General features: G+C 50.9%; 37 protein-coding genes (2 of these 37 only partly in view). 13 read left to right on the top strand and 24 right to left on the bottom strand.

Going from position 1 to position 57,671, the window contains the following annotated elements; genetic code table 11:
• Positions 1-589 carry the 5' portion of a response regulator transcription factor gene (locus BP71_RS28090; RefSeq protein WP_496384908.1) on the bottom strand. Its footprint begins 86 nt before the window's first position, so 589 of the gene's 675 nt are visible here — the first part of the coding sequence; its start codon is at positions 587-589; its stop codon lies beyond the left edge, outside the window.
• Between the two features lie 153 nt (positions 590-742).
• Here BP71_RS28090 and BP71_RS28085 point away from each other — a divergent pair, with 153 nt between their 5' ends.
• The gene (locus BP71_RS28085; RefSeq protein ID WP_496384907.1) at positions 743-1,078 is read left to right on the top strand and encodes a YciI family protein; all 336 of its coding nucleotides are present in this window, start codon (positions 743-745) and stop codon (positions 1,076-1,078) included.
• 9 nt (positions 1,079-1,087) lie between these two features.
• The gene (locus BP71_RS28080; RefSeq protein WP_496384906.1) at positions 1,088-2,344 is read left to right on the top strand and encodes an RNA polymerase sigma factor; all 1,257 of its coding nucleotides are present in this window, start codon (positions 1,088-1,090) and stop codon (positions 2,342-2,344) included.
• 29 nt (positions 2,345-2,373) lie between these two features.
• On the opposite strand, the gene BP71_RS28075 is transcribed toward BP71_RS28080, so the two are convergent.
• Positions 2,374-3,171 (bottom strand): alpha/beta fold hydrolase, encoded by a 798-nt coding sequence (locus BP71_RS28075; protein ID WP_496384905.1) that lies wholly within the window; start codon positions 3,169-3,171, stop codon positions 2,374-2,376.
• Positions 3,172-3,248: 77 nt separating this feature from the next.
• Here BP71_RS28075 and BP71_RS28070 point away from each other — a divergent pair, with 77 nt between their 5' ends.
• Both BP71_RS28070 and BP71_RS28065 read left to right on the top strand, forming a co-directional pair.
• Positions 3,249-3,956 (top strand): DUF2461 domain-containing protein, encoded by a 708-nt coding sequence (locus BP71_RS28070; protein WP_496384904.1) that lies wholly within the window; start codon positions 3,249-3,251, stop codon positions 3,954-3,956.
• Between the two features lie 62 nt (positions 3,957-4,018).
• On the top strand, positions 4,019-5,134 hold the full coding sequence (locus tag BP71_RS28065; protein ID WP_496384902.1) for a family 20 glycosylhydrolase: 1,116 nt from the start codon (positions 4,019-4,021) through the stop codon (positions 5,132-5,134).
• Between the two features lie 7 nt (positions 5,135-5,141).
• Here BP71_RS28065 and BP71_RS28060 read toward each other — a convergent pair whose 3' ends face one another.
• Both BP71_RS28060 and BP71_RS28055 read right to left on the bottom strand, forming a co-directional pair.
• Entirely contained in the window at positions 5,142-6,974 is a 1,833-nt protein-coding gene (locus BP71_RS28060) for a cytochrome c peroxidase (RefSeq protein WP_496384901.1), read from the bottom strand.
• An 81-nt stretch (positions 6,975-7,055) separates the two neighbouring features.
• Entirely contained in the window at positions 7,056-8,534 is a 1,479-nt protein-coding gene (locus BP71_RS28055; RefSeq protein ID WP_496384900.1) for a PhoX family protein, read from the bottom strand.
• Positions 8,535-8,716: 182 nt separating this feature from the next.
• On the opposite strand from BP71_RS28055, the gene bla reads away from it, so the two are divergent.
• The gene (gene bla, locus BP71_RS28050; protein WP_496384899.1) at positions 8,717-9,601 is read left to right on the top strand and encodes a subclass B3 metallo-beta-lactamase; all 885 of its coding nucleotides are present in this window, start codon (positions 8,717-8,719) and stop codon (positions 9,599-9,601) included.
• A gap of 19 nt (positions 9,602-9,620) precedes the next feature.
• Here bla and BP71_RS28045 read toward each other — a convergent pair whose 3' ends face one another.
• The 3 genes from BP71_RS28045 to BP71_RS28035 form a co-directional block, all read right to left on the bottom strand.
• Positions 9,621-11,507, bottom strand: a complete 1,887-nt coding sequence (locus tag BP71_RS28045; RefSeq protein ID WP_496384898.1) for an ATP-binding protein — start codon at positions 11,505-11,507, stop codon at positions 9,621-9,623.
• 313 nt (positions 11,508-11,820) lie between these two features.
• Entirely contained in the window at positions 11,821-13,548 is a 1,728-nt protein-coding gene (locus tag BP71_RS28040; protein WP_496384897.1) for a RagB/SusD family nutrient uptake outer membrane protein, read from the bottom strand.
• Between the two features lie 14 nt (positions 13,549-13,562).
• Positions 13,563-16,571: a SusC/RagA family TonB-linked outer membrane protein gene (locus BP71_RS28035; protein ID WP_496384896.1), complete on the bottom strand. Its 3,009-nt coding sequence runs from the start codon at positions 16,569-16,571 to the stop codon at positions 13,563-13,565.
• A gap of 237 nt (positions 16,572-16,808) precedes the next feature.
• On the opposite strand from BP71_RS28035, the gene BP71_RS28030 reads away from it, so the two are divergent.
• The 3 genes from BP71_RS28030 to BP71_RS28020 all read left to right on the top strand — a co-directional run bounded on the left by BP71_RS28030 (position 16,809) and on the right by BP71_RS28020 (position 23,702).
• On the top strand, positions 16,809-20,780 hold the full coding sequence (locus BP71_RS28030; protein WP_496384895.1) for a hybrid sensor histidine kinase/response regulator transcription factor: 3,972 nt from the start codon (positions 16,809-16,811) through the stop codon (positions 20,778-20,780).
• Positions 20,781-20,883: 103 nt separating this feature from the next.
• Complete coding sequence (locus BP71_RS28025) at positions 20,884-23,331, top strand: TonB-dependent receptor (protein WP_496384894.1); 2,448 nt, start codon at positions 20,884-20,886, stop codon at positions 23,329-23,331.
• Positions 23,332-23,477: 146 nt separating this feature from the next.
• The gene (locus BP71_RS28020) at positions 23,478-23,702 is read left to right on the top strand and encodes a hypothetical protein (RefSeq protein ID WP_496384893.1); all 225 of its coding nucleotides are present in this window, start codon (positions 23,478-23,480) and stop codon (positions 23,700-23,702) included.
• A gap of 122 nt (positions 23,703-23,824) precedes the next feature.
• On the opposite strand, the gene BP71_RS28015 is transcribed toward BP71_RS28020, so the two are convergent.
• Positions 23,825-25,402 carry a TROVE domain-containing protein gene (locus BP71_RS28015; protein ID WP_496384892.1) on the bottom strand — a complete coding sequence of 526 codons (1,578 nt, stop codon included), beginning with the start codon at positions 25,400-25,402 and terminating at the stop codon, positions 23,825-23,827.
• Between the two features lie 103 nt (positions 25,403-25,505).
• Here BP71_RS28015 and BP71_RS28010 point away from each other — a divergent pair, with 103 nt between their 5' ends.
• The 3 genes from BP71_RS28010 (at position 25,506) to BP71_RS28000 (ending at position 30,104) form a co-directional block, all read left to right on the top strand.
• On the top strand, positions 25,506-26,528 hold the full coding sequence (locus BP71_RS28010; RefSeq protein WP_496384891.1) for a helix-turn-helix transcriptional regulator: 1,023 nt from the start codon (positions 25,506-25,508) through the stop codon (positions 26,526-26,528).
• 325 nt (positions 26,529-26,853) lie between these two features.
• Complete coding sequence (locus BP71_RS28005) at positions 26,854-29,097, top strand: glycosyltransferase family 4 protein (RefSeq protein ID WP_496384890.1); 2,244 nt, start codon at positions 26,854-26,856, stop codon at positions 29,095-29,097.
• Positions 29,094-30,104 carry a glycosyltransferase family 4 protein gene (locus BP71_RS28000; protein WP_496384889.1) on the top strand — a complete coding sequence of 337 codons (1,011 nt, stop codon included), beginning with the start codon at positions 29,094-29,096 and terminating at the stop codon, positions 30,102-30,104. The genes BP71_RS28005 and BP71_RS28000 overlap by 4 nt, the downstream gene beginning before the upstream one ends.
• Here BP71_RS28000 and BP71_RS27995 read toward each other — a convergent pair.
• The 8 genes from BP71_RS27995 to pdxR all read right to left on the bottom strand — a co-directional run bounded on the left by BP71_RS27995 (position 30,098) and on the right by pdxR (position 38,853).
• Positions 30,098-31,573 carry a glycoside hydrolase family 130 protein gene (locus BP71_RS27995; protein ID WP_496384888.1) on the bottom strand — a complete coding sequence of 492 codons (1,476 nt, stop codon included), beginning with the start codon at positions 31,571-31,573 and terminating at the stop codon, positions 30,098-30,100. The two genes, BP71_RS28000 and BP71_RS27995, sit on opposite strands and share 7 nt — an antisense overlap.
• Before the next feature lie 9 nt (positions 31,574-31,582).
• Positions 31,583-32,566 carry a lysophospholipid acyltransferase family protein gene (locus BP71_RS27990; protein ID WP_496384887.1) on the bottom strand — a complete coding sequence of 328 codons (984 nt, stop codon included), beginning with the start codon at positions 32,564-32,566 and terminating at the stop codon, positions 31,583-31,585.
• Positions 32,567-32,632: 66 nt separating this feature from the next.
• The gene (locus BP71_RS27985; RefSeq protein ID WP_496384886.1) at positions 32,633-32,824 is read right to left on the bottom strand and encodes a cold-shock protein; all 192 of its coding nucleotides are present in this window, start codon (positions 32,822-32,824) and stop codon (positions 32,633-32,635) included.
• Positions 32,825-32,994: 170 nt separating this feature from the next.
• Positions 32,995-35,601, bottom strand: a complete 2,607-nt coding sequence (locus BP71_RS27980; RefSeq protein ID WP_496384885.1) for an ABC transporter permease — start codon at positions 35,599-35,601, stop codon at positions 32,995-32,997.
• Positions 35,598-35,936 (bottom strand): PadR family transcriptional regulator, encoded by a 339-nt coding sequence (locus BP71_RS27975; RefSeq protein WP_496384884.1) that lies wholly within the window; start codon positions 35,934-35,936, stop codon positions 35,598-35,600. Before BP71_RS27975 ends, BP71_RS27980 begins: the two co-directional genes overlap by 4 nt.
• Before the next feature lie 205 nt (positions 35,937-36,141).
• Positions 36,142-36,462, bottom strand: a complete 321-nt coding sequence (locus tag BP71_RS27970) for a hypothetical protein (protein ID WP_496384882.1) — start codon at positions 36,460-36,462, stop codon at positions 36,142-36,144.
• A 289-nt stretch (positions 36,463-36,751) separates the two neighbouring features.
• The gene (locus BP71_RS27965; protein WP_496384881.1) at positions 36,752-37,195 is read right to left on the bottom strand and encodes a GNAT family N-acetyltransferase; all 444 of its coding nucleotides are present in this window, start codon (positions 37,193-37,195) and stop codon (positions 36,752-36,754) included.
• 185 nt (positions 37,196-37,380) lie between these two features.
• Positions 37,381-38,853, bottom strand: coding sequence for a MocR-like pyridoxine biosynthesis transcription factor PdxR (pdxR, locus tag BP71_RS27960; protein ID WP_496384880.1), 1,473 nt, complete (start codon positions 38,851-38,853; stop codon positions 37,381-37,383).
• Positions 38,854-38,930: 77 nt separating this feature from the next.
• On the opposite strand from pdxR, the gene BP71_RS27955 reads away from it, so the two are divergent.
• Together BP71_RS27955 and BP71_RS27950 are read left to right on the top strand one after the other, a co-directional pair.
• A complete protein-coding gene (locus BP71_RS27955; RefSeq protein ID WP_496384879.1) occupies positions 38,931-39,629 on the top strand; it encodes an FMN-dependent NADH-azoreductase in 699 nt (232 codons plus the stop codon).
• Positions 39,630-39,640: 11 nt separating this feature from the next.
• Entirely contained in the window at positions 39,641-40,075 is a 435-nt protein-coding gene (locus BP71_RS27950) for a carboxymuconolactone decarboxylase family protein (RefSeq protein WP_496384878.1), read from the top strand.
• A 205-nt stretch (positions 40,076-40,280) separates the two neighbouring features.
• On the opposite strand, the gene BP71_RS27945 is transcribed toward BP71_RS27950, so the two are convergent.
• The 8 genes from BP71_RS27945 to BP71_RS27910 form a co-directional block, all read right to left on the bottom strand.
• Positions 40,281-42,665 carry a TIM-barrel domain-containing protein gene (locus tag BP71_RS27945; protein ID WP_496384877.1) on the bottom strand — a complete coding sequence of 795 codons (2,385 nt, stop codon included), beginning with the start codon at positions 42,663-42,665 and terminating at the stop codon, positions 40,281-40,283.
• 30 nt (positions 42,666-42,695) lie between these two features.
• Positions 42,696-44,570, bottom strand: coding sequence for a glycoside hydrolase family 44 protein (locus BP71_RS27940; RefSeq protein WP_496384876.1), 1,875 nt, complete (start codon positions 44,568-44,570; stop codon positions 42,696-42,698).
• Positions 44,571-44,802: 232 nt separating this feature from the next.
• Positions 44,803-45,969, bottom strand: a complete 1,167-nt coding sequence (locus BP71_RS27935) for a glycan-binding surface protein (protein WP_496384875.1) — start codon at positions 45,967-45,969, stop codon at positions 44,803-44,805.
• Between the two features lie 18 nt (positions 45,970-45,987).
• The gene (locus BP71_RS27930) at positions 45,988-47,613 is read right to left on the bottom strand and encodes a RagB/SusD family nutrient uptake outer membrane protein (RefSeq protein ID WP_496384874.1); all 1,626 of its coding nucleotides are present in this window, start codon (positions 47,611-47,613) and stop codon (positions 45,988-45,990) included.
• Between the two features lie 47 nt (positions 47,614-47,660).
• The gene (locus BP71_RS27925) at positions 47,661-50,879 is read right to left on the bottom strand and encodes a SusC/RagA family TonB-linked outer membrane protein (protein ID WP_496384873.1); all 3,219 of its coding nucleotides are present in this window, start codon (positions 50,877-50,879) and stop codon (positions 47,661-47,663) included.
• 302 nt (positions 50,880-51,181) lie between these two features.
• The gene (locus BP71_RS27920; protein WP_496384871.1) at positions 51,182-55,321 is read right to left on the bottom strand and encodes a hybrid sensor histidine kinase/response regulator transcription factor; all 4,140 of its coding nucleotides are present in this window, start codon (positions 55,319-55,321) and stop codon (positions 51,182-51,184) included.
• Positions 55,322-55,535: 214 nt separating this feature from the next.
• Positions 55,536-56,420, bottom strand: a complete 885-nt coding sequence (locus BP71_RS27915; RefSeq protein WP_496384870.1) for a glycoside hydrolase domain-containing protein — start codon at positions 56,418-56,420, stop codon at positions 55,536-55,538.
• Between the two features lie 45 nt (positions 56,421-56,465).
• Positions 56,466-57,671, bottom strand: partial view of a hypothetical protein gene (locus BP71_RS27910; protein WP_496384869.1) — the 3' portion only. Its footprint extends 276 nt past the window's final position; 1,206 of the gene's 1,482 nt are visible here — the last part of the coding sequence; its start codon lies beyond the right edge, outside the window — the gene reads right to left on this strand; its stop codon occupies positions 56,466-56,468.

Genomic DNA, 57,671 nt, shown 5'->3' with positions numbered 1-57,671 from the left:
TGACATGGGCATACACAAAATCGTGGTTATCAAACATGTCAGCAATATCGCCGGACAAATGCTCCGCCAGAGCACTTTTAGCAATCACCCGGTTTTTATTCCCCATAAAAAACAAAAGCAGATCGAGCTCCTTTTTTGTCAGTACTACCGTGGCATTATTGACACTCACCGTTTTACCCAGCAAATCCACTTTCAACTCATTCTGAACAATGCTGTTATGATTTCCAAAGCTCCTTCTCCGGATCACCGAATAGATACGCGCCGCAAGCTCCGGCAAATGAAATGGTTTGGCGAGGTAATCATCGGCTCCTGCGTGCAGCCCGCGTATCTTGTGCTCATAATCGTCTTTGGCCGAAATAATGATGACCCCATCCTGTTGTCCCTGTGCTTTGAGAGCTTCCAGGATATCCATGCCGCTTCCACCGGGAAGCATCAGATCGAGGAGAATGCAGTCGTACCGGTACAGATCCACTTTCTCGCGTGCCTGCTCCCACGTAGCCGCGTACTCGCACAGGTAGTCCTGCGCGGACAGGTATGCGCCAATGCCCGCCGCCAGTTCAGGCTCGTCTTCGATGATGAGAATCTTCATTCCGACAATTTACCGCAACAATTTGGATTTCTTTTTGAATACTAAACCCAAAATCTCCATGGATCTCTGCAAAAAAACACTAAAATTAAATGTGCATTGTCCCCGTCGTAAATATCCGGTCGTCATAGGGGCAAATCAAACCATTTACATACCATGAAAGAGTTCACATTGATCTTCAGACTCAACAACCAACAGGACACGAAACCTACGCCCGAGCAGATACAGGAGCGCATGAACTGGCTCGCGGGCATCGCTGCTCAAAACAAGCTGGCCGACAAGGGCAATACCCTTTCCACAGAAAGCGCCAGAACCGTATATCCCGACTCGGTGGTGACTGACGGTCCTTACACCGAGATCAAGGAGTTCATTTCCGGCTATGTGATCGTGAGGACCGAGACGATCGAAGAGGCTGTTGAACTGGCCAAAGCCAACCCGATATTCAAAATCGGCGGTAATGTGGAGGTAAGGGAAGTAATGCAGCGAAAATAGTCCTGAAAAATGAGTCTGACCGCCGTATTACCGGAGACACTGATCCCTCGTTTGTTCAGGCTCGAATATGCCAGAATGACGGCTGTACTTTGCCGTCATTTTGGCCTAAAACACATTGAAACCGCAGAAGACATTGTCAGCGAGACGTTTTTGAAAGCCACGGAACTATGGCCGCAGCAGGGTATGCCGGAAAACCCGGTGGCGTGGCTGTACACCGTCGCTAAAAACAAAGCCAAAGACCACCTCAAACATACCAATCTGTTCGACCGCCAAATCAAGCCCACATTGGAAGCCGCTTCGGCGTCATCGGAAAATGGCTTCGATTTCTCAGAACAGACCATTGCAGACAGCCAGCTCGCCATGATTTTCGCAGTTTGCAATCCGGCTAACACGCCCGAATCGCAGATCTGCCTCGCGTTGCAGATCTTGTGCGGATTCAGCGTGGAGGAAATAGCCGATGCATTTCTGACCCGACGGGAAACCATTAAAAAACGTTTGTTACGTGCCCGCGGCAACCTGCGAAAAGACGGATTTGAGATACAGCCGTTGCAGGAAACTACCATCCGAAGGCGCCTGGACATTGTTTTACGCACCCTTTACCTGCTCTTCAACGAGGGTTATTTTTCCAAATCCAATAGCCGTCAGATACGCGTTGACCTATGCTCAGAAGCAATGCGACTCTGCCTACTCGTGGTTCAGAATCCGCTCACGCAATGCCGGGAAGCTGAGGCATTGCTGGCGTTGATGTGCTACCAAAGCTCGCGCCTCGGCGCACGTACGGGCGAGGGAGGCGATCCGGTCCTGTATGAAGACCAGGACGACGCCTTGTGGGACCGGGAGTTGATCGGCCGCGGCAACCAGTACCTCGTTTCCGCCTGCTCGGGCGAGACGGTTTCCAGGTACCACCTCGAAGCTGGCATCGCTTATTGGCATACCGCGCCCGGCCAGCCTGATAAATGGCACCATATCCTGCACCTCTACAACCAGCTGATCCTCATCGAATACGCTCCCATGGCCGCATTGAACCGGACATTTGCGTTTGCCCAGGTACACGGAGCGGAAGCAGGGCTCGCTGAGGCACGGAAACTTAATCTCACCGAAAACAATCATTACCACTCGCTGCTAGGATATTTGCTTGCCGGTCATCAACCGGAAGAAGCTGTTTCGCATTATCGCCGCGCGATCGAACTGAGCAAATCCGGGGCGGAAAAGCGTACCTTACGCGCGGCGATAACCCGTATTGAAGGGAAAAGTGAGGCCCGGTAGCCTCACCATATCTGTCTTTTTGAAGCGGATCATTTTCCCAGAATATTGTCTAGCACTTCATCCAGCGCTTCGTTAAGTGATTTCGGAGATTCGAGCATGGGGTAATGGCATGTCCCCTGTATTTCAATGAGTGAATAACCATGGGACGCATGGGTTTTCAATGCTTCCACATTCGTAGGCATATAGTTCACATTCACCAGGTTCATTTTGACTTTCAGCAACGGCATGCATTCCTTTTCAATCCGGTCCATTACAAAAAACTGTGGCAAGGTCTGCTGTCCCATCGGCTCATAGGATTCGCGGTAAGCCTGTACAATCTTATCGGTGATCCATTGAGGGGTGTCGGCTGTGAGCAGGACCATTCTGGCATATTGCTCATTGGTTCCAGCATATTCTTTCCTGGCATTTTCCAGGATTTCATCGACCTGGCTGTGATAAATTTCAGGAAGCGGCGTGGCGAGGTTTTTAAAATTATCGACGCCAATGAAACCGGTCACCGGGCCGGGATAGCGGGCGGCGGCCATCAAAATCAGGTTACCGCCCAGCGAATGACCGATCAGGATTACGTTTTTAAGTTCCAAATGATTAATGAGGTTGACGATGTCGTCGGCCATGGAATCCAGCGTCCATGCTGTCCGGTTTTTACCCGAAGCCCCGTGTGCGGCCAGGTCCATGGTCACCACGGTGTACTTTTCCTTGAAGAATGCCACCTGCTCCTTCCAGTAAGTCTGGTCGATGAATGAGCCGTGGACAAAAAGCAGGGCTACGGGGCCGCTGCCGTAAACATTGTAACTGATTTCGAGATCATGGCTGATGAACGTTTTCATAGGGTTGCCGGTTGTTGTGAACAATTGATTTCCACAAAGAAATCGCGCCATTGTGACAACCTTATGTCAGTAATCCGATGAAATTGCAAAAAAACACCTCAAAAGATAAAGTTGCTTCCATTCCTGCATCCAGCCTCGATTTCCTGGTTCAGCTCGAAGCCAATAATGACCGGGACTGGTTCAATGCCCGCAAAGACCGCTATCAGGAAGAGCTCAAAGCCATCGAGCATTTCGCGGACGCGCTGCTCGCAGAAATGAATATGCATGATCAGCTCGAAACACTGACGGGTAAAGAAAGCCTGCATCGCATTTACCGCGATACCCGCTTTTCGACGAACAAAACACCTTACAAAACCAACTGGAGCGGCGCGTTCCGGCGTGCAACCAGGTTCCGGCGGGGCGGTTACTACTTCCATATCGAACCCGGCAACAGTTTTGTGGCCGGCGGCTTTTTCGGGCCTAATGCCCAGGATCTGAAAAAGATCCGCGACGAAATTGCTTTCGATGCAGCACCATTACGCAAGATCATCGGTGATCCGGCACTCGTTGCAGCTTTCGGTGCATTGCAGGGTGAACAGCTCAAAACAGCCCCGAAAGGCTTCGACGCCCAGCATGAAGCCGTTGACCTTCTCCGTTTCAAACAATTTCTGCTCATCCGGCATTTTTCCGATCAGGAAGTGTTGAGCCCTGATTTCACAAGAAAAGCCAGCGAGACCTATCAGCATATGCGCCCGTTCTTCGACTATATGAGCGAGGTACTGACGATAGATGGAAACGGCGAGTAACTTTTTCCGTCTTTCTTACTAACTTTTGCAGGATCAATTGTTCCTAAACCACTCTTCCTGACATGAAAAGACAATACCTCCTGGGAATCATGCTGCTGTTCCTGGCGGGCTATGTCCGGGCACAAGGCAATCTGGACAGCCTGTTCGAAATACGCGGCTTCGCCATCGCCGCTCCCAAACCCGATGGACTCAATGATTTTATTAAGTTTATCGACCAGGAGCTCGCCCCCAGAAAAGTAAACACCCTCATTCTGCGGGTCGATTTCAACTACCGCTTTGAAAGTCACCCGGAGCTCCGCGACTCGGTGGCACTTTCCAGAAAGGATGTGCGAAAACTCGTCGATGCCTGTAAAAAAGCGCATATTCATGTGATCCCGCAAATCAACCTGCTCGGGCACCAATCGTGGGCCAGTAAAATCGGCAACCTGCTGCGGGTTTATCCGGAATTTGATGAAACACCATGGGTCAGCCTGCCACCGGAAGGTCAGTACAAATGGCCTAATCCGGACGGGCTCTACTGCAAAAGCTATTGTCCCCTGCACCCCGGCGTGCACAAAATAGTGTTCGAGCTGGTGGACGAAATCATGGAAGTTTTTGAGGCCAAAGCTTTCCACGCAGGTATGGACGAGGTTTTTTACCTGGGTGAGGATAAATGCCCGCGCTGTGCCGGCAGGGACAAGGCCGTGCTCTTCGCAAACGAAGTGCAGAAAATCCGTGACCATCTCGCCATGCGCAACCAGGAACTCTGGATCTGGGGCGACCGCCTTATCGACGGACGTACCACCGGGATTGGACTTTGGGCTGCGAGTTACAACCACACCTGGCCCGCAATCGACCTCATTCCACGCGATGTCGTGATCTGCGACTGGCAATACGACCGCGATAACCAGACGGCCGTCTATTTCGCACTAAAGGGATTGCGTGTCGTAACCTGTGCCTGGAACAAACCGGCAGTAGCCGTAGAACAGGTCGATGACGTGGTGCGATCGCGAAATTTATCCAACAAACAGTTGAAAGGCCGTTTCTACGGTATTGCGCACACCGTTTGGTCCGGACCAACGCCATTTCTCAAAGGCTACTACGAGAATGCCTCCGACCCGAAAAATGGAGATAACACGCCCTGGCACACATTCAAGGCGATGTATGAGCAGATCGGAAAAGCGGGAGGTGGAAAGTAGCCGCCGGCTATAATATTTTCATGAAGGCAATCAATGCCTTTTTTTCGGAATCAGCCAGATCCAGCTTGTCAAAGGGCAGGGTCTGGTTTTCGAGTTTAAAACCCAGGCCATTTCCGCCTCCCCTGTCATAAAAGTCGACAACCTCTTCGAGCGTTTGGAATACACCGTTGTGCATGTAAGGGGCGGTTTTCGCTACATGACGAACCGTCGGCGTTTTGAACGCGAACCGGTGCGGCTCTCGTTTGGTCAGAACAAATTTACCTACATCCGGGTCTACAATTTTGCCTTCCGCTGTGGCAGGAGTGCCCAGTACCTCACTTTCGGTTTCCTGGTAAGCGGGCGGCACCGTTCCGTTGAATAGCGGGAAGAAATGGCAGGTTGCACATTTGGCTTTCCCCATAAAAAGGTTGAAACCCGACTTTTCTTCGGCAGTGAGCGTTACTTTGTCGCCACGAAAATACTGGTCCATAGGTGAGTCCAGTGAAGAAAGTGAGCGGATGTAAGAAGCAATAGCGTTTTTCAGGGTCGTTTCGGTTAATCCGTCGTGATATGCTGCGTCGAAAAGCTTTTTATAATCCGGCTGTCTCTGCAATGCGGCCACGGCGTCGGGTAATGAACCGTGCATTTCCTCCGGGTTACGGATCACGTCGCTGGCCTGATCTTCGAGGAACGCGACCCTCGAATCGGCAAACTGGACGGCCTGGAACGAGGCATTGAGCAAAGTAGGCGCATTGCGGCTGATGCGCGTGCCACCGAAACCCACTGCAAAGCTCTTGGGTTCCCCGTCTGTAAATGCCTTGTCGGGCTGATGGCAGGTTGCGCAGGTCCTGCCTGAGTTGTTGGACAATACAGGATTGAAAAACAGCATTTTACCAAGCGCAATACGCTGGTCTGTCATGGCCTGTTCCTCAAAATTGACAAAATAGCCGGCATTGAATACTTCACGATCCGTGAGTGTACGTGCTGATGCCGAAAGCAACCTTTTCTCTGCAAAAACAGGGATTCCCAATGCGCTTTGTGCTTCGAGCAACCCGCTGCTCAATGGATTTGCATAGTTTTTGATGAATTCCAAACGATCGAAACCGTCGAACCCCGGTGCACGACCCAGATAGGCGGCCGCGGACGCGAAGACACTGTCCAGCTGCGTGGCCATTTCGGAGTGCTCCTCCACAAGCGGGTAATGAGCCAATTGTTCGCGTATGCCGGACAGCGAGGCGGCAACCTCGGGCAGAGAATGGAAGGCAACGGGCGAGTCGAAGCCGGTAATGCCCAGGGTTATGAGCCTGAAAACTTCCAGCCTCATCGCGTCGAACACATGGCTGTCCGTGAGTTCATTGCTTTCCGATATCTTCCTGAGCCGGTTCACATTGGCCCGGATCACCGTGGCCGTATGAAGCGCCTCGGGATAGGTACTTGCCTCAATCGCGGGGAAAATCGTTTCTTCCAGCACCTGAAAACCCTGCGGTTCATTAACCCGCAGGTCGTCATCCACCTCAGGAATATTCGGGCCGTTCAACGCTTTGGTCGTTTCGGGACTGTAATAGGCTGACAGGAACTCGATTCGCTTGTAGGCGAGCCTTGCCTGCCTGAAAGATCCCTGAATACGGGAGGCCGGACGGTGTTCGCGGATGTCTTTCTGCAAACGGCTTACTGCGCTATCCAATGCAGTGATGTTCTGCATGAACGTCTTTTTGACCTGACCCGCCGGCGCAGGTCCCGGGCTCGTCACCCACCAAATCAGGCAAACGATTAGCGGGATAGAAATGACCAGAAGCAGTAAAAAAAGGAGCCGCCGATGGCGGTAGATGAATGATTCAGGGTTGCGCGCGAATTTCAGCATAAACTCAGGAGCGGGTAAATATTGGAAATGCAAAAAACTCCTGACCCGAAAATTCCGGCCAGGAGTCTGAAAACTATAAAATTAACGAGGCAGACCTTCAATAAGAATGAGCTGGCTGGCCTGGTTCTCCGATTTACGGACAGAACCACCATCGACGCCTTTATACTTATCCCCACGCCATGTGTGTGCCTGAATGCCGAGCATGAATGTATTCGGACGGCCCGTTACATCAGACACGTCGATCATACCGCTGCTTTCCCACGAACCAAATCCGGAAGTACCTCCCACGTTGTATTTGGCAGCATCAGCCTCGGTACGGCGGTGATCTATTTCCAACACCGCCGTGAGCTGTTTTGTGTTGAGGTTATACTGGTACACATAACCGTCGTGCTTTTCATCACCGTAACCATTCGGGTCTTCCATGATGTAGATGTAATCGTTGGTAACACAAACGTTGTCAGGATTCTGGAACGTTTTGGCGATACCGGTGCGGTCGTCGCCATCGAGCAATACTTCGAGTTTGCCCTTGAAAGGATCGTTTGCATCGAGGACGACACGGTATACCCGCCCGTATTTCGAGCGGGAGTAATCTGCATTTACACCGGCATTATCCTGGCCCGTTACGGCAAAAATAACTTCACGGCCATTTGCGCCGCCACCCTTGCGATAGTCGACATCCTCCACGCGACCGAACTTCATCGCTTTCAAATCATTTACTTTCGCATTGATCTGTGCGCCGGTCAGTGTTTTGTGGTTGTCTATTTTAACAAACTCAATATCATAGGCAGAACCTGGCTTCATGTCCATTTCACGCTGGTTGTTGTCCGTACGTTTCAGCATATAAAGGGCGCCGTTATCGAGGTCGCCTACGGTATTGGACATATACATAGCTACCTGTCCGCCATTCACATCCGAATCGTCGTCACCGATGACAATGACTGTTTTACCGGGATAAGCAGTTTTGGGTAGTGGAACCGCGTTTTCAGCGCTCCATCTTCCCAAACCGGCCACCTCGCGGGAGATGTTCGCCTGACTTACATCGGAATCGACATTCAATGCATGGGTACGTGATTCCTGGCCGCTTTCGCCGGAGGTCAGGAACACGGGCCCAAAGCCGTGCTCGATCGGCGTTGCCAGCGTAGCCGAGCACAACCGCCATGTACCACCATCCGAGTTCAGGACATACTCGCCCTTCACAGGTTTGAATGCTTTGTCGAGTGTAATGCGGGATACCGCGAAATTATCCTCGTTGTTGACGAGAATGGTATAGTTGCCGTCGGGGTTCTGGAAAAGGCCGGCACCGTCGGCGGAGCCTCCGAATACGTAATTTGGCGATTGTTCGAGCTGGTCGTCGCTGCTGAGGAGCGAGTAAAGTTTCACATTGGTTCCGGCAATGCGGCCGTTGGTAGCGCCGGGCAGCAATTTCGCCAGTACTGGTGTTACCGAGCGGTTCTGCAGGGTAATGTCCGGGCTGTCGGGAGCCCGGTGATCCTGACAAGCGCCTAGTACGAGCAAGCCCGCCAAAGCAGATGAAGAAAGTAAAGGTTTCACGGTGAACATAAACTGTTTGAATTAAGTGATACAGCAACACAAAGTACACCGTTTCACTTCTCTCAGAGTTTACGCATTTATTATCAGTTTGTTAAGATGAGGTTATCCTGCAAGCTACATGTAACCCTCCGGCAAAATATTTTGATTTGCCACCGTTGTGCCTCTATCTTTGCCGGCTTACCATCGATCCTATGCCGACACTCAAAAAAACACTTATAACAACGCTCATTGCCGGGGCTCTCCTCACTCCTTTTGCATCCAGGGCACAAAACAAGCCGAGGAAACTGCCGTTCGTCCAGGAGGCCTGGTCGAAAGATTATCGTCCCTTTCGCATTGCGGGTAACCTCTATTACGTGGGTACTTATGATCTGGCGTGTTACCTCATCGCAACGCCGAAAGGCCATATACTGATCAATACCGGACTGGAAACCTCGGTACCCCTTATCCGCAAGCATGTGGAGGCGCTTGGTTTTAAGTTTGCCGATATTAAAATACTCCTGGCCACCCACGCGCATTATGACCACGTGGCGGGTATGGCGGCGGTAAAACAGGCTACCGGTGCGCAATTGATGATCCAGGAAAAAGATGCAAAGGCCATGGCCGACGGCGGAGCTTCCGATTATGCGCTCGGCGGCCACGGCAGCACTTTCGAGCCGGTGCAGGCCGATCGGTTGCTCAAAAACGGTGAGATCGTAAAACTGGGCACGATGCAGGTGAAATTGCTCCACCACCCCGGCCATACGCCCGGTGCGAGCAGCTTTTCATTTACTGTCAGGGACGAGAAACGCGCTTACAAGGTATTGATCGCCAATATGCCCAGCATCCTCGACGAAACCAGACTATCGGGAATGCCAGGTTACCCGGAAGTGGGCAAAGACTACGCAAGGACATTGGCGAGTATGAAAAACGAACAATTCGATATCTGGTTGGCGTCGCACGCGAGCCAGTTTGCCCTGCACGAAAAACACAAACCGGCCGATGCTTACCGGCCGGAAGCATTTTTTGACAAAGCTGGTTATGAAAAATCCATTGCCGAACTGAAAAAGGACTACGACGAGAAGAAGAAACAGAAGTAGGGCTGAATTCATTGCTCAATCAGGCCGGGGAGAGTGAACCAACATTCTCTCCGGGCAAGAAAACATAGAAAGTGGTACCGTCCCCCTCCTCGCTTTCGAACCAAATTTTCCCGCCATGCGCTTCGACGATCTGTTTGGAAATATACAAACCGAGCCCAAACGCCTGCTCTCCCGATGTCCCGGGCCGTTTGGAAGTCGTAAACGGATCGAAAAGCCTGGGAGTAGCTTCCACGGGAATACCCAGCCCATGATCTTCGACGGATATCGTGACGCCGTTGTCCGACGGTACCACATTGACGTGGATCGTTTCGTGTTCCGGACTGAATTTAATCGCATTGACGATGAGGTTGTTCAATACACGCAGCAGCTTGTCGGGATCCACATGGATTACCAACTGTGACAGATCGCCCAGAATAAGCCGCTGGTTCTTTTCGGCCGCACGGAAAGTCAGGAGCGTTACCGCGTGATCGAGGAAAACCCGCAAGTCCACCGGTTTTTTCTGCAATTCGGTTTCTTTAAAATCAAAATCAGTTTGGAGCAAATCACTGATCATATGCAGGCAACTATTGCTGGATTCATGGATCAGTTCCACATACTGGCGCGCTTCTTCCGCCGTCGTATCGTCTTCTTTCAGCAGGGAGCATAAGGCATTGATCCCGCCGATCGGGTTTCTCAAATCGTGTGCCACCATTTTGATCAGCCTCGCATAGTTTTGGTTGCTTCTTTCCAATGCGTCACTCGTCGATTCCAATTGCCGGAACTGCATCGTCAGTACCTGATTGGTCTTTTTGCTGAGTTTCCAGTTTCTCCACAGGAAAACAATGCTGAGCAGGGTCAGTACGCACACGGCAATGGCCAGGGTAAGCATTCTGGAATTATACCTGGATGTCATCTGAGCTGAAATCAGCTGTTGATCCTTCACCGCATACTCGATATAGTCGATCGCAGAGGCCCGGTCGATCTCCGCCTGCTCATCGTACAGTTTAAGCAGTTTCCGGCTATACATAAGCGCATTTGCATCCCCGCCCCGACCGGTGTAATGGTCGTATAGCTTTTTACAGACATCCCTTGCATACATCCGGTAATTCTTCTCCTCCGCCAATTCCAGCGCGTGGGTGTAGTATGCAATCCCCTTTTCCTGATTTTTACCCAGATAATAGTCCCCCAGATTGAGCAACAGGTCCATACTGAGATAGTACAGTTTCATTTGCAGGGCTCGATCCAGCGTAGCTTGCAGCAATGTCAGGCCTTTTTCGTCTTGCCGGTGTGCAAGCAGGTCCCGGGCCCGGAGCTGGTCCAGGGCCAGTTCCATTCGAATGTCCCGGTAGCGGGTTGCGATACTGAAAGCTTTGTCGATGAATGCGTCTTTTTTCGAAGCGGTGAACTGCCGCGGGTATAGCAGCATATAATTGTACATCACCAATGCCGTAATGGAGTCGTGCTCGATGCGGCTACCCAGCGACAGGGCCCTGTTAAAATTGCCAAGCGCTTTGTCGTCCCTTCCGCTGATACTGTACACCATGGCGATGTTCATGAGCGTCTGTACGATGTTCGACGAGTCACCCAATGTCACGTATTGGTTATACGCATCGTTATAGTAGCGCAGCGCCAGCTGAATATTTCCTTTGATATCGAAAACCACACCGAGGTTATTCGTCGCATCGGCAAGCCCTTGGTGGTAATCGTGCCGGAATGCGATTTCCCGGGCCATCAATGCGTAGTAAAGCGTGCTGTCGGCGTCCTGTTCGTAGAAAAGCAGCGAGATGCGGTTGACGACATCTACATATTGTGCACTGTCACGGATGGAGGTAAGGCGCGTCTGTAAGTCGCGTATTTTATTGACCTGTCCTAAAACCGGTCTCAATAGTGATACCAATAAAACCGCAAAAGTAAACAGGGTCTTCATGGAACCGGGTTTATGTCACACTAAGTAAGCCATATGTGCTCGAATAAATATTACAAACTTTCGATTCAAATCCAAGAAAAATCATGAGCACCCTGTGTGCTATACACCGAACAGGGCGGTCCGGGATTCCCGGCCGCCCGCTGTTACGGTGTCTATCATCGGTTTTAGTTATTCGGTTGTGGTTCCGGGCTGAAAGCCCGGGTTGGGTTGGGCAGTTCTGGTTCCGATTTGAGTCCGAGTTCTAGTCTGTCCCACTTGTTGTGTCTGGTCCTTGCCGGTGCCGGTGCCGATGCCCCAGGGTTGAAACCCTGGGTTAATAGCCGGGGTTTTGTTTGAGTTGGGGAGACGAGTTTAGGACAGTCTGCCCGATCGGGAAGATCTCGGTATGGTTATCGGCGTCTGCCGTTTTATCCCACCACGTGCCCTTATTGAACACACCCCATCGGATCATATCCGTACGACGGCGGCCCTCGACGAGAAACTCGCGTCCCCACTCATCGATCATTTCCTGGTCGTTCAGCTGACTCCCGTCTGCTTTGTACAAACTGGCAGAACCCGCCGGATAGTTACGTTTGCGGACTGCATTCAGCAATGCCGCAGCGGTCGCCTTGTCACCGGCCCGGTATTTGCATTCTGCCAGCGAATAGTAAATCTCGGCAAAACGGATCTCGGCATAGGCAGAAGAAATCTTGTTCAGGTCGTCACTCGGATAGAACGGATATTTGACCGGGAAGATACCCGAGTTGTTATCCGCATTGTTCATATTCGAGGTTTTGTCGGCAATCGGCATACCTGGTTTCGCATCCAGGAATTTGCCTACCTGATCACGGAAGTACAATGGGTAGGGCCCTTTGAAGCCGCGCACGGTATCGGCCTTGCCCGCCGCGTTGGTATACGTAAGGTACCCTTGCAGGAACATCCCTTCCCGCTTGCTGTTCCCCAGGTTCTTGTAGGTCTTCAGACGCAGGTCGTCCGGGTATTTTTTAAATTTGATGAAAGGCTTGCCCAGTGCAAACGGATATTCCTTGCCATCGACATCCAGACCCGGCTGCATCGCATATTTGGGGTTTGCGTTGCCAAAATCGGTGAATCCAAAATAGTTTGGTGCGAGGTTCGGCAACATCCAGAAATACATTCCGCTGTCGTATTGCCAGTGTGTCAGCCCGAAACTGCCCGGAAAGCCGAACACCGTTTCCTTCGATTTCGAGTTATTATAATCAAATGGCGCGTCCCAGCGCGATTCGAGGGCGTAGGTACCATATTTGCCGTCGATCATGTCCTGGCAAAGGGAAGCGCAATCAGCGAAGCGGTCGGTACCGGTGTAAACCTTTGCATTCAGGTAAAGCCGCACGAGCAACGATACTGCCCCACCCTGCGTCCAGCGGCCGACAGCGTTATCGCCCAGGCTCTGGACAGTAGGCAGCTTTGGCAACGATTCTTTCAACTCCTGTTCAATGAATGCAAATGCCTCCTGAGGCGTCACCTGCGGGCCTCCGTTGGTTTCGCCTTTTACCTTTGTAACGATCACGATGTTGCGGTAGAAATCGAGCAGACGGATGTTCAGCCACGCACGCAATGTCCGGAGCTCCGCGATCATCCCGTCGAGTTCTTCCTGCGTCATCTCGAATTTGGAAGGATCCTGAATACTCTGTAAATCTTCCAATGAGTTGGTCGCCAGCGTTACGCCGCCGTAAAGCGCATTCCAGGGATCAGCCGTGTAGCCGTCGTTGGGTGTCCAGGTGTGGTAATGCACACGCTGGAACTGGCCGCCGTCGAACCAGTCGCCCTGGCGGTTGGGAGTCATGATCTCATCGGAGCTGTTTTCCTGCAACATAAATGTGCTTCCGCCCTGAATACTCCAGTAGCTGTGTTCGAATGCACGCAGAAAGTCGCGGGTAACGTCCTCACGGGTTTGGAGGAAGTTTCCGGAAGTAATGCGGTCATAAAGCTCCTCGTCGAGGTTGGTGCAGCCTGCGGTCGCCATCAGCAGCATGCCGGCACCCAGACGGCCTATGTTTTTAAATATGTGATTGCTTTTCATTGGTATTTCAAATATTAGAAGGTAAGCTGAACGCCCATGAGCAACTGCGTAGTCGACGGGTAGTAATCGAGCGTGCCATTGTTGTCTGAGTTTTTATTGACCCCCGGATATAATCCGTTCACTCCTATCAGATCAGGGTCGCCGCCGGTAAACTTCGTGAAAGTAGCCAGGTTCCGTGTCGTCGCATAAATGCGTACCGATTGCAGGAACTTCGTGTTAACGGGCTGTGTGTAGCTCAGCGTAACATTATCGATCTTTACAAATCCACCGGATTCCAGGAAGTAATCCGAGAGCGTGGAATAGGTCGCCGGATTGGTCAGTTTGGAATATTTACCGCCATCGTAAGCCGACGTCAGCACATTGGTATTCTCCTGGGTTGCAGGCGTACCCAGGTAAAATGCATAGGTATTGAACAGTTTGTAGCCAAATGAACCGCGCAGGAACACGCTCAGGTCCCATTGCTTGTATTTGAAATTATTGGAAAGACCCATTGTAAACTTGGGCAGACCGTTACCAACAAACTGCTTATCGTCGTTGGTCGCCTGGTTACCCGGGATCACTTCGCCTTTTTTGTTATACACCAGCAATGTGCCATTTTCGTCCACGCCGGCTGATTTCAGGGCATAGAAACTGCCGATCCGCGTGTCTTCCTGCAAACGCTGCAATGTACCTGGGCTACCTGGCGCCGGCATGCCTACCACGTCGACGTATTTCTGGCCTTTGAAAAGCACATTGGAGAAAGAGACAAACTTGTTGTTGTTATAAGCGCCGGTGAAACCAAGGTCGTAGCTGAAATCGCCTTTGCGAAGTACGGTTGCATTCAACTGCAATTCGATGCCGGTGTTACGCATCGTCCCTACGTTCGCGAACGTCTGGCCCTGGATGTTCGGCGGGTTGGACACATTGTAGTTCCCCAGCAAATCCTTGTTGGTACGGATGTAATAGTTCAGACTGCCCCACAGCTTGTTGCCCAGCAATTCGAAGTCGATACCGGCATTGAAGTTGGCGGCCTTCTCCCAGCGCAGATCGTAGTTGGTGTTCTGGCTTGGGCCCCAAACCTGATAGTTGGTGCCATTGTATAAATAGTAGCCATAGCCACCGTAAGTATCGAGCGAAAGGTAATTGTCAAAATCCTGGTTACCCGTTTCACCGTAGTCCGCACGGATTTTGAGTTCGTTCAGCCAGGGAATGTCTTTCAGGAAGCTTTCCTGCGTGGCCCGCCAGGCCACAGAAGCCGCCGGGAAGTAACCCCATTTATTGGAATACCCGAATTTCGAAGACCCTTCACGGCGCAAACTGGCCGACAGATAATACTTTTGGTCAAAATCGTAGTTCAGACGACCAAAGAATGCGATCAGCTTCGAGGAGTTTTTGTACGAACCCACGTTGTTGACCCCTTGCTGCAAATTCCACAAACCACTTTCTAAATCATTATAAGTCAGTACATTGGAAGGGAAATTCTCGTTCTTCGCATTAAAACCCGACGATGTGAAATACTGAAACGAATATCCTCCGAGCAGCTTGACCGAATGCTTGTTCAGGTCGAGGTAGTAGTTCCCGATCCATTCAAAGCTCTTCTGGTCTTTTTCCTCCAAAATCTGTTCACCCGTGTTCCGTTTGCTTCCATTGATAATGGTCGTGAGCGTGGAAGGTGAAAACAGGTACCGGCGCATGGACGAATTAACCTCTCCGATAGTCACCACGGTGTTGAGGTTTTCAAGGATATTAATCTTGGCAGAACCGTTCATATCGAGGAGTTTATACTCTCTGTCGGACTCTACTCCCCTGGCGACTTCAACCGGGTTATTGGCAAAGAATCCGGAAGTCAGATAGGCATACTTGCCGGTCGAGTCGCGCACGGAGAGCGTCGGGTTCAGGGTCAGTGCGTAATTAAAACCGCTGTAATCGGCATCGCTGGTTTTGGTGTAGCGGGGCGCAGCGGTAAAGGCCAGCTCGACCAGGTTATTGGCCGACTTATGGTTAATATTGATCCGGCCGCCATACTCGCGTTTCGCAGAACGGAGATCTATTCCGTTGGCGTCGCGATAATCGAGGGAGGTAAAATAGTTGGTTTTGCCATTGCCGCCCGAGAATTGCAGGGTATGCTTTTGCGAAAACGAAGGGTTACGCGCTACTTCCTTCATCCAGTTGGTATTGCCGCCAAAGTCGACACCCCGCTTGTGTGCAAGGAAATCGTCTTTCGACAATACCTCCAGTTGGTTGGTGGGAAAGTCGAAAGTAGCATAACCGTCGTAGAATATACGCGACTCGGCTGAGCCCTTCTTCGTCGTGATCACGATCACCCCGTTGCTGCCGCGCGTACCATAAATAGCCGATGCCGCACCGCCTTTCAACACGTCGATCGATTCGATTTCGTTCTGGTTGATGTTGTCGATATTGCCGCCCGGTACGCCGTTGATCACAAACAGAGGCCCGAGCCCCGCGCTGCGCGAAGACGCCCCCCGCAACTGAATGCTCGGTGAAGAGTTAGGATCGGCCGCGGCGGTGTTGGTCACCGATAAGCCCGCCACTTTACCCTGAATGGCCATCAGCGGGTTATTACCGCCCGTACGGAGCAGATCTTTGGCAGAAAGGTGCGTAATAGCGCTGGAAACCTCCTTTTTATTGAGCGAACCATAGCCAATGACGACCACCTCGTTCAACGTTTTACGATCTTCGACCAGCATTATCTCCACGAATGTCTTGCCGCTCACATCGATATCCTGACTCACATAACCTACATGAGACACGGTAATGACGTTTGCCGATCCATTGAGTTGCATCTTAAATGTACCATCCACGTCCGAGACGGTACCGTTGGTCGTTCCTTTTTCGACAACGGACACACCGGGCAATATACCCTGCACGTCGGAAATTTTACCGGAGATTCCGACGCCCTGCGCACCGGCTTGCCAGGCCAGCAGCACCAGCAGCAGGCAGCCCAGCAAAGTGGTTGCACGCGTCAGCTTGCTACTTACCGGTCGTTGCCTTTTGCCCCGGCCGGTTGGTTTGTATAAATTCATGTTCATGTAAGATTGATGGGTAAATTGCTCCGCAGCGTTGTTACTTTTTAAGTATAATATTGGATTAATTAAGAATGCTGCGAAGTTCCGGGTTTCGCAGATAACCGAATGATCGATTTGTCTCAATTTTGAATCAAAATGTCTCACGGCGGATTTTTGTAATTTAGCAGTGATGTGATTGGGATATCTTTATGTGCGGAATGGCCGGAGCACCCGGCATTTACTTAGCGATCATTTGTGAGAACATTTCTTTTCTTCCTGTTTTGCTTCCACCTGACGGCACAGGCCTTCGCGCGGGATAACCCATTCTATTTCAAGAACTACCAGGTCTCCGATGGCCTTTCGGGCAACGCGGTGGGAAAAATGGTACAGGACAAAAAAGGGTTCATGTGGTTTGCGAGCCGCAATGGCCTCAACCGGTTCGACGGGCATACTTTCCGGGTATTTCAGAGCAAACCGGGCGATTCGCTGAGCATCGGGAGCAACTCCATATTTGCATTATACGAAGATACCTCGGAAAAACTCTGGGTGGGCACACACCGGGGCGTTTATCGCTATGATCCCGTCAAGGATAGCTTCGAAGCGTTCAAACTGGTTCCTCCCGGTGAGGTGCTCGAAATCCGTGGTGACCGCGACGGCAATATCTGGATCATTTCGGACCTCAAACTCTACCGCTATCACCTTCGCACGGGTCGCGCAGCGCGCATCGACCTGGGCAGCGACGAGGCGGTTTCGCTGCATGTATCACCGGCAGGTGCTGTGTGGATTGCCTGCAACAATGGCTTGGTGCGGCAATACCATCGGAATACCGGCCGCTTCGAAACCTATGATCTGGGGAAAATATCGGGCATCGGGGACATTTACGGGTCTACCACCTTGCATGCCGTAGGCGATTCATCATTGCTGATCGGCTCGATGAAGAAGGTTTTGCTTTTGAATTTTGTAAAAAAACAGGTCCGTAACCTCACCGAGTCCGGTTTGCCGGGCGGGGACGTGCAGGTGCATACGATCTTTCAGAAAAGTGACCGTGAATTCTGGCTGGGCACCGAATCGGGGCTTTATATTCTGGACCTGTTATCGGGCCGTTCGCAGCACATTGTGCGTGAACAATTCAGTCATTATTCCATCACGGACAATATCATCAACTCCATCCTGCGCGACCGGGAGGGCGGTATCTGGATCACGACGCAATTTGGTGGGATCAATTACTATTCTACGCAGTTCAATAACTTCCGAAAGTTCTTCCCGAAACCGGGCAATAGCATCAGCGGCAGTATCGTCCACGAAATCACGAAAGACCAATACGGCCACCTGTGGATCGGCACCGAAGATGCCGGCCTGAACCGGCTGGACATCCGGACGGGTCAGTTCAAGGCATTCCTTCCTGACGGGCGCCCCGGCAGCATTTCGTACCGCAACCTCCACGGCATGGTAGCCGACGGCGACGAACTGTGGGTTGGCACCTACGAGCACGGCCTAGATGTGATCGACCTGCGGACCGAGCGCGTTATCCGGCACTACAATGCGTCTTCCGACCCGCGATCGCTCAGCAGCAATTTTATTGTTACGATGTACAAAACCCGCGCGGGTGACATTCTCGCCTGCACCTGGGTTGGCGTGTGTAAATACAACCGCGCTACTGATGATTTCACGAGGCTGCCTTACTTGAACTTCCAGGTCCAGAGCATTCACGAGGATGCCGAAGGAACGATATGGGCCGCCAGTTACGGGCGCGGAGTGTATTATTTCAATCCAAAAACGCTGAAACAAGGCCATTTGAAATACCAGGCCAACCAACCCAATGGCTTGCCGGACAATTACGTCAACAGCCTTTACCAGAGCTCCGACAAGAGCATCTGGCTTTGCACCGAGCATGGCCTTTCGCGCTATGACCCGCAAACCGGTCAATTCAGGAACTATCGCATGACTGACGGCCTGCCCGATAATCAGGTATTCCGGGTGCTGGAAGACGATGCGGGTAATTTCTGGGTATCGACCTCACGCGGACTCGCGAAACTCGACGGTCGCACCGGCCGCTTCACCAACTTCCACATGGGCAACGGCCTGCCGACCGATCAGTTCAATTACAATTCCTCGTACAAAGACGCAGACGGCACGCTTTATTTCGGTACCGTCGCGGGAATGGTCGGTTTCAAGCCTGCGGCATTGCTCCGGAACCGTTTTGTGCCGCCGGTTTACATTACCCGTTTACTGGTCAACAACCACGATATCGACATCCGCCGGAACGACGCGCCATTGCGGCAATCCATCATCTACGCCAATGAGCTGACGCTGCCCTACCATAGTTCGAGCGTGAGCTTTGATGTAGCAGTGCTGAGTTATGTCATTCCCGAACAAAATAGCTACCAATACCAGCTCGAAGGCCTCTCCAAAGAATGGGTGCCGATCCACAGCGACAACCGGCGAATCCAGTTTTCCAAACTTCCGCCCGGCGGTTACACCCTCAAAATCCGTGGTGCCAACAGCGACGGCCTTTGGAACAACCGCGAAACCAGGCTGCGGATCACCGTTTTACCGCCATTCTGGGCCACCGGCTGGGCATATCTGTTTTATGTGGTCGTCGTCGGGAGTATTATTGTAGTTATTTTTCGTTATTATTTTCTCGCTCTCCATGAGAAAAACCGAAGGCAGATCGAAACCATCGAAATGGGGAAAGAGCGGGAAATTTATAATGCCAAGATTGACTTTTTTACCAATGTTGCGCACGAGATCCGCACGCCACTGACACTGATCAAGATGCCACTCGACAAGTTATTGGTGAGCAGAAAGTCCGATGCCGAAATGATTGAGAGCTTAAATATGATTGATAAAAACACCAGCCGGCTGATCGACCTTACCAACCAACTGCTCGATTTCCGCAAGGCTGAGGCCAATAATTACAGTTTGAATTTCACCAAAACCGATATCAACGACTTGCTCGGCGACGTATTCGCCACTTTCCGGCCTGCCGCCGAGCAAAAGCAGCTGCAATACAGGCTCGAACTACCCCGCATTACTTTACAGGCGTTCGTGGATGAAGAAGCATGCAAGAAAATCACCAGCAACCTCGTCAGCAATGCTATCAAGTATGCCGAAGGAAGCGTCAGGATCAAGCTCTCCCCATTCAACAGCGACGACCTCTTGTTTCACATCGAGTTCACCAACGACGGCCCGCTGATCGGGTACGACGACCGGGATAAGATCTTCGAGCCATTTTACCGGGCCGAGGGTAACGGTAAAGAACCGGGCACAGGCATTGGTTTGCCGCTGGCGCGCTCCCTGGCCGAACTGCACAAAGGCACGCTGGAACTCAAACGTAGCGAGCCTCATGGCAATACCTTTCTCCTCTCTCTGCCCATTCACCAGGACTACGAGCTGGATCTGAACAAGACTGGCAGCCAGGCCGACAGCACTTCCGCATACGCCGCGGGCGAAGATGCGTCCGTATCTCCGGATAAGCCCTGCGTCCTCCTTGTCGAGGACAACACTGAAATCCTCAGTTACCTCGGCCGGGAACTCAGCCACTCCTATAATATACTGCGGGCAGCTGACGGGCAGCAAGCCATTGAGGTCTTGCAGGAAGAGAACATTCACCTCGTGATCAGCGATATCATGATGCCGGTCATGGATGGCATCGCGTTGTGCCGGGAAATGAAGACTGATATTCGTTTCAGTCATATCCCGATCATCCTGCTAACGGCCAAGAACTCCGTCAGTTCCAGGATCGAAGGATTGGAAGTAGGTGCCGATGCCTACATCGAAAAGCCGTTTTCAATGGATCACCTGGCGGCACAGATCACCAACCTGCTCCAAAACCGCGACATTATCAAGGATTACTTTGCCAGGTCCCCGCTGACACATATCAAGGGCATTGCATTCTCCCGTGCGGATAAGGATTTTCTTGAACAACTTAACACCATCATCCTGGAACATCTGGCCGACAACGAGCTGGATGTCGACATGCTTTCTTCCAGAATGAACATGAGCCGGCCGACGCTGTACCGCAAGATCAAAGGCATCTCGGATATGACCCCCAACGAGCTGATCAATCTCTCCCGGCTCAAAAAAGCTGCGGAATTGCTCGCAGAAAAACGCTACAAGATCAATGAAGTGGCAGATATGGTCGGTTACAGTGTCCCTACCAACTTTTCACGGGATTTCCAGAAACAGTTTGGCGTGAGCCCGTCGGGTTACGTCAATACGCTGTAAACTTCCGTGCGCCAAGCCAAGGAATTTTCACCCGAGGCCTTCTCCGGGATCGGATTTGTGATACATTTGCGAATTATTTGAATTAAGTCTAAATAATAACCAAATGAAGCAATTACAAAGGCCTCTTCTCCACTTACCTACCTGCCCTTCGGTTTCCGCGCTTTTGACGGCAGCGATGCTGTTGCTTGGGAATACCGCTTTTTCCCGGCAAGTGACGGTAAGAGGCGATCAGACTACGATCCGGTCGCTTCCGAAAACGGGAAAAGGGACCGTTAGAGGACAGGTCGCTACACCCGACGGTCGGCCAGTGGAATTTGCCAACGTCGCCGTGAAAGGCACCAACAGAGGCAGCCAAACCGACATGGATGGCTTTTTTACCATCACCGACATCCCCGAAGGAAATCATACCCTGGTGATTCAGCACCTGGGTATGATTTCCTTCGAGCAAGCATTTACCATAGAAGCCAATGAAGAAACAGCCTTGCAGGTAGTCACCCTGCTCGACGGCAACCAGGATCTGAACGAGGTCATCGTCTCGGCCGGAAGGACGCCGGAAGCCCTGAACTCTGTGCCTGCGTCCGTTGCGGTACTTAAGGCCAAGGACATCCAGGAACAGGCTGCCATTAACAATTCCATTGCTGCCATTCTCGGCAACACGATCCCGGGACTGGGCATGCCCAACAACAAGGCCACTAACACAGGACAAACGCTCCGGGGCCGGAGTTTGCTCGTACTGGTGGACGGTATCCCGCAATCCACCCCACTGATGAACGGTAACCGCGACATCCGCTCGATCGATCCGGCGGTGCTGGAACGCGTGGAGGTCGTGAAAGGCGCGACGGCCATTTACGGAAACGGTGCAGGCGGCGGACTGATCAACTACATTACCCGCAAACCAACCGAGAATAAGGCTATTAGTGGCGTTACGCAAATCGGTATGCACGGCAATGTGTTCCATGCGGCTAATACGCCGGGATACCGGATCTCCCAGATGCTGCAAGGGAAGATCAGCAAGTTCTCCTACGTGGTGAGCGGCCTTGTCGACCGGACCGGCGTGTACAAAGACGGCGCGGGCGAAGTGATTTCCACTTCCAACGGATTAGGCGAAACCCGCCTTTACAATGCATACACCAAGCTTTTTTATGATTTCAATGCTGATAACGAGCTGGAACTGTCATTCAATCTTTTCAGCAGCCGCCAATACACCGACTATGTCAACAAGCCGGGGGTGTACGGTGTTACGCCTACCATCGCCGTGAAAGGTGACAGTCCGGGTGATGCAGAAGGAACGCCTTTCAATTACAACCTTTCACTCCGCTATCTCCGGCGGGGGCTGTGGGCTAAAACCAGCATGGATATTACTGCCTATATGAATGGCTTCGAATCGATGAACGCTTACACCTCGTCCACAACATCGTGGTACGGCCCGGGCCAGACGCAGATCACCTCCCGGAAGAAAGGGTTACGGGCCAATTTCTACACGCCATTCTCGGTCAATCCAAATCTCGGGGGCGGTGTGACCTACGGGATCGACATCCTGGGAGATGTGACCAACCAGGTCCTGACCGATGGGCGCGTGTATGTGCCGGATATGGATATGACCAGCATTGCGCCTTACGCGCAGGTGAAACTCGATCTTTTCAAAGACCTCACATTGAAAACGGGAGTGCGTTTTGAAAACGTCGGCATTCAGGTAGATGACTACAACACCCTTGCGAAAGGACCCAACGGCGAGGGCGCGGTGGCTGTCAAAGGGGGCAAACTGGATTACAAAGCACTGAATATGAATGCAGGATTGCGTTACTCCAAATACAGCCTCTTCAATCCGTTTTTCAACTTCTCGCAGGCATTCGGGATCAGCGAGCTGGGCAGAATATTGCGCTCGGCGACGACCAATACCCTCGCCACGCTCAACACGAAACCCATTATCGTGAACAATTACGAGGCGGGGTTTAGCAGCCAGTACAAATTCGTTCAGTTTACGGCAGCCTATTTTATCAGTACTTCCAAGCTCGGCGCGGATATGGTGACCGTCAACGGCGAAATGACGCCGCTGCGCTTGCCGGAAGAGATCAAAGGATATGAGCTCACACTGGATTTCCAGCCATGGAAACAACTATCGTTCGGAGGAAGCTATGCTTATGTGGAAGGCAAGGCCGACCAGAACGATAATGGAAAGTACGACGATCCGGAGGACCGTTACCTGACCGGCGCGAGAATCACCCCACCCAAAGCAACTGCGTTCATTAAATACCAGCCTACTTCGAAACTGAACCTGAACCTCTTTTGGGTGTATTCGGGGAACCGGAAACGTTTCGAAAAGGCAGCCAACGGAAAGTACGGCAATGGCGAAGGGCCGGTAGATGCCTATGATCTGTTCAATCTGAACGCATCGTATGAGTTCAGTAAGCACATCCGGGCGGCAGTTGGCATTGAGAATTTATTCAACAAAACCTATTTCAACACCGTGAACCTGTTCAGCGGCCAGGATCTGGAATATACCCGGGGAAATGGGTCACGTTTCAGCGTGAATGTCTTTTATACTTTTTGAAAAACAGAATCGTAGACGGACGAAAAACCATTCGGGGTTAGTATCGCCGAAGTTTCGGAAAATTGAAAGAGTAACAAGCCGCCCGTGTTTTATGGGAATCGAACCCGACTGCTTTACACAGTCCTTGACCAAACGAAGTATCACGGATGTACGACATCTTTCAAATGGGGTTGGGAAAGGCAACAGCCAATACGTGTTTGCACCTTTCGGTGCTCCTGCTCTACCCCCTGAGCTACTGCTGTAAGCAACAGGCCGGATTCGAACCGGCGACCCGGCGATCCAAAGTCGAAGTAACACGCATTTACGGCACTTTCCCAATTTCTTTAAAATTCAAGGAGCTACAAGCGACGCGGGACGGGGGCCTGCTATAAGGACTCGAACCTCCATCATGACTTGCGCCACAATGCCCTCCCCCTGATGAGTAGCGAAGTATCCCGTTTCTACGGCATCCTTATTTTTGTAACGACGGTGCCTGCTTCCGGCACCGTCGTTTTTACAATGCTATGTTTTCAATGGTTTCCAATGCATTAGCCCCGTTTTCGAGCGCTTCCAGTACACCAAAAATCTTATCGCTCCATCCGGCAACGAGGTATACGTCGTTCGTCATCATGGTCAACGGCAACTGTCCGTAGCCTTTCAGATCAAAAAGATAAAGCCGCGCATTCGGAGCTATTTCACTTTTGTAGCGCGCCCATAATGTTTGTATATTGTCCGTACCGGAATTATTCCAAAACTGGCAGTCGGTGAAAAGCATGACTTTGTCCATCACTTCTCTTCTGTTCAGGAGATCCTTCACCACCAGATGGCCATTGGTTGCGTAGCCTACTTCTCCTTCGCGCCGGTAGAATTCCTGTACGCTGGCCAGAACATGGTTTGGCGCGACCCGTATCCTTTTCCAGGTGTCACCGAACATGCCCACCACCACATTCCGGCAGCGAACCTGCAACAGCATCGCGAGCATCAATCCAACATCATAAAGCATGATGGCGGACCGGGCCGACACGGGCGTCTGCATAGAGCCCGAAACGTCGCAGGCAAGCAGTACACGGGTTTCCTTCCTAAAGCCTCCGATCGAAGCAGCGCTCTGCAATACCGCTTTTTCCAATGCATCAGTGACCTGTTTATATCGATCATTTTCCTGACCAAAAATCATTCTTAACCTTCCGGCCACGCTTTCCTTCCGTGTTTCCGCGGCTACTTTCAGCAGTTCCCGGTAGGCAGCCAGATATCTGAACGGAAACTGTTTTGCCTTCGCAACTGCATCCGGGGCAGCAAGTACGGTACAGGCCTTTTGCAAATGTGCATTAGAAATATTGACTTCCAGCAGGTTACGCAGGTTTCGCAGTAATGCCATATAACCCAGTTTTCCGCTGTCGATCAGTTCCTCCCATTTGGTTTTGAACGCCGCCGCTCTCATCTGTTCGTCGGCGAACGGTGTTTGGCCCAATGCCGAAAGCGCTGTTTCCCAGGTATAGGGTGTATCCAGCTTGTTTGCAGCGATCTGGTCAAAAACCGCCTGCTGGGTCACATCCTTCGCTTTCGGATGAATCAAAAACAATGCATCGCGCAGCTTGACGGTGCTGTTGTCCCGGTTATATTTGGCAAACTGGTAGGCATCGAATTTGTTGAATGCCTCAGCCAGGCCTTTTTGCAACTGTTTGGACAAGCCATTCAATTTTTTCAAACCGGTACGTCCGTTCAGAAGCTGATAGCAGGCGAGCAATTCGGTGATCTCGTCGGCTCGCGCAATGACCTTTTCGGTAGTTTTTGCAACAAGGTCATCCCCTCGGTGCACGCGGGCAAGTTCCGTCAGCAGCACCAGCGGTGCCGAACGCATATATATGAAATTCCTGGTATAAACCGCAAGCTTCGCTACAAACACCGGGTCCACCTGATCCACGAGCGCCCGGATGCGGAGCAATCGCTGGTCATCCTTTTCATAGAAAGAGTCATTCAGCGACCAGGTAACCATGGCCGTGTAAAGCTCCATCGCCGGAGCCAGCCGATATGCTTTTGCGCCCTCGTGGTTGGTAGTCTCCGCCTTACCGGCAGCAGTTGTGTTGAATTTCATGATAAACCTCCTTTCTTTTTTGATAGTTACAAAGCAACAGGCCTGCTGCGCAGTCTTTTTGCGCAGTTGATTTTATTTCGATATTTTTCAAAAAAAATGATTTATGCCCGTCAACCGCAATGCACTGATCCGCTACCGGACGATTGATCAATGCTTACAAAACCGTTTCCGCAAATGGACGCTCAACGATCTGATCGACGCGTGCTCCGGAGCTTTGTATGAATATGAAGGAATTGAAAAGGGAGTAAGCAGGCGGTCGGTGCAGGCGGATATCGAAATGATGCGCAGCGATAAGCTCGGTTATGAGGCTCCCATCATCGTCGTCGACAAAAAGTATTATACCTATGCCGACAAAGCTTACAGCATTGCCAATATCCCACTCAGTCGGCAGGATATGAAGGTATTGGGAGAGGTTTCAGCCTTATTGCAGCAATTCAAGGGGTTCAGCCATTTTGAGGATTTGAACGAAATGGTGAGCCGGTTGGAAGACAAAATCCACGCGCGGCGCACACACAGCATGCCTGTGGTTGATTTTGAAAAGAACGACCATCTCAGGGGCCTCGAACACATCGAGGTGATCCGTCGGGCAATCATTTCCAAAACGGCTTTGTGTATGACCTATCAGTCTTTCAAAGCCAGACAGGCCAGTACTTTCTGTTTCAGCCCTTACCTGCTGAAAGAGCACCGGAATAGGTGGTTTGCCCTCGGGGAGTCGCACCAGCGCCATTCGCCTCTGCTCACCCTCGCACTGGGTCGCATGCAGGAGCTACGCGAAGAACCGGAGGAAACCTACCGCGAAAACAGCAAAGTAGATCTAAGCAGCCATTATAATGACGTAATAGGTGTGACCAAGATGCCTGGTCAGCGAAGTACCGACGTACAATTCCGTGTGGATCATGCCCATGCGCCCTATGTGATCACGAAGCCGTTGCACGCGTCGCAGCAATTGATTGGCAGCGATTCGGAAGGGCAGATTTTCAGTATCCGCGTCGTATTGAATTTTGAGTTGGAACGTGAACTGCTGGGTTTCGGAGCTAAATTAAAGGTGCTTGGCCCCCGGATCCTCAAAAAACAGATTGAAGAACAGCTGGCGAGGGCATTAAATCACTACCATAAACGGGAATGATACACTGAAAAAGAGCTGCTCCATACATGACAGAACAGCTCCATTTCAGTGTATTTCAATCGTCTCTTGTTTTACTATCCCGCTTGTCTTTTTTATCTGCCCGCTTTTCCTTCAGATTCTTCACGGCCTTTTTCTTGTCGCCTTTCTGCGCACCTTTCTCTTTTGACATCGTTTCTCCGTTTTATTGAAAGATAACCCTTTTTGCCTGATATTCAACATTTTCAGGGTTTAGATACCTACCGGCTCGCAAGGGCTCCCGGGTAAATAATCGCCGGTAATGTCGGATAATTAAGTTAACTTAGAAGATAACCAACCCTGTACCAATGTGAAAATTTCATTCATAGGAACTTACCCGCCCCGGGAGTGCGGGATTGGTACATTTACTAAAAATCTCTTCGATTCGGTTGTTGCAGCCGAACCCGGAGAGCATCCCACCCAGGCATTCGTGATCGCCATCGACGACAACGAACTGCATTATGACTACCCACAGGAAGTAAAGCTATCGATCAGGCAGGAAGAGCAGACGGACTACCTCGAAGCAGCGAACCTGATCAATCTGAGCGGCGCCGATGTTTGCGTCCTTGAACACGAGTTTGGCATATTCGGAGGGCAAAACGGGATTTACATTTTGCCATTGCTGTACCGGCTGAAAATACCGCTGATCGTGACGCTGCATACGGTTTTGAAAAACCCATCTTACAATCAGAGGGCGGTGTTGACCGAAATTTGCAAGATAGCGCAGGCAATCGTCGTCATGAGCCAGACGGCCGTCGACATGCTTACGAATGAGTACGAGATCCCGATCGAAAAGATTGCCCAGATTGCGCACGGCGTGCCCGACATTCAATTTGATCAGCTCCTCACCAAAAAAGAATTCCGCCTGTCATCCAAACATGTCTTGCTGACTTTCGGCTTTATCGGGAGAAATAAGGGAATTGAAACGGTACTGAAAGCTTTACCGGATGTCGTGGAGAAGTACCCGCAACTCGTTTACATTGTCCTCGGCAAAACCCACCCCAACGTGATCAGGCATTCCGGGGAAGAATACCGGGTTTACCTGACCGGCTTGGTCAAAAAGCTGGGCATCGAAAAACATGTCATTTTTCTGAATGAGTTTATCGGACAATCTGAGCTATTCAAATACCTGTCAGCTTCTGACATTTACATCACACCTTACACCAGCGAAGCCCAGATCACCAGCGGAACTTTATCGTATGCCATCGGCGCCGGGACCGCGGTTATTTCCACGCCCTACTGGCATGCCGCGGAGCTGCTGGCGGAAGACCGCGGGCGGCTTTTCGGCTTCAACGATTCGGCCGCGCTGAGCGAGATCATTCTCGACCTGCTGGATCATCCGGAGCGGATGCGGGAGCTCAGGAAAAATGCATTTGAGTACGGCAGGGAAATTACCTGGCCTAAAATAGGAGAAAAGTACATGCATCTGGCAGAGCAGGTGGTAGAAGCCGGAACGGACATAGCCGCCGGCAAGGAAATGATTCTCGACCCGCTGACGCTGCCACCCTTCCTGCTGGACCATATACAAAGGCTCACCGACGACACAGGGATCATCCAACATGCCAAATACGGGATACCAAACCTGAAAGAAGGGTATTGCCTGGACGATAATGCCCGGGCATTGCTGATGGTACTGATGACTTACAAGCGGAACAAGCATCCCCTGGCACTTAAACTATCGCCTACTTATCTGAGCTACATCAACTATATGCAGAATGCGGATGGCGCTTTCAGGAATTTCCTGAGCTTCAACCGCAATTTTCTGGATGAGGTTGGATCCGAGGATTCTTTTGGTCGGGCTATCTGGTCGCTGGGCTATCTGTTGGGTAATGCGCCCAATGACGCCTATTACCAAACCGGTCGGGAGATTTTCTTTGATGCTGCCCCGAATTTCACAAAACTGAGATCGATCAGGAGTATTGCCAACACCATCGTCGGGATATGCCATTATCTTAAAAGCAACCCGTCGGATGAAGGTATGATCCAAACACTGAGAGCTCTGGCAGGCAGGTTAGTCACGGATTTCGAAATTAATCAGAGTGGCGACTGGCGGTGGTTCGAATCGCTGCTGGCCTATGATAATGCTTTTTTACCGCTGGCGCTCCTGCATGCTGCCGAGTTCCTCAACGACGAGCGGGTGCTTGAGGTGGCGTTGGAAAGCATGGAATTCCTGGGAGAAATTACGCTTCGCAACGGTTACCTCTCCATCGTCGGCAATGAAAATTGGTATCAAAGAGATAGCGAGCAGTCGATGTTCGCGCAGCAGCCACTGGACGCACTCGCCATGGTATTGATGTTCCATCAGGCTTTCAGACTGACCGGGGATCAATCTTACATTCCAAAACTGTACACCTGTTTTATGTGGTTCCTGGGCGAAAATGACCTGAGAGTCAGCCTGTATGATTTTGAAACCAAAGGCTGTTGCGACGGACTGGAAAGTTACGGAGTCAACCGTAACCAGGGCGCCGAAAGCACGCTCGCCTATCTGATATCCCATCTGAGCGTTCTGGAGGCATTTGAAGAGATCACCAAGATGGAGGCCGAACTGGTATGAAAGTCGCGATACTATCTTCGATTGCATGGCGGACACCCCCGCGTCAGTACGGCCCCTGGGAGCAGGTTGCGTCGTACCTGACCGACGGCCTCCATGAGAAAGGAATTGATGTAACGCTTTTCGCGACTACCGACTCGGTCACTCATGCAAAACTGGACGGATCTTGTGCAACGCCTTACTCTGAAGACCGGGAAGTGGACCCCAAGGTCGCCGAATGCCTGCATATCAGCTATTTAATGGAAAAGGCAGCGCAGTTCGATCTGATCCACAACCATTTTGACTTTCTCCCATTGACCTATTCGAAGCTGATCGACACTCCGATGCTGACTACCATCCATGGGTTTTCATCATCCAAAATCATAGAAGTGTACGAGCGTTACAATGCATCGACTTCCTATGTATCGATCAGTGATGCCGACCGCAGTGACAGACTGGACTATCTTGCGACAGTTTACAACGGGCTCGAAAGCAATGACTTCCCGTTTGAGATGAACCCGCAGGATTACCTGCTCTTTTTCGGCAGGATTCATGCCGACAAGGGAACGTATGAAGCTATCCAGATTGCGCGTGACGCAGGAAAAGTCCTGCTCATCGCGGGGCTGATACAGGACGACGCCTATTTTGAACAAAAGGTAAAACCCCATGTAGACGATCGGTCGGTCTTCTATATCGGTAATGTTGGTCCGGGTGAACGGAAAACGCTATTGGGAAAGGCACTGGCATTGTTACATCCGATCCAATTTGACGAGCCTTTTGGATTAAGTGTCGCGGAATCCATGTTTTGCGGCACACCCGTAATCGCGTACAACAGGGGCTCCATGCGCGAGCTGATCGTCGATGGAAAAACGGGCTTTTTAGTACGTACCGTGAATGAAGCGGTACAGGCCGTAGAAAAAATCGGTGAGATCAGCCGGCAAGAATGTCGGCAATGGGCCCAGGCCATGTTCTCGAAGGAAAAGATGGTTGACGGCTACCTGGCTGTTTACAGCCAGATACTGGCTCACTGATCTGCTGTTGAAATCAGCTCCCCGAGGAGTTCGTCGAGTTCGACCACCGCATAGGTAGAGGCATAGTCCGATGTGGCGTAGGGAATGATCAAACTTTGATTATGGACAAATGCGCCACAGGAATAAACGACGTTGGGGACATAACCGTCCCGTTCTGTCCGGCTGGGGATCAGCAATGGATGACTCAGCCGGCCTATTTCATTTTGCGGATTATCCAGTTCAAAAAGCGAGGCACCCAATACATACTCCCGCATCGGTCCTACCCCATGCGTAAGCACCAGCCAGCCGGCCCTGGTTTCAATGGGAGATCCGCAGTTACCGATCTGGACAAACTCCCACGGATATTTTGGTGATTGAATCAAAATAGCTTGCCGCCAGACGCTGATGTTATCGGAATAGGCAATGTAATTGTTGACACCATCGATCCGGCAAAGCATAGCAAACTTGCCGTTTATTTTGCGGGGGAATAGCGCCATCCCTTTATTCTGGGCAATTTCTCCGTGAAGCGGCAAGACTTTGAAGTGGTAAAAATCTTTGGTCATCAACAACTTGGGCAAAATAGCCGTGCCATCGTATGCCGTATAGGTAGCATAATAAGTCTGTTCCCTATTATCGGCCGTAAAGCGGACAAAACGCGCATCCTCAATGCCTCTTTTTTCCGTATCGGCAATCGGAAAGATGACCCGCTCCGAAATGTCGGTGTCGAGCGAAAAATCCATCTCGTAATGCGAGGATGCGAGCCACATGATTTCGCGCAGAAAAAGTGTAGCGGCGATGTCCATTCCCGGCAACTTACCGGTTTCGTCCACATAACGCTTGAGTTCTTCGTAGGTAAAGGTTTCGGTGAGCTTTTGTTCGATAACCGGGTACGCGGGATTGTCGGAATCCTGCATTTCGTTCAGCTTTGCCAGAAAGGATTTTTTCTTGTAAACATGGTTGCGGACATGCTCGGGCGAGTCCAATAGCCTTCCCGGTGGGTCTACGGTGATCAGGTTATCCTGGTCGATCAGTGCCGACCGAAACACGATCGAGGAAATGTGTCCCTCCCCCGTCGCCCTGAAACTGAGGATTATCCGCGTTTCACCGGGCTCCGTCCCCGACTGGTCGGGGTCTTCTACAATCGACGGGTTAAAAAATGCGGCCGCCTCGATCGAGTATTCCATCGTAAAATAAGCGCCGATGAGCAGCCGCTGGTTTATCTCCAGGTCCTGTGGGTCGATATCCATGGTGCTAAACAGGGCCCAGAGCCTGCGAAAGTGCCGTTCAAATACTTTGAGGATATTGCGGTGCCTTTTTGCGTATTTCCGCAAGACATAATTCAGCTCCTGCAACTGCTCGGCCTTGGACAAACCGAGGATGATCGAGATCAATTGCCTGCTTCTGTCGTCGCCGTTATGGAGGAACCGTGCAATTACACGGCTCGAATCAGGCTGAAAAATAATATCTTTCCGTGTGAGGCGCGTCGACATAAAACTAAGTTAAGAGGTGGTAGTGGCCGCAACTTTCCAGCGGTTATGTGACCAAAGCCAGTAGCTGGGAGCACGGCAAATATTCTTTTCCAGAATCCGGTAGTAGGCCTTTGTAATGCTCAGGGGGACTATCGGGCTGGCGTTCTCCATCAAGCTGAATGTGAATTCATATTTGAATTGCGCATTTTTCCTGGATTCGACATATACCACTGCCGCGTCCGAGGAGGACGCTATCCTTTCACCGCCCGTTTGCACGGCGGTATCCTGGTCCAGAAACGGGATATGGAACTTGTCATTACCGGGAGCGGGCCGTTGATCAGCGATCACCACCAGCAACTTGGGGATCGCACGCTGTCGCAGAAGCGATAACGCCTGGCGGTAAAATCCCTGCCGGGGTATGAGTGTAACGCCAAAAAATGACCGCAAACTCATCATTAACCGGTTTACCCGATCATTCTTAATGGGAGAATAGGCGGTGTACACCGGATAGCTGGTAACCTGGGGCAGATTGGTCAGGTACTCCCAGTTTCCGTAATGCGAGGCGAAAACAATGACCTGCTTATCGTCCTTGTAAAGCTTTTCGAGCAAATCCGGATTTGTATAAGTTGCCAGGCGCTGCCTGAGTTTCGACGGAGCCAGGTAAAACAAAAATGGCTCGATCACCAGATCGCTCATATGACTGTAATAGCCATGCATCAGTTTCCGGATTTCCCCCGACGATTTCAACGGAAAAGAGGCTGTCAAATTCTTTTTGATAATTGCTTTCCGATAACCTAATACGTAACGTAGTGACACAAAAATCAAGAAAGCGAGGCCTTTGGCGATCCATAGCAGGCCTTTACCCAAAAGTGTGGTGAGCAGACGCCCCGGTAATGCGTACAGCATCCGGAACAATGATTTTAGAAGAGAATTAAGATTAGGCTCCATGGGAAAATCGGTGAGGTGAAGAACAAGGATATTTCCCGACTTGCCAAAGAATGGAACAAAATGCATTGTTCTGAAACAAAAAATCCTCCCTGTTCAGGAGGAATTCTTTGTGTGCTAGCGCGATATGATTGATCAGATAACGGTTACGTTAACTGCGTTCAGTCCTTTTCTGCCGTTTTCAACTTCGTAAGACACTTTGTCGTTTTCGCGAATGTCATCATTCAATCCTGACGTGTGTACAAAAATGTCGTCTCCGCCATTTTCCGGAGAGATGAAACCAAAACCTTTGGTTTCATTGAAAAACTTAACTGTTCCTGTATTCATAATTTTATTTTTTATTATTCCACAAAATTAAAATAAAATTTTGAAAATAAAAAATAGAATAAAAATAATTGGAATATTATTTTAATATGAACAAATACTAAAAGAGGGCTGACAAAAAGTATAAGACAACAAACCGTCTCAACCGGAACCAATTACTATTAAGTTTCCCATTATTCGCTTCGTAAACTTTTGACCGGATTCATCAATGCGGCCCTGACACTTTGAAAACTAACTGTAAGCAATGCGACGGATGCGGCCATTATTCCTGCCAGGACGAATACCCACCATCCGATCGTCGTTTGATAGGCAAAGTCCTGAAGCCACCTGTTCATCGCATACCAGGCAATGGGCGAAGCAAGGACAATAGCAATCAGTATTAACCTAAGGAAGTCCTTTGAAAGCAAAGCCACGACGCCCGTTACGGTTGCGCCCAGCACCTTGCGTACCCCAATTTCCTTTTTCCGCTGCTCGGCCATAAAAGCGGACAAACCGTACAATCCGAGGCAGGATATAAAAATGGCAAGTCCAGCAAATAAGTTAAAGATACTTCCCATCTGCTGTTCGCTGCGGTAAAGGTTATCGAGGTCCTTGTCCAGAAAACCATAGGTGAATGGATAAGCCGGGTTGAGTTGCTGATTGATTTTCCCCAGCGCGTCAATGGTCGCTTCGTTGCTGCCGCCCCGGGTACGCACAATCACCACGCCGCCCCATTTGTTAAGCCGCAATACCAGTGGCTCCATGGCATACTGAAGTGACTTGAAATGAAAATCCTTCACTACCCCGATAATCGTTCCTTTTGTATCATCGAATGTCAGATTTTCCCCCACTGCGTTCCGGGCGTTCATGCCCATGATCTGCATGGCCTTTTCGTTGATGATAAAATTGGAACTATCCCCTGCAAACGAGCGGGAGAAACCGCGTCCAGCCAGCAACCGGGTCTTGAAAACCTTCGTAAAGTTTTCATCGACATTCAGGGATGGAATGACGATCTGATTATGGGCAGTTTGCCCGTCCCAGACGACATCGGTTGACCCCGATGTAATGGCTGTCGGCAGTTCGGATATGATCGAAAAATTTTCCGTCAGCGGGTTTTGGGCCAATGTCGCCTTCAGTGTTTGCTGTTTCCCCCAGATTTCGCCGGTCATGGGTACGTACAGCAGGTTGGATTTATCAAAACCCAGGTTCCGGCTTTTGATAAAATTCAACTGCTTGTAAACTACCGCGGTGCCAACAAGCAAAACAATCGCAACGACAAATTGCGTGACAACCAGGCTGTTCCGGAAAATCAGGTTTCCGCCGGCTACTCTCATTTTTCCTTTGAGCACCTTTACAGGAGCGAATCCGGAAAGAAACAGTGCCGGATAGCTGCCGGAGATAAGGCCTGTAATCATGGCGATACCCGCCAGGCTGATCAGCATCTTAGCATCCAGCAAATGAATGGCAAGCGTTTTTCCTGTCAGCATTTGAAATACCGGTAACGCGAGACATACGATCCCGATCGCCACGAACAGCGAAAGAAATGAGAAGATGAGAGATTCGCCCAGAAACTGGATCACAAGCTGATAGCGGCCCGCGCCCACCACTTTACGCAGCCCTACTTCCTTGGCCCGCCGCTCCGAACGTGCCGTTGCCAGGTTCATAAAGTTGATGCACGCCACCACCAGAATGAAGATCGCAACAACCAAAAACACATTCACATATTGAATATTACCATGCCCAGCCAGATCGATCTGCATGTCGGAATGCAAATGAATGTCGGTGAGCGGTTGTAAATGAAAGTCAACCTCCAGTGTTTGTCCGTGCGCCGTATAGATTTTACCGATCTGCCGGGCAAGGGCCTTTAAACCGGACGCGGATGTATTCGTGTTCCTACCCAGCCGGAAATAGGTATAAAAATTAAAATTACCCCAGGTATCGGTTCGCAAATCCCAATTTGATTTCGCCACGGTTGCCATGGGAATGATAAAATCAAACTGCAAATGGGAATCGGCGGGGACATTGGCAAGAATGCCTGCGATGGTAAAATTTTCCTTGTTGTTCATCCGGATGATTTTACCAACAGCTTCCTCGTTTCCATAATACTTTTTGGCCATTGCTTCCGTGATCAGCAGGGCACCCGGGTCTTTCAGCGCAGTATTCGCATTTCCCTTCAACAGGGGAAAAGAAAATACCTGCAGGAAATTGGAATCGGCGAAAAAGACCCGTTTTTCTTCAAACCTCTTTTCCCCTGCCTCAAACAGATTGGTCACCGGTTTGCTCAACCGTACCGCAGCTTCTATCTGTGGCATTTGTGCCTGCAATCCCCGGGCCATACCGGCCGGGCTGACCGCCACCTTAAAATCTCCGGCATTGCAGGTGAGTCTGAAAAGCCGGTCGGCCTGTGTGTGAAAGCGATCGTAGTTCAACTCGTTCTGCACCCACAACAGGATGAGGATACTGCAGGCCATCCCGATGGAGAGTCCCGCGATATTAAGAATGGAGTAAGCTTTCTGGCGGGTGATATTCCGCCACGCGATTTTTACATAGTTTTTTAACATATCGGGATTCAGGAAAAAGGGTTGATCGTATTCGGCTTTACGCTGCCGCCGGCGTACAAACGGCGGCAGTACGGAGATGACATTCAGCAGGTAACGCAGCACCGCCTGCGTTACCCCAGTACGCCGGTACCAATATGCATACAGCTCGTCCAGGTCTCCTTCGACCTCTTCCAGCGTGTCCCGGGGGTGCAGGGAACGAAGCAAGGCCCTCGCCCAGCTTGGCGGCATCGGTGCATTCATAACCCGCTTATTTTTAGTGATTGATCGGGCATCAGTTGCCAGAGCTTGTTGCGCAGCTGCTGGATATCCTGGATCGCACGGTGCCCCAGCGCCGTCACCTTGAACAGGCGTTTCCGCCGTCCGCCGCGCTCCGTAGTCGCGCCGCCCAGTTCAGAGGTTACAAAACCTTTCTCTTCCAGGCGGATCAGCGTGTTGTGAACGGCCCCGAAAGTGACGATCCGCCCGGTGTGTTGCTCAATCTCCTGACTGACGGTCACACCATATGCCTGGCCGTCCAAAATGGCGATCATCAGCAAAACCAGTTCTTCGAATTCTCCTAAATATGTTCGTCGCATCTATTCAGACGATTTGTCTCCATTTTATAGTACAAATATGTGCCAGCGCATCAAAACGTCCAAACAGAGGCCTAATGGCCTTTTTTTGGGTATTTCCCGAAAAAAATTTGTTCGCATGGGAACGGACGTTGTCCGGTAATGAACAGTGGCTGCTCTTTTCCTGGCCCCTTAACTGCAATGCGCCTGAAGACCCAAAGAACTGTACTCAAATCTTGCCGCGTGAGTTCTTTGTTTTCACCTTCTCAAACTTCAAACCACGTGTTCTCAAGGTATTCAGTTCGAATGCCTCGACTTCGTTCTTCCCATTTCTTTTGAAAACAAGATCTGTTTTGATATCAGGCATCCGAAAACCGTCCTTAAAATAGTTTTCAAGCGGATGACGGGTTCCTGAAATCAATCGCGCTTCAAGACCACCGTTGACTTTGCGGATCTCGATGGCCGCGCCGGCTTCATCGGAGAAGTATTCCCCGGTGTATTGATCAGACAATTGAACCCCTTTGGCAATATCGACCCGGTGATATCCCATGGGTTCACCCGATGGCGGCGCAACCGTCAGCTGACCGCCGGGTTTGTCGGATGAATAAAACTGAAACAGGCTATCTATCTTTTGCTCAACAGCACTCGGATCATTCCGTTTGCAGGCGTTGGTACAGATTAATGCAAGGAGTATAGGGCACCGATGATCCGGTTGACTTTGTTTTTCCGTATCTTTTTTTCCGCTTTCATTTGCTGGTTTAATAGCCTGTCTTAACAATATTCCATTGTATTTCTTCTAAACCAACTACGGGCATAATCTACCCTCCCTTATACACGCTTTAACCCTTACTTAAATCACTTGCCAAATGAAGGGCTGCCAGTTTAAATCCATTTCTGAGATACACTTTTTGTGCAGTATCGTTGGTAAAGTCTGTATCGAGAACCAAAGCGTCCTGATTATTCATCATTGCAATTTCACGGACGTATTGCAATAATTTAGTCGCCAGTCCTTTCCCCCGATAATCGTCCAGCGTGCAAAGATCATCGATGTAAATGATGTTACCACTGTGCAGTGAGGTCATAAAACGACATCCGGCAAATGCAATAAACCGGCTACGATCAAAAACGCCTGCAATGAAATACTTTTCATTTTCCATCATCTCCGTGACCATTGGAACCCATTTGTCTTTTTTCAAATGGGGCCTCAGCAACCAAGCAACCTCCCAGCATTGAACGACTTCGGTTTCGGATTTAATAATCTTGATTTCAAATAGATCTTCCATATATCTGTACTTTTTTTTACAAAAGTATGGAGGTTAAATCCGGCTTGAATGTGCCAGAAAACATAAACCTGATGGCCCAGCGATCGCCTTGGCCGGGGTATCTGTTTTTTTCTTTCCCCGCATATTAAAATCACCTGCTCACGCGGGGGAATGCCATCGATGGGCATGGGATCAGGAGCAGAAAGCTAGATCGACACGGGTAATGTCTCTTTCAATATTTTCAGCGCCTTCCTGATCTCTGCTTCGTTGAGCGAGGCAAATCCCATTCGTAATGAATTGGTTGAATAACTTTCATTTTTATAAAAATCACCGTTGTCGATGTACAACCCTCTTTTTCCAGCCTGGTAGGACATTTTGTGCAAATCGATCTCCGCCGAAAAAGTGGCCCAGATGCCCATCCCTCCCTCGGGGACATTGAAAGTGATTTGGTCTCTGAAATCGGATAAGAGTACTTCGCAGAACAGGTCCCGGCGTTCCTTGTAAATTTTAAGTGATTTCCTGAAATGCCTGTCCACTTCGCCGGTATCAAACATCACCGCAAATGCTTCTTCCATCAGCGTGTCCCCCTGCCGGTCTACCAGCTCCCGTAATGCGGATGCGGCGTTGATAAATTCCGGGGACGCAACCATAAAACCGATACGCAATGCAGGCGCAAAAGTTTTAGATATCGAACCGATGTAGATCACATTCTGGTTATGGTCGATGCTCGCCAGGGGAAGGAAAGGCTTGTTATCATAATGAAAATCGAAATCATAGTCGTCCTCGATGATAGCGAAACGGTGTTCTTTGGCAAGGTGCAGAAGTTTGAGTCTACGTTCGCTGCTCAATGTAACCGTGGTGGGCAGATGGTGGTGCGGGATAATGTATACCGCCTTAATCTCCTGTGTTTGCAGGCATTCTTCCAGGTAATCGATGTCCATCCCCGAGCCGTCAACGGGTATTCTCAGGACCTTCCCGCCGGTCAGCCGGAAAGTCTCATCTGCCAAGCGGTAGTTCGACATGCCGACCGCAATGGTGTTGGCAGGGTCGAGCAGCAGCCGGGCCGCCAGATATATCCCCATTTGACTCCCTTTGGTGATCAGGACATTGTCCAGTGACACCACTACTCCCCTCGTATTTGAAAGGTAGTTGCAGATCGATAAACGAAGACGCTCCGAACCTTTGGGGCTGCCATATTTCAGAAAGCTTTTACCATAAAATTTCCGGGAAATACTGCGGTACTCACGCATGACCTGGTCTATCGGTGTGAGACGGACGTCCGGGAAGCCGTCATCAATCGCGAAAGATACCTTTTGAAGGTCGGAACTTGGCAAGGCATTCCGGAAGGGATTGGTCCAGATGAATGCTCCATGCAAGGCTTCGCCTGCGGGAGTGTCGGGAAGTAATTTGGAGGAAGGTGTAGGAAGTTTCGAATTGACAAATACCCCTTTGCGCTCCAACGATTCGGCCCAGCCCTGACTAATGAGCTCTTCATAGGCTAATTTAATCGTGTTCCGGTTGACACCGATCAGTTCCGCGAGGATACGCGAGCTGGGCAGCATGTCGGAAGACTGCAAGATGCCCTTTGTAATCAATGTGATGAAGTTATTGCAGACCTGAACATAAAGGGCAACGGATGCCTTTCGATCGATCTGAATCAAGGATTTGTAGGGAAGCATCTGGGCTATGCGATTTGTCAGAACTGGGTCTCAAATATAGTCCAATGCGCCGCTAATTTTGATGAAAAATAAACGAAATGAAGAAATTACTGGTCATCAATGCTAGCGCCAGAGTTAGCCGGTCACACAGCCGGGGGCTCACAGACACCTTTACCGAACATTGGAAAAATGCCAATCCCGGATCGGATATTACGTTCCGGGAATTGGGAACCGCAAATGTGCCCCACATGACTGAACACTGGATCTCAGCTGCCTTCAAACCTGAGGCCCAGAGAACAGTTGAGGATTTAAAAGTTCTGGAAATCAGCACGGCCTACGTGTCGGAGCTTCACAACGCCGATGTAATCGTTATTGGCTCTCCCATGTACAACTGGTCAATTCCAAGCCCTCTCAGAGCTTATATCGACCAAGTCATGCGGATCAACGAAACCTGGCGGCCGAATCCGTCGGACAAACAAAACCCTTATCTGGGCCTGCTTCAAAACAAGACGTTGGTGCTTTTGCTTTCGAGAGGTTCAGCGGGCTATGAGCAAGGCGAACACAACCAGCATATGAATTATCAGAGTACCTATTTAAAAACGGTATTCCATATCATGGGCATTCACGACATACACCTCATCGCCGTTAACGGCACCTCCGGTGATTCCGGGGAACTGACCAATTCCATTGCGGTGTCGAGTCAAATAATTAAAGATTTCATTAATAACAATGCTTACAATGAATCAACTGTCGAAATGGGAGAGACACCAAACTCCATTGAACAATTACCTATCTAAAACCAAATAAAATGAGCACAAGAATTCGCATTGACAAAGTTGAACCGGCAGGATACAAAGCAGTACTCGGTCTTGAAAAATTTATCGAAAGTACTCCTTTGACCAGGATCCATAAGGACTTAATCAAAATCAGGGCATCTCAAATAAATGGTTGTGCATTCTGTATCGACATGCATACCAAAGAAGCCCGCAAGGCCGGCGAGACCGAACAACGCATTTACGCATTGAATGCCTGGCGGGATGCACCATTTTTCACGGATGAGGAACGTGCCATTCTCGCATTGACAGAAGAAGTGACATTGATTGGCAACCATGTAAGAGATGAAACTTATTTGCAGGCAGCCCGGATCCTCGATGAAACCTACCTCGCCCAGGTCATACTTTCGATCATTACTATCAATGTCTGGAACAGGATTGGTATAACAACCCAATTAATCCCCGCCTGATCAGATTCAATCGCATAGCATTCCTGACTAATCAGCAATTCCGAATGATTGAATGTCATTTCAATATTCAAAGGATTTTGTAATAATTTCATTGTAGTTTATAATGGCGGATGGGATTTTCCTTTCGTCATTATTTTTTCATGATACCGGCATACGAAAAATTATGTGAGCCCGTGCGGGCGGGCAGATTTGACCGAAAAAGAACTCATTTTATCTCCCATTTAATTTTCCCGGCGAATGGGTCCCGTTTCACCGAATACCTGCCTGCCTTTCTGGCCACATCCACTTCGCTTACCTGGTGCTGCCCCGGAAGGTAAAGTTTTACAGTTGCCACATCGGGCGTATTTGCGAAAGTCTGCAATTCGATATGGGACCAGTCGATGGCGTCTGTCGATTGCGCCACTTTCACCTGCGGGAGAACGGCCCCCTCACGTACCATCACGATCACTTCCAGCTCACCGGTGCTCACTTCGTGCCAGCCACCTTCATAAGATTTACGCGTCTGGTAATCCACCCATTTCCCTTTCGGCAAATATACCTGCCTCGTTTTTCCGTTTTCGAACAGCGGCGCCACCAGCAAATCCGACCCGAGCATGTATTCATTGTCCACCAGCCATGCCCCCGGATCATTCGGAAATTCCACCAGCAGTGCCCGCGTCATAGGCAGGCCCTTTTCCGACGCCAGCTTGGATTGGGTGTAGATATAAGGCATAAGTTTATACTTCATCTCCACCGCTTTTCTGAAATAATCCTGAAATGCTTCGCCATACTCCCATGGCTCCTTCGGTGCCTGCCCGTGCGTGCGGGTGTGCGAGCTCAAAAGGCCCATAGGCAGCCAGCGACGGTACAGGTCTTCCGGTGTTTTCATGGTGAAACCTCCGATGTCGTGACTCCAGAATGTAAAACCTGAAAGCCCCAGCGACAAGCCGCCGCGCAATTGCGCCTCCATTCCTTTATTGGTCGTTTCGGCGTCGCCGCCCCAGTGGATCGGGTAGCGCTGGCTACCTGCCCAGGTACTCCTGGCCCAGATGATATTATCGCCAGTCAGCTTCCGGGTCAGATCGGATACAATTTTATTGTACCGCAGCGGATAGAGATTGTGTTCGTAAAAGCCGGTTTTGGCCGAAGCATAAACGCCGGACAGCGGGGCCGCTTCACCAAAATCGACTTTGATCGCCGACACACCGAGTTTCAGCAATCCCGCAATCTTATCTTCATACCATTTGACGGTATTCGGATTGGAAAAATCCAGTACCGCATCTTCGTAGGGAATCGTCCCATTGGCATTCTTCACAGCCAATCCTTTGGCGACGATCTCGGGATACAGACTATTTTTCGGAACAAAATAAGGCAACTGCCAAAGCGAGGTTCTGAACCCCTGCTTTCTCAGATCGGCCACCATCCCTTCCGGGTCTTTGAAGCGGCTCGGCGCAAAACGGTAGTCACACCGCCAGTCGGTTTCGAACCAGCCGGTATCGAAATGGATCACATCGGCCGGTATCCTGTTCTGACGCAGTTTTGCTGCCACATTCCTCCCGTCCTGTTCCGAAAAATAGGTAATGCGGCTCATCCACAGACCAAACGACCACAACGGCGGCATGGATGCCTTGCCCGTCAGATCGGTGTAGGCGTCCAGTATATCCTTGGGTTGTCCCAGAAACACAAACAAGTCCAGGTTCTCGTCCCCGATCTGCATCGCATTCGATTCCCCGTAAGTAGCACCGAAATCGCAGGTGATGGGCGACGTCGTATGCATGAACATGCCATATCCGCGTGAGCTCAGGTAGAATGGAATGGGTTTGTACATGGTTTGAGTTTCCACACCGTTCGGGTCATGCGTCCACAATACAACCTTTTGCCCATTCTTATCCAGCCGTGTGAACGACTCACCACAGCCAAAAATCTTTTCATCCGGTGAAATGGAAAACACGGCCGCAACACTCCGTGAATAGTCCGAAGCCCGGCGAACGAAGGAGAATGGCAAGGTGGGGGTGTATGAGGCCTTGCCATCCGCCTGGCTGCGGGTCTGGGTCAGAATTTTACCGTCGGCATCGCGGACCAGGATCTTCCAGGGGTTTTCATAGATTGTTACCGAACCGAATTCGCCGGTATACTGATGCCCGCCATGGATCTTGCTGTATTTCCACGTCCTGTCCTTTACGGGCTCGGTCACCAGCATGAGCGAGGGCTCCTGCGTGGGGACTTGGGCACTCGTGGTTGCACGTATGCGGATCGTGCGCGGAGAGGTAAATTCCACCGAAAACGGTAAAACCGGATCCTGCGCATATTCTATGGAGGGAAACTCGTTGCTGTACGATCGCTTGTAGCTCAGCATGGAGTTGTCGAAATTGTGCGCCGAAAACGGTTCGTGCCTTTTCCATTTGATGCTCCCTGCACCGGTTTCGGGATCAAATGCAGCGAGGCTGTCGGCGAAAAAGATGGTATTGGAAAAATCGCGGAAGTCACCGCTGATGTCGACGGGCTCATTCACCAGCTTGCTGTGCTGGGCTGTAACCCTATAACCAGCCAGGGCCAGCATCAGCGAAAAAGATATGGAAAGGGATTTACGCGAAAATGTCAGGTTGTACATGGGTGGATTTCAAAATGTAGTGCCCGGATGTCAATGGGCTATGATTTTTTTTACAGCAGATTGCCCTTCCGGGCCGATAAGGTGAATGAGGTAAATGCCGCCGGTAAGGTTGGGGCTAATGACAATTTCGGTCAGGCCTTCCCCCAACTTCTTTTCAAATACCTTTTTGCCGCTGTTTTCGATGACGGTCAAATTATCAAAAGTCTGATTCCCCCATTTCACGGTGATGCTATTATCCCGGGCGGGATTGGGGAAAACTCTAAACGGCTCTGTTTTGGGCGCTTCTCCCAGCACTTCACCGCCATTCAGGAGTATCACCGAAGTTACGGACATCGGAGGCAGCGTAAGGTTGAACACGTCCCCTGTGACGTTTACTTCAGATTTTTTCAGCGCATTCTGTGTATGGGAAACGAATGTCTCAGTCGCAGGGAGTTGCGACAAAGTGTATATCTCTGCGTTCCCAGCCAAAGGCATAAAATGACTCAGCTGCACTTTCACAGGCTGGCTCTGGTCCGGAGACCGGTTGATGAGTACCACCGTCATAGAATCCCTTGCGGCATTCACGCTGGGATAGGCCGATACCAGCGTTTCATTTCCCGACACCGCTTTCACCGAATTCCTCTGATTGTATCGGCTCAGCAGATGCAAAACCTCCCACATCCCGGCTTTCCACGACCAGGGCGTGAATATTTCGACGCCGTTCTTCATGAACTCTCCCAAAGTGGAGGCATACCAGACTGCTGTAACGGACGCCGATATACTGTCATCGATACCCGTTTCAGTCAACCCGAGGGTAACTCCGTGTCCTTCGCCCATGTATTGCGTGAGCCAGCCGGCACAGCGGGCGAAAATGTATTCCTGGGTAAGGCTGTTGTCATACCCGCCATTCATGGTTTTCACTCCATTGGCCTCGGGGAAGTTGTAGTTTCTGTCAAAAAACACGCGGTGGAGTTGCACCACATCTTCCGTTTTCCGGGTGGATGGATAAAAATGGATATCCAGCACATCCAGTAACCGCACGCCGCTTCTCTTCTGCTCGTCGGCAAGAGTTTTAATGAAGTATTCCAGCCAGGGGTAAGTCCTGCCGTTTTCGACAACAGGCTTACCGTCCCAGTTATACCATTGCCACTCGTTGGCCGTCACCGGCCCAACCAGCTTAATATCGGGGAACCGGGCCCTCGCTTTTTTGGCAAGTGTAATGTATCGCTGGATGAATTCCTGCGGTGTCACCTGCTTCGGCATCACATCGTCGTGGGTGCCCGACCAGATCTCCGGCTCGTTATCCATATTCCAGTACCGGATCCCCTCCCGCTTTAAGCCTATTCCCTTTGCTCCAAACCAATGATCGAGGATGGCGATGGAAGAGTCCGCATCCCATTTTTCAAGGTAAAGATCGATGTTTCCCTCCGTTTTCGCTTTGGTACCCGTTGCATTCGGGACACCGCCGCCAGCGAGGTTCTGGTTTACGCCTTCCCACCATTGTGAACGGTTGTAATCCCAGTCCGCAAAATTGCCCGAGGCCGTTTTCGCGGCATAACCCAGCAACTGAAAAGCCCACATGCCCTGGGCGGCCGGGAAATACTTTTGCAGGCTTTGTGCGGTCTGGTCCCAATTGTTGAAATACACATTGTTGTACCAGTCGGGATGGCTGCTGAGCTTTTTGCGCCAGTTGTATTTGGTACAATTATTGCCCCCGCTCTCCCGGAAAAATTGCACGCCTGCGTCCCGCAGCCTGACAAGATCTTCCTGAGGTAAAGTCCAGTTAGGGTCCGTAGATGAAAATGAATTATTGCGGCCGTACAGAAAAGGAGAGATCGCTTTCACCTCCGCTTCCGCATCTATCCCGATCATGATTTGAGCCGGGGAGATATGGGCAAGGAGCAAAAAAAACAGGGTTTTGTACATGCAAAAGCAATGTTTGATAACGAAATTTTTGTCAGCCCGGGTGAACAATGTCACCCTGAGCGCCGCGGCGGCCACTGCGGTCGAAGGGCATTGTGCGACGCCCTTCGGCTGCGCTCAGGGTGACATGTTATACACTCAGACTGACCTGTTGTACCTCAGAGTGATATTGCTCACTCAGGGTGACAAATTGCGCGATCATCAGGTCACACGCAACAACCATACCGGCTGTGAATCACTTCTTCACGATCCGGAAGTTGTCTACACTGCCATTGAAGGAGGCAATGGTCACATCCGGTGTGTTGAACGATACTTTCAGGTCAGTCACCTTGGACACATCCGCAATGGTCGCGCCCGCGGCGTTCTTAAATTCCGAAAGCTCGATCACAGCCGTTTTCCAGCCGTTGGTCTGATAACCCGCCGAGGCATACTCGGTCGAGTTCCAGGGCTGGAATGAATAATTGTACTCCTTTCCATCGGCACTGACGGTAATGTCGTATTTACCCGCTTTCCATGGTTCAGCAATGTTATGCTCGAACTTGAACTGCCTGTCGGCAGCTGCGCCTGCGGGTAATTTGAAATCAAAATAACAGGTTGAGAACACCCAGCCGTCGTTGTAGCCGGTAGCAGGCAATTTGGTTCCCTTAATTCTTGAAAACTTGCCCGAAATAGCCCCTGCGTCGGTTGCGGCGATGATCGGCGCACCTCCCCAGCACACCTCGGCGCCCCAGGTCGTTGCCGGTACATCGAAATTGATCATCTGCCCGGCGAGGTCGTTCATTTTGAAAGTAGTTTTAGCCGTACCAAACTCGCCCTCGACGGTAATGATATCGACAGCAGCCGTTGCCGGCATTTTGGCGGTGATCTGTTTCACGGTGCTGCTCACCACCTGCAATGCAGTTGTACCCACCTTCACCGATTTGATGTTATAGAAATAGTCGCCATTGATCACAACAGTTCCGCCGGGCTTTACAAACTCGGAATACAAACCCGAAATTACCGGCGTCGGCGCCGTGAGAACAAAGTCATAAGTCGCTTCACCACCTTTGGTCAGCACCTTTATTTTGTTCGAAACACCTGCGTCGACAGCCTTCGTTGGCGCATTGGGGGGGATGGTCAGGATGATATTCGAGTTACTGCCCAATGCGGAATTGAAACTCGCTTCGAAGTCATTGAAATACACTTTTAAAACACTCCCCAGGTTTTGACCCTGAATGACGATCAGGCTACCGGGCAATGCGCCATTGAGCGAGCTGTCGGCTTTCGTGGGATCGAGCAGGCGCACTTTACTAATGGTGGGCAGGCCGTCCATGTCGTCATCGTTACAGCTCTGGAACGACAGCAGCATACCTGCCGCCATCAAAAGTCCCAAACCTGTTTTGCATATGGCTTTAAAATTCATGTTGGTCATAGATTAGGGTTAGTCGACAATTTTGCTGAAATCAAATGCCACCGGCTCGTTTTTCAACGAAGGCGCATTCACGATCTCGCCTTCGGGAAATGGCAGGTACAATGTGTTGGCCGACAAGGGATAGTACTCCGCGGTGGAATATTCTACATTGTATTTTTTCGGATTGGTAGAACCCGCCACGTAGGTCATGGTATAATTCTCCTTATGCTGTGCCGCGGTATAGGCAATGGCCTTCGCAGGGTTGAAATAGAACCACCGCACAACCTCATTCCAGGAATTCCCTTCAAATACCGTTTCGATCCTTCTCTCTTTGAAAATATCTTCGAAGGTCAATGCCGTTTTACTTGGCATACCGGCCCTTTTGCGCACTGCATTAAAGTATTCCAATGCCTTGGCGTCGGAAGTAGTTGCATTATTGCCCAGTACCGCGTCCGCGTAAATGAGGTACACTTCGGCCAGGCGCAGCATGTACGAATTGATATTCGCCGACATAAATCCGCCCAAGCCGCCATTATCCGCAGGCGAGCCGATAATATACTTCTTAATAGCAGCTAATGCATCGGGTCTGGTATATTTCAAACCGCCGGAGGCTTTTTTGATATTGGGATAAACATCGCTATCGAACATCGCGATCGCCTTTCTGCGCAGAGAATCGGCCGGGTTCTCTGTGAAATATTTCACGAGATCAGCGGAAAGGCCCTGTGCAGCGCCCCAGCCGTCGCCGGTGCCGGTAATGTTTGCGTCGTAAGCAAAATAAGCCTGGAAGGAATTGTTGATCCCCCACGGACTGCTGATCGGCATCCATTGCAACGAGAAAAGGCTCTCCGGGTTGTTTTTAGACGAATTATTATTCGCGCTCTCAAACAGTTCCGCATAAGTCGCTGCCAGCGTGAGGCCGCTTTTGGTGATAACGCTCTCCGCATAATATTTAGCACTGTCCAGGTCCGACTGGTTACGGGTGCCGCTTTGGTTCAGTCCGGCGCGCATGAGATACATCCGCGCGAGCATTCCTTCGGCCGAATATCTGGTGAGACGTCCCTGATCGGCGGTCGCGGGCAGGTTGGTCGCGGCAAACCGGTAGTCCTGGATGAGCAGCTTCCAGACATCCTCAATGCGGTTACGCACCGGCGGCTGGTTAAGCTGAGCCACATTGTCGTACACAATGGGTACAGCGCCCCAGTTGGTCACCAGGTAATAGTAGGCCGTAGCACGCATGAAACGGCATTCGCCGAGCCCCTGCGCTTTCACAGCTGCCGAAGCAGTGCTTCCCTGCGCTTCCTTAATGGCCTTGTAGGCGTTGTTACTCTGCGCGATGATCTTGTAAAACGACTTGTAGCCCGGCAAAAGCGTACCCACGTCCGTCGAGGGGATCGCGTGCTTGATGTACGCCGTTCGGTCGTTGGAGTTCAGGTTACCCGCGCGGGCTTCCTGGAATGCCATATTGGCCTTGTCATTGAAATCGAACCACACGATGTTATACAACGGCGCGGTCCCGGCCAGGATTTCGTCATCGGTTTTGTAAAAATTACCCGAGGTAATGGCATCCAGCGGCGGACGATCGAGGAAGTCCTCGCTGCATCCTTGCATGAGCATCAGTGCTCCGATAGCCGCTATGAATCTGATTTTGAATTGCATATGGAAAATATTTTTAGATTGGTGTTGTATCAGCTGGTTCTGTCTCCTTAAAAATCAGCCAGTAAACCGAAAGAATACATGCGCACAGACGGGTAACGGCCCGTATCGATACCGGCCATGACCGTACCGCCGTAGTTGACCATACCGATCTCGGGATCATACCCTTTGTATTTGGTAATGGTAAACAGGTTCTGCGCACCGACAGATGCTTTCAAACCTCTGATGAAGAAGTCTTTCAGCATGGCTTTCGGGAAGTTGTAGCTGAGCGTGATGTTTTTCAGGCGTACGTAGGATCCGTCTTCGATGAAGTTGGTACTCATCCGGTTGTTGCCGTTGGGGTCGCCCGGCGCGATACGCGGGATAGTGTGGCCTGGGTTAGTAAGAGTCACAGTTTCAGCTGCGGCAGGATCGTAAGTGCTCGGTTTCGCATAGTTGGCCACCGACTTCCACTGATTTCCGAACACCCCTCCGTTACCCGGAATTTCGGCACGGTAGCGCGGGTAGTTCAGAATATCGTTCTTGAAGCTTCCGGTCAGGAATGCGTTCAGCTCGAAGTTCTTGTAGCTCATGTTGTTGTTGAAGCCCAATGTAAACTTCGGCCACGGGTTGCCGATGACCGTGCGGTCTTCTGCATCGATTACACCGTCGCCGTTCAGGTCGCGGAATTTGGTGTCACCTACCCACGTTCCTGTCGCCGGATTCACGGTCATCTGTCCGTTGGAAGTCTGGATCGCGTGGTTTTTGATGTCATTGGCATCCTGGAAAAGACCGTCAGCAATATAACCGGTGATCATACTGGCAGGCTGGCCCACTTCCGTTTTGAACCCTACGGAAGTCGCGTTCCAGATCGGCGTGATCGGGTTCAGGAGCGAGGTCACCTTGTTGCGGTCGAAAGACAGATTGATACCCGTTTTCCAGTAGAAACCGCCTTTATCGATATTCACGGTGTTCAATGTAAAGCCGACCCCGCGGTTCTTCATCGAACCGGCATTGACGGCCGGCCAGCTCAGGTAGCCCGGCGAATAGGCAATGTCACCTCCGTAAGTGAACGGATATGAATTCACGGTGATCAGGCTGGTAATGTTCTTGATATAGGCATCCACGATGAGCTCCACACGGTTGCTGAACATGTGCAAATCCAGACCTCCGTTGATCACATCATCTTTCTCCCAGGTCAGGAACTGATTGGCAAAGTTGGATGCCAGAAAGCCTGTCCCCCAGCCTGTCGGCACGGTTTGAAGCGTCGAGTAAATCGCATTACCACCGCTGCCCTGGTTACCGGAGCGACCGATTTCAAAACGCAGTTTCAGATCGTTGATCTCCTTCACATCTTTCAGAAAAGGCTCTTCCGACACCCGCCAAGCCACCGAGACAGCCGGGAAGTTACCCCATCGACGTCCGTCACGGAATGCCGACGAACCGTCCATCCGGTAAGTTCCCTGCAGGAAATAGCGTTCGTTGAAACTGTAATTCACACGGGCAAAGTACGACTCGCGGGAGCCCGAGCCCTTGCCACTGTTGTTGCTGACATTGGAGATCACCGACCCATCTCCGCCCGAAAGCTCCTCGATGGTGTTGGTAATGAATTTTTTACGGCTGGCGGTGAGGGATTCGTAGGTAAATGCCTGCGCCTCATGCCCGGCCATGATGTTCACGCCGTGTCTGCCCAATTTCAGATCGTAGGTCAACCGGCTGTGCAAGCTCCACCAGTTGTTGGTGTTCACCGAGCGCGTCGAAGCGGCTGCATCCTGCGACACCACATAACCGCCAATGGTGTAGGACGGGTGAAATGAGTAGTATTTCAAAAATTCGGCGCTACCGTTTGCTTCTGTATGCCAAACGAGGTTCTTAGCCAGTTTCACATCCGCAAAAAGGCTTCCCAGAATGGAAGTGCGGCGGTTATAGTCGTTGTAGATCTTCGAGATCATCACCGGGTTGGTGAACTGGAACTGCGTGGAGGTAGGCCCGCCCCAGCTGCCGTCGGGGTTGGTCACCGGCACGCTCGGGTTCTGGTCGAGTGCCAGCTGGATAATACCTCCGTTGTTGGTATTCACCTTTTCTTCGGTAATACCCACGCTCACGTTCGCACCGATTTTCAGCCAGCTGCGGGTCTGATTTTCCAGGTTTAAACGGCCATTGTAGCGTTTGAAACCGGATCCTTCCACAATACCTTTCTGGTTGAAATACTCTCCTGACAAATAGTAAGTGGATTTCTCGGTACCGCCGCTCAATCCCAGCGAATACTTTTGAAGGGTCGTTGGACGGAAAAGTGCGCTCTGCCAGTCGGTACCATTGCCCAGAACCGACGGGTCTGCAAACGCGGGCTCGGTGGTTGTCCCACCCACATCAGCCGCCTCGTTGCGGAACTGTGCATATTCGCGCAGGTTCATCACATCGATGTGCCTAGGCTCCGCCTGCACGGTAATGAGGGAGTTAAAGGTAACTTTGGCCTCTCCGGCCTTGCCACGCTTGGTGGTGATCATTACCACCCCGTTGGCGCCCACGGCCCCGTAGATGGCCGTGGCCGACGGTCCCTGCAAAACGTTGATCGTCTCGATGTCGTCGGGGTTGATACTCGACAGGATATTCGAGAAGCCGGTCGGACGGTTGTTCGGGTCGTCCTTCATATTGTCGGGCTTGATCTGCACGCCGTCGATCACATACAAAGGCTGTGTAGTACCGGTTAATGAGCTCAATCCGCGGATCAGAACCGAGGGTGCAGCACCGGGTTGTCCGGAGTTTTCCTGGACCATCACATTGGCAGCGCGACCTTGCAAACCCTGTTCGAGGGACGTATTGATGGTTTTGCTCAGGTCCTTACCCGAAACGGTCACCTGTGAGCTCGACACATCGGTTTTTTTCATTTCGCCATACCCTACCACCACAACTTCTTCCAGTGCGGAAATACTCTCCCTCAATTTGATATCGATTTTGGTTTTGTTTCCAACCGCCGCTTCCTGCGTCTCGTAACCGATGAAAGAAAACACCAATGTATTGCCCGAAGCTGCTTCTATGGAAAAGTGGCCATCCACATTGGTAGTCGTGCCATTGGACGTTCCCTTCACCACCACGCTCGCGCCCGGAACTGCGTCGCCGCGCTCCACTGACAGCACGGTACCCGTAATAACTCTTTTGGATTCAGTCTGAGCGAAGGCGCCGGTGGCGGCGCTCATCATCCCCAGTGATAGCAGGAGAGGTCGTAGCAACCCGGCCAGGAAATGGAAGCTCCGCTTTGCCCGCCTTGTTTCGTACAAATTTTGTTGCATGTTGTTTTGTTTTAAAAAGTGACTATTTGTTCTCCCGATTTAGACGATTCCGATATCGCAGGGCAGCGAACCTGACAATGGTACAAATCGAATGAATAGTTGGACAAATGTGCCTTATAAAATCATGCAGCAGGGGATCCAAATGTTTACAAATGGGGGGGCATTTGTAAACTCAAACAGAAAAAGAAGCTATTTTTTCGCCTTTTATTCCAGTTTAATCCTGACAATGTGAAGAAATGATTGAGCAAGTAATGAGCAGGCCGATGCGGAGCGATATGAGAGGATCAGGTTGATATATTGTATTATTCCATTTTTTCCTGCCGCTTGCGATACTCGGTCGGAAGCATTTTGAACTCCTCTTTGAAGAGCTTTGTGAAGTATTTGGGGTTGTTGAACCCGGTCTGATAGGCAATCTCCGAAATCGTGAGCTGGCTTTTTTCAAGCAGGCTTGCGCTCCGTTTCATGCGGATGATACGGATGAATTCAATGGGTGTTTTACCGGTCAGCGAAAGTATTTTTTTATACAAATACACCCGGCTCATCGACATCGCATCGCTGAGCTCTTCTACTGTGAACTCCGCATTGCCCAGATTGTCCTCCACCGCTTTGACAGCGCTGCTCACGAACTGCTCGTCCAGCGAACGGATGGCTACCTCACTCGGCCGTATTTCGACATGCTGCTGAAACTGCCGCTGCAACTGTTCCCGCTGACGGATCAGATTGGCCACCATGGCCTGCAAAATATCCAGTCTGAACGGCTTGGTCACATATGCATCAGCGCCCGTCTGGTAGCCCTGAATCTGTTGCTCGTCTTCGGCCCTGGCCGTCAGCAGCACGACAGGGATGTGGGAAATCCGGCGGTCGGTTTTGATGATGCGGCAAAGTTCGATGCCATCCATTTCCGGCATCATGACATCGCTCACGATCAGATCCGGGATGCGCTCCAATGTTAATTCCAGGACGGCTTTGCCATTAGGCGCATCGAGTATCTGATACTCTTGCTGGAAAACCTCTTTTAAATAAGCCCTGAATTCGTCATTATCCTCTACAAGCAGCACCACAGGCCGGTTTTTGCCGGTTTTTTCAATGGGCAGATCAATTTCAATGGCTGCCCGATTTACAAAAATACCTTCGGCAGATATTCCCGGCACCACCCGCGCGGGGCTCTCATGCAGCGGCAGTGTGACCGTGAAAGTACTCCCTTTTCCGACGCTACTCTCCAGATCAATAGCGCCGCCATGCATTTTGACGAACTCGCCGACGATCGAAAGACCGATTCCACTTCCCTGGTTCATGATGTGATCCGGTGTCGGATGCTGGTAAAAACGCTCGAAAACCTTTGCCTGCGCCTCCGGGGGAATACCGATCCCTGAATCTTCTACCCTGATTTCCAGCAGATCGTCATATCCCTCGCGACGGGTTACGTCCAGGTGAACTGTCACCTGACCGTTTTCCGGGGTAAATTTGAACGCATTGGACAGCAGGTTGTACATCACTTTGGATAGCTTATCCTGATCAAAATCTGCATAGCGTGAGGTTACATTGCTCTCAAACCGGTACCGGATGTGCTTATGCTCCGAAAGATCCGAGAATGTCTGCGCGATCTGCCTCACGAATTGCACAACATCGCCGCGTTCGGGACGGAACTGAGTCTCCTCCACTTCCAGCTTTTTGAAATCGAGCATTTGGGTGACGAGGTTGAACAGCCGTTTTGCATTGCGGTGTACCAGTGAGAGCTGTTTATGTACGGCGTGGTCGGTCTGGATGCTTTTCAGCAGGTTTTCCAATGGTGTCAGTATCAGGGTCAGCGGCGTGCGGAACTCGTGACTTACATTGGTAAAGAACTTAATCTTCATCATGTCGAGCTCATGCATTTGCTGGGCATAACGCCGCTCCTGTTCGAGCCTGAAATTCATCCGTTCCCGTTCGATGAGTATCCAGCGCGCAGCCATTAATGCGCCGATCACGAGCAGCAAATAGGCGAGATAAGCCCAGGGTGTCCGCCAGAAAGGCGGCAGTATCCTCACTTCCAGGCGCCGTTCTGTCGAAATACTCCCTTCCTTCATTTTTACTCTGAAAACATAGGTTCCGGGATCGAGGTTGGTGTAGGTTGCCTTTCTTGTGTTATCGGCCTCAAACCATTGGTCATTAAATCCTTCCAGCGTATACAGGTAATGGTTTTTCTCAGGATGCAGGAAATTCAGGGCGGCGAATTCGATGGAAAAGACATTTTGGCTGTGTTCCAGCACGATACGGTCGGTCGACGATATCGATCTTTCCAGCACCGGATCCCCGTTCACAAGCTCGCCGGGCCTGATGCTCTTATTGAAGATCTGAAAGTCGGTGAGCATGATCTGTGATGCTACGGGCTCATCAGCGATCCGTTTCGGGTCGAATATAGAAAAGCCGTTGGCACCGCCAAAAACGAGATCACCGGAGCCAAGCCGCAGCGCCGCATTCTCGTTGAACCCGCGCCCCTGCAAACCATCCACTTCGTTGTAAGTACGTACCTGAAATGCCATGGGTACGCCCCCTGCCCTTTTGGTAATCCGCACGTGAGCCAGGCCCTTGGATGTGCCTAGCCAAAGATTTTGCTGGTCATCCAAGACCAGGCTCAGAACCGCATTATCAGGCAATCCGTGCCGTGTGTTATACGCTACAAATGCATTCCGTTTGGCATCATACCGGTTGAGGCCTTCGGATGTGCCGATCCAGATATTTCCGAAACGGTCCTGCGCCAGCGCCGTCACCCCGTCGTCGCTCAGGCTGCCGGGATCACCGACGCGGTAACTGTAATGTACAAAGCGTCCCGTTTCACGCATCAGCACGTCGATCCCATTGGCGGTACCAATCCAGAGGTTACCCAGCCGGTCTTCCATCATAGCCGAAATATAGTCGGAGTTTACCGAGTTGGGGGCCAGTCGCTGGTAATGCCGGAACGTCTTTTTCGCCCTGTCGAGCAGGTCGAGCCCGTCGGCCATTGTACCCACCCAAAGCCGCCTCCCTGAGTCTTCGAAGATCTCCCAGACGCGGTCGTCGATCAGGCTTGTGGAATCGGCCGGATCGTGCAGGAAGCGGGTAAATGCCTTTCCATCGAACCTGTTCAGGCCCCCGAAATAGGTACCGATCCAAAGCACATCGCTCCGGTCCAGGAACAGGCTCACGATCACGTCGTTACTCAGGCTCCCCCGATCACCCGGTATATTCCGGAACTGCCGGAATGTATTGTTTTTCCGGTTGTAATGGATCAATCCCTGCCCGTTGGTACCGATCCAGAGGTTCCCCTTCCGGTCTTCTGTAAATACATTCACATCATCGAAAGGCAGACTTCCCGGGTTGCCCGGTGAATGCCTGATGAGCGAAAATTTGAATATGTTCTTGTGGTAATTACAAAAGCCCTTTTTGAACGTGCCAGCCCAGATCATACCCGTTGCATCCTTGTACAGCGACTGGATGCTGTTCTGGCTGATGGTCCTGGGGTCGCTTTGGTCGGACAGCAAAGTGGTGACTGTACCGCGTTTTTTGTCCAGTATATTGATTCCCCCGTGGTCCGTACCGATCCAGATACGCCCATCCGGACCTGAGATCATTGCACTGACCGCATTGTTGCTCAGCCTGAAATCCGGCCCTGCCGTACCCGCATTATGTAAGGTATTATTTTTTAAATCAAAATAGAAAGCGCCCAGCGCCGCCTTGACGACGTACACCCAGGGTTCGCCATCATCATCCACAAAAACTTTGTGATTAGACAGATTGCCCAGGTTCCGGTGCTGCAACAATGCACTTTGCGCATCGATCCTGTACGTATGAGCATCTACACGGGCGAGGAAACCGTCGTCACAAACCACCCAGAGGTTGCCCTGCGCATCCTCGTCGAAATCAGATATGGTACGCTGACCGCCCCCCGCCGAACCGGCTAATGGACTGAATCGCACTTTAACCAGCCGTTTGGAGCTGGCGAGGTATTTGAGTAGCCCCAGCTTGTTGTGATTGATCCAGTAATCGCCCGACCGCGTCCGGATAATGCGGCTGAAATTGGCATCCGGAAGTCCAAAACGCCTCGCCGCCCGGTTTGCATTGTGATCGATACTTTCTGTAGCCGGGTCATAAATGTCAAACCCCGCCCGGTTGCTGATCCAGATAGAACCATCCGGACCTTCAAACACGGCATTGATCTGATGGTCGGAAATACTGGTGGAGTCCTTCGGGTCATGTTTGAAAACCCTGAACGAATACCCATCGAAACGGTTGAGGCCGTTGGCTGTTCCTATCCAGACAAATCCGCGACTGTCTTTAAAGAAACAGTTGACCTGGTTATGCGACAGGCCTTTTTCCGTACTGTAACGGACAAACTGATACGTTGTCGCCTGCGCGAAACCATTTCCGGCACGTGTGAGGATACACGTCACAACAACACAAAAGCTCAGAAGCCAACTTTTCATCGGTTGAAAATACAGCTTTATCGCGTTTCATGAAACTGACGCAGGCAAATGCGCTGGTAACGGAAAATCACACTCCGGGTCGTCAACACCTGGAGTGATCATCTGCTCACTTGATTTGAAGAATGGTTTTTTTCTTAATAACCGCTTCATTTTGATCAACCGCGGAAGCGAGAACCTCAAATGTGCCTTTTACTCTTTATTACTTTTTGAGATGCTAAATCGCTTCAAGGAAACCTGCCGAAGCAAAGCCATCAATCTGGCCATCTCCTTCGACATCCACCTGAGCCCAGTCTTCAATTGTTTTTATCACGAACACAATTTGTCCCGGGCTGAGGGCATTAATTACCTCGAATTGCTTGCCAGGCCCTTCCCTGAGGCGCAATCCGCTCCTGGCGATTACCCGGTGCCGTACGCCGGCGACGTGCGCAGCTGCCACGACGTTTTCAGTAGTATCGTCGTCGACGGTAAATGCGCCAAAACCATCCCGCAACTCATTCATTTCATTGAAATCGACCCCTATGCCGCAGAGCGTCGTTGCCGGCGCTTTTTGAAGCAGATCATATGTCCTGTTCGTTATGGCTGCGGCGGTCCCCCTGAACCCACGGGACATCGACAGCCACGTTCGTTCAATCAGCCCCTTGGCACTAAGTGTGCCGCATACTAATCCTGATCCGTAGGCACCCACATGATATTCCGGATTCCCAAGGCTTTCTGCGTCAAATGCGCTCTTTACTCCTTCAAAATAAGGAATGATGCTGCTCTCAATTTCGCTTTTACTTGCATCGAAATCGACACTGAAATAAATGGTCGATCCGGTCGGCTGCCCGATGCTGTTCTGCGCCAGCTGATAGGCTCTCCTACCCGCCGCTAAACCTTTCACGTGCGAAAAATCCGCGATCTGGTTTTGCCGTTGTTGAAATACAACTGCAATCCTGAGTCCATTAGCCGAAAGAGCCTGCGCCTCTGCCAACGTCAGACATTTTTGCGGAAATATCCTCGAATTGGAGAAATTGTAATAACGGATCACGGTTGTGACGCTACTGGAAAGCAGACAGGGTATTTTGGATACCGTGTTGAAGGGGGTGTCTATTATACTCATCTTTCTTCGGCTTATGATTGACCTGATATGTTAAAACCTACTTTTTTACCCCTGACTCTCGTCCGGATTCAACAGAATTTCAAGTCTTCTCGAATTAGGATCTGTTCCAATTTCGATGTTTTGCTCAAAACTAAAAGCAGTGGGTTCGCCTCCATCAGTATCCGGCATATTCCCCGCAACGGCCAACGGATTCTGGGTTGCTGCCGCTTCCGCTTCTACAAGCGGAATACTCAAAAATGCTTTTAGGACGTACGAACCTGGTTTTACCTGCGAGGCTATAAAGTCCCCTCCCTGGTCATCTTCCGTTTTTGCGAACTTGTAAGCAACCAGGCCATTCCTGATTAACACCGTAATCGTCTTATCCAGGAATTTTTCATTGATGTCATTTAGTGTCTCTGTCGAGACCGCAGTTGGGTTGACGCGCACAACCAACGACACATCTTCCGCGGAGGCGGGCATTGGGGTATCTGCCTGTGTGGATGTTACGCTTTTGGGCTTGGTGGTATCGAAAGGCAGAAGAATATCCTTGAGCCGTTCGAGGAACATCATCAGGCGCCCGGAATAAAACCCGGCGACAAATGAAAAGAACAGCATTCCTTTACCCGCCTCAATGTCCACCATGGAGTTATTTTCCCCTTGCATAACATGATAGGCAAAGATGATTACCAGCGTAGTCAGTGGCGCGTACAGGAGTTTGGCAAATTGATAGGCAACATCTGAAGGCTTGTAACTTCCTTCGGTATTATCGTCGCGGGTAGCGGTGCTCACTATATAAAGCAGGCTGGCCAACACGCCGAACATACTCCAGAAAATCACCTCCCAATACGCAGGACCTCCTATCAGCCAGAAATAGGACCTCACCCTGAACCGCTGTTCCAGCAAAAATCCAACGCATACGTCCGCCGGTAACTTCATCAATATGTTTTTGATGTGCGCTAACTGTTCTTCATCCAAGCTGCCCAAGCGCTTGGCATTGGTTTGGGATTTCGCCTTATCAACCGTCGAATCCATATTGAAAATGCCGCTTCCCAATTCATTGGTCAGATATTCTATGGCCAGATCAATACGGTCCTCCTTTGGTGGCTGATGGATGTCGACTTTTGTGGTCAGCGGTGGTTGTGGCTGCTTTACAGCTGGTGAAGCAACCTCATTTTTGCGCTCCTTGGTTTTTCCGGCAGTATCAGGTACCGCTGCTACGGCAACCTGCTTTTGAGAAACCACCGGAGCTTTTCCTGCCGGTGTTTCTTTTGC

The organism is Dyadobacter ginsengisoli DSM 21015 (assembly GCF_059568735.1).
This window is presented reverse-complemented; position numbering and strand designations above follow the sequence as displayed.

Coding starts and splice junctions, on each gene's coding strand:
- BP71_RS27915 (WP_496384870.1), bottom strand. CDS start 56,420: ATGAGTATAATAGACACCCCCTTCAACACGGTATCCAAAATACCCTGT.
- BP71_RS28025 (WP_496384894.1), top strand. CDS start 20,884: ATGAAGCAATTACAAAGGCCTCTTCTCCACTTACCTACCTGCCCTTCG.
- BP71_RS27970 (WP_496384882.1), bottom strand. CDS start 36,462: ATGGGATATCACCGGGTCGATATTGCCAAAGGGGTTCAATTGTCTGAT.
- BP71_RS27945 (WP_496384877.1), bottom strand. CDS start 42,665: ATGTACAACCTGACATTTTCGCGTAAATCCCTTTCCATATCTTTTTCG.
- BP71_RS27955 (WP_496384879.1), top strand. CDS start 38,931: ATGAAGAAATTACTGGTCATCAATGCTAGCGCCAGAGTTAGCCGGTCA.
- BP71_RS27950 (WP_496384878.1), top strand. CDS start 39,641: ATGAGCACAAGAATTCGCATTGACAAAGTTGAACCGGCAGGATACAAA.
- BP71_RS28020 (WP_496384893.1), top strand. CDS start 23,478: ATGTACGACATCTTTCAAATGGGGTTGGGAAAGGCAACAGCCAATACG.
- BP71_RS27995 (WP_496384888.1), bottom strand. CDS start 31,573: ATGTCGACGCGCCTCACACGGAAAGATATTATTTTTCAGCCTGATTCG.
- BP71_RS28060 (WP_496384901.1), bottom strand. CDS start 6,974: ATGCTGAAATTCGCGCGCAACCCTGAATCATTCATCTACCGCCATCGG.
- BP71_RS27980 (WP_496384885.1), bottom strand. CDS start 35,601: ATGAATGCACCGATGCCGCCAAGCTGGGCGAGGGCCTTGCTTCGTTCC.
- BP71_RS28075 (WP_496384905.1), bottom strand. CDS start 3,171: ATGAAAACGTTCATCAGCCATGATCTCGAAATCAGTTACAATGTTTAC.
- BP71_RS28010 (WP_496384891.1), top strand. CDS start 25,506: ATGCCCGTCAACCGCAATGCACTGATCCGCTACCGGACGATTGATCAA.
- BP71_RS28070 (WP_496384904.1), top strand. CDS start 3,249: ATGAAATTGCAAAAAAACACCTCAAAAGATAAAGTTGCTTCCATTCCT.
- bla (WP_496384899.1), top strand. CDS start 8,717: ATGCCGACACTCAAAAAAACACTTATAACAACGCTCATTGCCGGGGCT.
- BP71_RS28000 (WP_496384889.1), top strand. CDS start 29,094: ATGAAAGTCGCGATACTATCTTCGATTGCATGGCGGACACCCCCGCGT.
- BP71_RS27925 (WP_496384873.1), bottom strand. CDS start 50,879: ATGCAACAAAATTTGTACGAAACAAGGCGGGCAAAGCGGAGCTTCCAT.
- BP71_RS27965 (WP_496384881.1), bottom strand. CDS start 37,195: ATGGAAGATCTATTTGAAATCAAGATTATTAAATCCGAAACCGAAGTC.
- BP71_RS27935 (WP_496384875.1), bottom strand. CDS start 45,969: ATGAATTTTAAAGCCATATGCAAAACAGGTTTGGGACTTTTGATGGCG.
- BP71_RS28045 (WP_496384898.1), bottom strand. CDS start 11,507: ATGAAGACCCTGTTTACTTTTGCGGTTTTATTGGTATCACTATTGAGA.
- BP71_RS28055 (WP_496384900.1), bottom strand. CDS start 8,534: ATGTTCACCGTGAAACCTTTACTTTCTTCATCTGCTTTGGCGGGCTTG.
- BP71_RS27975 (WP_496384884.1), bottom strand. CDS start 35,936: ATGCGACGAACATATTTAGGAGAATTCGAAGAACTGGTTTTGCTGATG.
- BP71_RS27940 (WP_496384876.1), bottom strand. CDS start 44,570: ATGTACAAAACCCTGTTTTTTTTGCTCCTTGCCCATATCTCCCCGGCT.
- BP71_RS28040 (WP_496384897.1), bottom strand. CDS start 13,548: ATGAAAAGCAATCACATATTTAAAAACATAGGCCGTCTGGGTGCCGGC.
- BP71_RS28085 (WP_496384907.1), top strand. CDS start 743: ATGAAAGAGTTCACATTGATCTTCAGACTCAACAACCAACAGGACACG.
- BP71_RS27990 (WP_496384887.1), bottom strand. CDS start 32,566: ATGCATTTTGTTCCATTCTTTGGCAAGTCGGGAAATATCCTTGTTCTT.
- BP71_RS28015 (WP_496384892.1), bottom strand. CDS start 25,402: ATGAAATTCAACACAACTGCTGCCGGTAAGGCGGAGACTACCAACCAC.
- BP71_RS28080 (WP_496384906.1), top strand. CDS start 1,088: ATGAGTCTGACCGCCGTATTACCGGAGACACTGATCCCTCGTTTGTTC.
- BP71_RS28065 (WP_496384902.1), top strand. CDS start 4,019: ATGAAAAGACAATACCTCCTGGGAATCATGCTGCTGTTCCTGGCGGGC.
- pdxR (WP_496384880.1), bottom strand. CDS start 38,853: ATGCTTCCCTACAAATCCTTGATTCAGATCGATCGAAAGGCATCCGTT.
- BP71_RS27930 (WP_496384874.1), bottom strand. CDS start 47,613: ATGCAATTCAAAATCAGATTCATAGCGGCTATCGGAGCACTGATGCTC.
- BP71_RS27920 (WP_496384871.1), bottom strand. CDS start 55,321: ATGAAAAGTTGGCTTCTGAGCTTTTGTGTTGTTGTGACGTGTATCCTC.
- BP71_RS27985 (WP_496384886.1), bottom strand. CDS start 32,824: ATGAATACAGGAACAGTTAAGTTTTTCAATGAAACCAAAGGTTTTGGT.
- BP71_RS28035 (WP_496384896.1), bottom strand. CDS start 16,571: ATGAATTTATACAAACCAACCGGCCGGGGCAAAAGGCAACGACCGGTA.